We start from the raw sequence: 47,553 nt of genomic DNA, 5'->3' as shown, positions 1-47,553 counted from the left end.
TTCATGTATGGTATTATTTCTTAAACAAAAAAAATATTTAAAAGTTTTACTATTGTGTAATAGTCTACTATTATTTTTAATAATAGATTGTTTAGGTATCAAGAAGTTATAAGTGAAACATTAGATTCCAACTTAATTTATTTGAGAAAAAGAAATATAGGATATCGAGGTTTGATCATAAGTTGTGTCTTATAACCAAGGATTAGTGAAGAATTAGAATCTGTAAAAATGGTCCGCAAATAGTACTTAAATACTCGTACTTTTTGAAGGTATTTTGTAATTATTCAATAGTGGATTGAATAGTGTTTGATTGCTATATTAGTAGGTAATGATTTGGTGCATATCCTACTAATATTTAGGGTTTTAATCTTTATTAGAAAATAATTCTTTATTTATTTAACACCATCCTTCTAATATAGCGTCATTTTCAACATCTCCGGTATCATTGTCACACGTATCAACAAGTTTAATGCAATTAATTTCTTTCGTAATCACGGCTATAGAATTTTCCATTTCTATAGAATATGATATGATAACAGGTTTGTAATATTTTTTTTTCTTAATATATTTCATCTTTTTATTCTTAAAAGAATGTATGATTTTCTTGTAAGGCTACAATATACAGATAAGCTATTTCTTTAATTAATTATTTGTTTGATATGTAGCTTTATATCTACTTTTAGCTAGGAGCATATTAGTTCAGTTATCCTACTGAAATATGTTAGATTTAAACCTATGGGATTTATTCTAAAATCACTTTTTAATAATCAGGATGACTTATTGGCTTATAATAAATATACACAAATAGTGCGTTATAATATTTTTTTCTATTTGACGCACTGTATACAAGTGTGTATATCTAATTCTGAATACGCTATTCTCCTTTTATGCATCATGTAAGATAGGCAGCTATATAATAAGCTCAATGGTGAAAAATATAAGAGCTTGCTTTTGATTAATAGATCCACTATAGAAGCCAGTAGAAGTATTAGGTACTGAATATGATGATCTAGTATAGGAATTTGTTCCAAGAAATCTTATTCCGACTAGCTTAAAGAAAGTTCAAAAGTCTTTTTTAGGAGTCTTGGTAATAATTAAGAAATATTTGTTGGTGTTTTTACTATAGCGTAAATCCTTTGCTGGTAGATAAGGCGTATATTGAATAGTTCAATGAAAGGTATTGAGATGATTGGCCGAAAATAAGTTGATTTCTATACCTAGATTAGGTAAAAAAAATGAAGAACCTAATACAATTGTTTTATTGCCTAAAGGTTATTTAGTAGATATGATGGCTGAAATATTTATCCAACATCAGGGGGGGGAACAGCCGTTTTCTATACTTTTAATTAGTAAAAAAACTGGAGTAGAAGAACTAATTTATAAAAATGGGGAAGGTACAACAATACCTTAGTTTCCTCTAATTTGTCTACTACACATAAGCTATTAAAAATATCCTCTAAAGAGTAGGGGTCAATTTATAGGAGTAAAAAAATGTTTTTATTTATGAGATGAGCAATACTAATAGTTCATATAATATACTTATTACAGCAATAAATGTGACTAAAATAAAAATTGATAAACCAATTTTTTCTAAAGTAGATAAATCTTCAAATAATTTCATAATTCTAATTATTATGTTTTACCATCAAGGAAATCACATGCTCTCTATCTCTTATTTTTTCACGTTCGCCTCCTCCGCCACTTCTCCGCAATAGCTCTTTCATCATAGGATCTAATTTCTCACCAGCTTTAATATATTCAACCAATTCATCAGCACGTTTATTGAAAGCATCTTTAATTGCTGTACAAACACAATCTTGCATACGTTTAGAGTCTCTATTTCTAATAGCCTCAGCCATCATCTCAACATTTGTCATTTTTTAACGTTCTACTACAAATCAAAATAGAATATTTAATCTTACTAAATACGAGTTACCATCGTACATAAAGGATGAAACAAGAATTATATGAAATTAGATCATAATGGATATGTATCCTTCTTTCTTTAATCTTCTAAAAACCTATTTTATCCTACACTGCTTAATGTCTCAAAAAATAAGACCATGCATAAACAACTATTTTCTATCTATATACTTACGTATGTAGATTCTTTAATAAAATTTGTTTTATTGTTAGTAGCCGAGTTACCAAATACGTAGAACGTAAAATGGAATATAGGTTGAAATAACCTATATATTTTATCTAGCTTTTTTATTACAATTACTCTATATAAAAATTATAAAGTCAATTCGAAATTAATGATAGCTTAATAGCTTTAATTTAAAATACACTAATTATAGTATTGGTGTATTAATTAAAAATGAAGCTATTTAAACATATCTGCTTAATAATAGTTAATGCGTCACAAATATAATAACACTTTTGGTAATGATGCAAATTATTTACCTATTAAATTATAATGTTTCAATACTATTTTTAAGAATATTTATGACTTAATTTCATTTAAACCATGAGAAATGTGCTGTTTTAGCCATTGTTACTTGTGCTATAATGAGCAAAATAACATGATGAAATGCGTTTCATTATAGTTAATATCCTGGAATAGAGTTTATTTAATTTTATAGATTTTCTATATCTATGTTTAAAAAAAACATAGATTATTCTTTTTATAAATAAATTTCCCTGATCATTTGTATGAACATAGTTAGTCATTACCAAAAATGTATCGTATCAAATTACACTAGAAATTTAACTTATAGTGTAATTCTACACTAAATAATTAAAATGAGTTTTTTGCAGAAAAGTATGGATAGGGAGTTAAACGAGCGGAAAAAGAATACGCTATAATATATTTTAAACCTTTGCGTATTTTCAGTATTGATATTTCTGTTGATATACTTATAATACTGTCATCGCTGTATAATTGGACAATATATTGGTGAAAATTAGCGTATTCAAAAAGATTTAATTGAATTTCGAAGATAGATATCATGTGTTAGCGAGCAGTGTACGAACTGAAAGCTAGTATTTTATAGCATTTATAATACAAATGTTATGAACCTCTATGAGCTTGATATGAAAATATAATAATTTAGTTAAAGAAAGCTAAATTTCCCTATAAGGTGCCTAAAGAGCACCTTATAGGGAAATATAAAATTATAATGCTGTTATTTCAATGCTGGGTACGGCGTAAATTTATCTTTAGGCTCAAAATGATTCCATATTATATTGGCTATTTTGCGGGTTAGCACTTCTGCTTCATTGGTATCAGTCCAACTTTGGTCTTTGTTATTCTTTGTCAATATGCAAAACACAATATCACCATGTGGTGCATTGATTAATACCACCTCACCGCGGGATTGATTCACGGATCCTGTTTTTGAAATTGTATTTACCGTAGGCGGGATTTGCGACAAGGAACGCTCATTGTAATATTGGTTCTTAAGGAATCTATACATCTTGTCCGAATAGATAGGCTCAATAACTTTACCTTCACGTATTAATGTAAATAGTGTTGCCATTTCCTTTGCTGTTGTTTGTCCCCAACCGTAGGTTTCCCATTCTTTTTCACGTCCTACAGTCCGCGAATTTACTCTAGTATCTTTCAGTCCAAGTTGATCGAGTAGGGGATTTATGACTTTGCCTCCACCAGCCAATTCTTGCAACCATATCGATGTTACATTATCACTATATGTAAGCATTAGCGATATCATCGTCGAAAGATCTGTCTGCGCACTATCTTTATAAAACTGCATTAGGCCGGATCCACCGTAGGTTCTTTTTTTGTCATACTGAAACTTTTGATTTAAAGTCAATTCGCCATCAGCAATTTTTTGAAAAACACCTACCAATATAGGTACTTTGACGATACTAGCCGTAGGAAATATGCTGTCTGCCTGAATGGCAATTTCTTTTCCTGTTTTTAAATTCTTTACATAAATACCAATATCGCCCTGAAAATCGGTGATTTCATTTTTTATTTTATGTTCTAATTTAGTATCTATTTTTTGAGCCTGCGACATTATAGGGAGACATAATAGCATAAGTAACTGTATTTTTTTCATAGTTTATGGTAATATATAGATATTTAAGGTAGGTTTTATTTTTTTGATTATAAAGACATTAGTTGTTCTTTGGTGCTGTAAGCATTTAGATATCGTATCTTATTTTTGACGATTAAATATACTTGATTTGTAGCAATAGATAAAGCTAATAGCGATAAAAAAGAAAAAATAATATCTACTATATACATAGATTTTATATATTTGTAGCGCAATGAAAAACACGATCTCTATTTCTGTTAGATTTTTATGCCACCGAATGCTTTTAGGAGGTAATTGATACTATTATTATCTCCGGCAACCTTCTTCCTATATAAGTAAAAACCATATTTATTTTTATTATTATTTTATATGAATAGAACGAAATTTCAATATCTCGTGACTGCTGCTCTTGCTTTAAGCTCAAGCAGTTTATACGCCCAATCTATCTTAAAAGGTAGAGTTTTGGACAGCTCAAATAAGGCAATTCAAGGTGCTACCATCACCGATCTAGTTACAAAAAAACAAGTGCAAACGAATGAAAATGGGGATTTTGAGTTAAATTCTACCGCTACCAATCCAGCACTAAAAATACAATATGTTGGTTTTGAGCCACAGAATATTAAAGGAAATCCGGCAGACTTTCTAACGATTACCTTATCTCCAGCGACATCAGAATTGAATGAAGTTGTCGTTACCGCATTAGGAATCTCTAGAGACAAGAAAGCATTAGGCTATGCTACGCAAGAGGTCAAAGGTGAAGAATTGCAAACACGCCCTACCAATGCATTGAGCGCATTGTCAGGTAAGGTAGCCGGGTTGCAAGTGATATCTTCAGGTGGTAATATGGGCGGATCTTCTCGTGTATTATTGCGAGGTATTAATTCTATTTCGGGCAATAACCAACCTTTGTATGTTATAGATGGTACGCCGATAGATAATACGGATCTCAACTCTTCCACAACCATCAATGGAAGTGCCGGTAAGGATGTAGGTAATATGATTCAAGATTTGAACCCCGATGATATCGAAAACATATCGGTGCTAAAAGGCCCTTCGGCAGCGGCACTATACGGTTCTCGCGCAGCCAATGGTGTTATATTAGTTACTACAAAACGTGCTGCAAAAGGTGAAAATGTAAGTATTACATTGAATACAGGCTTAGATTTTGAAAATATAACACGCTTACCAAAGCGTCAACATTTATATGGTCAGGGCTATTCAGAGACTTTTCAAACGCAAAATATCAATGGCACAGATTACAAAATTGTAGATTATGCTTCCGATGAAAGTTGGGGCCCAAAGTTAGACGGTACACCGGTGTTGCAGTGGTATAATTTGGACCCTGAGGATACAGCCAATTACTTAAATCCTGCCCCTTGGTTGTACCCAAAGAATGATGTCAACTATTTTTTCCGCACGGGAATTGCAAATACCAACAATTTAGCTATTGCAGGTAACAGTGGAAATACAAACTATAGATTTTCATATACAAATAAGAATGTACGCGGTACTACACCGAATTCTACTTTAGGACGCAATACATTTAATTTTTCGGGTGGTACACAACTCGGTAAATTGAAAATTTCATCAAATATCAATTACATCAAGAATTCTTCTGTCGGTAAACCTTGGACTGGCGCATCCAACAGAAATATTATGTTGGAAGCTTTCCAATGGGGTGGTGTACAAGTAGATTATAAAATATTAGAAAATTATAAACGTGCCGATGGCACGCAAATAGCATGGAATCGTACCGGTTGGCAAAATACACCATCTGCAGAGGCTGCGCGATTCATAGACAATCCCTATTGGTCGGCATATGAATCCTATCTAGAAGAGACGAGAGATCGTTTCTATGGTAATGTAGGCCTACAATATGAAGCCAACGATTGGTTAACTTTAGGAGTGAAAGCACATGGTGATATCTATACTTTTCAGTCACAGGATCGTATAGCCGTATATTCGCGTAGTACTTCACAATATGAAGAACTGACAAACAAATTGAACGAATATAACTATGAGTTCTTAGCAACAGCTAAAAAAAATTGGGATAAAATATCATTAGTAGCCAATATAGGTGGTAACTTACGTGACCAGCAACGTAGACAAGATTATGGAATTACCCAGGGAGGTTTGACAATTCCTAATTATTACAACCTTAAGAATGCATCATCTATTAAAGTAGATAACAACTATTACCACAAACGTGTATCATCATTATATGCGAGTTTCTCGTTGGGGTATAATGATTTACTATTCGTAGATGGTACCGTGAGAAATGATTGGTCTTCCACATTACCTGTAAATGCAAATTCATTTATTTATCCCTCATTCACGGGTAGTTTTGTGTTTAGTCAATTAGAGGCTGTACGCAATTTAGATTGGTTGTCCTTTGGTAAAGTACGCTTAGGATGGGCACAGGTAGGTAATGATACGGACCCATACCAATTATTGAAGGTATACCAAGCAGATCAGTCATTTGAAGGTATTCCTTCGTATAGCCTTACGAATACATTAAATAATGCCAACCTGAAGCCAGAAATCACTAGTTCGCTAGAGGCGGGATTAAATCTACAGTTCTTCCGGAATAGATTAGGTATTGATGTTACGTATTACAACAATAATTCAAGAAATCAAATCCTTCCTGTTCCCGTATCCTCTGCTTTTGGCTATGAAGCCAAAGTATTGAATGCAGGAAAAATTAATAACAAAGGTATTGAGATTGTATTGACAGGAACACCAGTGAAAACAGCGAATTTCACTTGGAATTCAGCATTAAATTATGCTAAGAATAAAAATAAAGTCGTAAAGCTTGATGATTTAGTGAATACTTTGACCCTGAGCAATAGCTTGGTTAATCTAGTAGCACGTGAAGGACAGTCATATGGTCAATTCTTGGGCTATGACTTTGTTTATGCGGCAGATGGACAGCGTGTAGTACAAGCAGATGGTACATATATGAAAACATCACAGCTGGTGCCATTGGGTTCCGTTTTACCAGATTTTACCTTTGGTTTCCAAAATACATTTAATTACAAGAAATTTAGTTTAGGGCTATTAGTAGATGGACGTATAGGAGGTAAATTCTTCTCACAAACGTACAAAGTAGGTATGTATTCTGGTATCTTGGACAAGACAGCCGCAAATAATATCCGCGAGACGGGTGTTGTATTAGACGGTGTCAAAGGAGATGTAACATTCAATGCGGATGGAACATATACTGTTGCCAATACATCAGATAATACGACTAATATTACAGCACAGCAGTGGGCACGTAATGAATACAATGGACCTACTACATTTTCTATTTTTGATGCATCATTCGTTAAATTGAGAGAAATCACTTTTGGGTACAATTTTGCCTTAGCAAATAGCAAAGCCATCAAAAATATAGGTGTTTCAGTTTATGGAAGAAACCTTTGGAACATCTACACAGAGAGCAAGTATATAGATCCAGAGTTCACGTCTAGTGGCGGCAATGTCCAAGGTATCGAAGGTGGTAATATCCCGACTCCAGTGACGTATGGTTTTAATGTTAACTTTAAATTCTAGAATAATGAAATTCAAAACATCTATATATACACAAGCATTAGCATTCTCTTTATTGGCCTTATCAAGTTGTTCTAAAGAGGTATTTACGGAGATAAATACGGATCCCAATCGTCCATCAGCAGTTTCGACCCCTTATATCTTGGTGTCCGCAGAAAAGCAATTGGTAAATGCCTTGCGCAGCGAAGATATCAATTATAGAGGAGCGCAATTGTTCGCGCAGTATTTTAGTCAAAATATATATACAGATCAATCACGCTATCAAGTGCCTACGGGCTATTCGGATAATTATTGGACAGCAACATACAAGGCGCTTAATAATCTAAACGAAATCATCAAATTAAATACTGATGAGAATACGAAAGCATTTGCTACAGCAGGAACTGCAGGCACAAATGTCAATCAGATCGCTATCGTACGCGTTTTGAAAGCATATGCTTTTCATTCCCTTTCAGATGTATTTGGAGATATTCCTTATGAATCATATGGCAATAAAGATGTTGATTTTGAAGCTTTGCAACAGAATCCTGATAATCTGACACCAAAATACGCTGCTCAAGAAAAAATATATAAAGATATATTGAATGAACTGAAGCAAGCGGGAGATACGCTTATCAAGTACAAAAGTGCTACTACATTTGGCTCTTCTGATATCATCTATCAAGGTAGTAATGAAAAATGGGCAAAATTTGCGAATTCATTACGCTTGCGTTTAGCGAATCGTATCCTTTCTAAAGATGCTACCTTAGCAAAATCGCATATCGATGATGCTTTAGCAAAAGGGGTATTTACATCCAATGCGGATAACGCGGCATTCAAATATTCCTCCACATCACCCAATGAGGCTCCACTATATCGCGCTACCGTAATCGCCAATCGTAAGGATTTTGCTGTTTCAAATGTTATTATTGAAGCATTGCAAGGAAAACGGGGTCCTTTTACGGCTGAAGACCCGCGTCTAGCCAAGTATGCTAAGCCAACGACTGTTGATGGCACATATTTTGGTCAACCATATGGATTACCGCTATCAGCAGGAAATATATTCCCTGTAGATAAGATCAGTCTTCCGGGAGATGCTATCAATGCAGCCAACTACGCGGAGACATTGCAAGAATATGCTGAAGTGGCATTCTTGATTGCAGAATACAAAAATTGGGATCAAGCGAGCTACGAAAGTGGGGTGCGTGCATCATTAGAGAAGTGGGGGGTATCTAGTGCGGATGTGACCAGCTATTTAGCACAATTGCCGGCAGCCAACAAAGAAAATGTATTGACACAGAAATACCTTGCACTTTACAATCAAGGGATAGAATCCTGGACAGAAATACGTCGTACAGGATATCCATTATTTTTAATCAAAAAAGGTGATGTTACGTGGTCTGGAGTATTTGATGGTAAGCCTGTTTCCTACACCTTCACACCTGAAGTAGGTGATAAGATACCTAGCCGATTGGTATATCCACTGAAAGAGCAGAGTACAAATAAGACGAATTACCAAGGCGCTGTCGCTGCTCAAGGTGACGACTTAATAACTACCAAAATCTGGTGGAACAAATAAAATCCTAATAAAGCCTGAAATTTTATTTCAGGCTTTATTTTTTAGTAGTGATATAGCTGTACCATTCCCAGTGGGCTTTATAAAAACGTTTTATATCAATATCTTATAGATTCGTTTTTTGTTGTAAAATTATAGAAATGTAGGATGCAAATTCATCTATGCCTTAGATAAGATCATAATTGCGGTTAATAGATATTAGCAAAATACTAACGCATACAAAAGCTATTGAATGGTTTATTTTCGATATTGTCATTTCTTCTCTAAAAAAGATAAGAGCAATACGTTTATTAGTATTACATCCCACAGATTACCATCTATCCTGATCACAAAACAATATATATCATCTTAATAGGTGAGCATATGTGTATAAATTGTGACATATGATCCGTCTTCAGCAATAAATTTATTTGGTATATTTAATCATTGAACCTTTATTGTACTGTACGCATTTATATTACAGCTATAGGGGGATAGCTCATAATCCTAACCAAATTGCTATACGCCATATTTACTTAAAATAAGCTATTTGTTTGTGTAAAGATTATTAGTCGATTCATAAATGACTTAATCACCTATATTAAAAACTTAAACTTAAAAAATGAATACTAAATCACTATCATTATTACTCGTTACTATTGTATTATGTAATCTCAATTTTGCGCAAGAGAAAAAGAACTTCGATGACCGTGCCAAAAATACGATGGCTACTATTTACGCTAAGTACGGGAATGATAAAAATAACCTTTTAGTGGAGAAATACCCTTTTGATGATAAGTTCAAAGCTGATTACCTCCATAATAGTGCACAGGCGGAGCAACCCAAAAAATATGCTTACCTGTGGCCTTATTCGGGTAGTTTATCTGCTATTAATGCCTTAATGGAATTGCCTAAACAAAAACAAATATACCAGCCAATAGTTGATAATACAGTTATAATAGGGCTTCGTGAATATAGAGATGACAAAAGGTCGCCCGTGGGATATGCTTCTTACATCAATGACGCACCCATGTCGGATCGTTTTTATGATGATAATGTCTGGCTGGGTATTGATTTTACTGATCTATATTTACAAACCAAAAATCCGAAGTACCTGAAGGATGCTTTGGAGATATGGACTTTTGTAAAAAGTGGTGAAGATGAAAAATTAGGTGGGGGAATTTATTGGTGTGAGCAAAAGAAAGAATCTAAAAATACATGCTCTAATGCCCCTGCCGCAGTATTTGCATTGAAGCTGTATCAGGCTACAAAAGATAAATATTATCTGGATGAGGGCCAACGTCTATACGAATGGACGAAGAACCATCTAGAAGATCCTACGGACAAATTATACTGGGATAACATCAAACTCAATGGCGATATCGATAAAGCCAAATATTCATACAATTCCGGACAGATGCTACAAGCAGCAGCTATGTTATATAAAATCACTAAGCAAAAAAAGTATTTGACAGAGGCACAACATCTAGCTCAATCATGCTTAAAATACTTCTTTCACCAAGATGCTACTAAAGAATTTCCATTGTTAAAAAACAGTAATTTATGGTTTCATGCTGTTATGCTGAGGGGCTATATTTCCTTGTTTGAGATAGATGGGAATAAACATTATTTGGATGCTTATGCTAAAAACCTAGATTATGCTTGGGATAAAATGAGAGATGAAAATGGCCTATTCGAAGAGGATTGGACATTGAAGAAAAAACAAAGTTCAAAATGGCTATTGGATCAATGTGCTTTTGTAGAAATGTATGCACGATTGGCCAAATTAGGTTATTAACATGATAGCCAATTTTAGGTCTTATAGTAGATCTTTCGGATAGCATCACCCCAAAATATATTATCAGGTGACCCGTACAATTAGTATCTGTACCAGCATGCGAGATCAAGTATTAGCTTGTCTTTTTACGGCAGATTGAGTATGCCCCAATCAGCAAGTAGGAGGTATATGGTATGGGTGAAATTCAATTGCGCATGGTAGCTAGCTATATAAAAGACGATTCTAAATACTAATATTTTTAGTAAAAAAATGATAGTATTATTTGCTGATAAAATAGGAAAAATAAAATTTTAGAGGATGGCAATTACTGATTTAAATAACCTTTGAAAAATTACGAATTTCGTAATTCACCCATATTTTACCTTATAAAAAAAGCGCAAATTTTTAAAAATTTGCGCTTATAAGTATCTGATTTAAAGTGAAAACTATCCTTCAAGATTCATTATTTCTTCAGCTAAAGCTTCCCAGTTCTGTTGCCACTGTTCTAGCTCTGCTTTTGCAGAATTATATGTGCGCGTAGCATCTTTCAACTTGTTAGCATCCGAATAAATTTCCTCCTTTGCAAGGTGGATTTCCAATTCTTTAACTTCGACTTCCTTCGTTGCGATTTGATCTTCTAGTTGCGTTAACTCTTTATTTTTCTTTTGTATGATTTTCTTTACGTCATCTGTAGGTGCTACCTTTTCTTTCTTAGGTGCCTCTTTGACAACTTTCTTCTCGGCCTTATCTACTGTTTTTACGACACGCTTAGCATTCCATTCTTCATACTCTTGATAAGTACCTGGGTATTCTTTTATCTCCTTGTCTTCAATAAACCATATCTTGTTGGCTACATTGTCCAAAAAGTAACGGTCGTGAGATACCACAATAAAAGTTCCTTCGTATTGCTGTAGGGCTTGAATCAAAATATTAACAGATTGCATATCCAAGTGATTCGTAGGCTCATCCAATACTAAAAAGTTAGCATCAGCAGTCAGCGCCTTTGCCAAAGCAACACGTGATTTTTCACCCCCTGAGAGTACTTTAATTTTTTTGAAAGCATCATCCCCCGTAAATAAGAAACAGCCTAATATGGAGCGCAATTCCGTCTCGGTATGCTTAGGCGCAAATGCTTGCATCTCTGCGATAATACTATTTTCTAGATGTAAAGCTTCTAATTGATGCTGCGCAAAAAAGGTCTGCGATACATTGTGCCCTTTGATACTTGTTCCTTCAAATACTTTATCATCCTCTGCTACGATACGTAGAAGGGTAGATTTACCTTTACCGTTGGCTCCGATAAGAGCAATTTTATCCCCTTTCTCAATTAATGCATTTGCATTACGTAGAATTTCTAGATTAGGGTAAGATTTGGATATATTTTCCAATGTAACGACATGTCTTCCAGAAGGCTTCGAGAACTTAAAGCTAAAGTTTACCTCAGGGTTGTCATCATCCACATCTTCAACACGATCCATTCTGTCTAAAGCTTTGATACGTGACTGTGCCATTTTAGCTTTAGAAGCTTTTGCACGGAATCGTTCAATCAATCGCTCTTCTTGTTTTATCTTCGCTTGTTGATTTTTAAATTGACCTGCTTGAATTTCATTACGCAATGATTTTTCCTCCAAATAGAAGGAATAATTACCTGCGTACAATGTCAATTTACCCTTACGCGACTCTACTGTCTTTTTAATAATACGGTCCAAGAAATACCTATCATGTGAAACGATAACTATCGCTCCTTCAAAGGATTGAAGGTAGTTTTCTAACCATTTGATTGAGGGTAAATCCATGTGGTTGGTAGGCTCATCTAATAATAAGATATCAGGCGCTTGCAGTAAGATACGTGCCAACATCACACGCATACGCCAACCTCCAGAGAAAGTAGCTAAAGGGCGGTTTTGTTCTTCTTCAGAAAAACCTAATCCTGCCAATATTTCGTGCGCTCTAAATTCGATGTTGTAGCCATCCAACGCTTCAAATTCCATTTGCTTGTCACTAAGTTTATTCAGTATCTCATCCGAATAATCTGTTTCAAGTTTGCGTAATAATGTTTCTATTTCTCCATGCAATTGATTTTGGCGCTCAAAAGCCTCCATCGCTACATGTACAATACTTTTGTCCGAATGATACGACAATAAATCTTGATTCAAGTAACCAATCTTTAAGTCTTTAGCCATAGAGATCGTGCCCGAAGTAGGTTTGTATTGTCCAACAATTATGCGTAGTAAAGTAGACTTTCCCGCTCCATTAGCGCCGATAAGGCCGACTTTATCGCCTGGTTTGATGTGCCAATTGGCATCATCATATAAGGCTCTTGAGCCTATTTCAAAGGTTAAATTATTTATTGATATCATTTGATTGCAAAAGTACGGAATATTTCTACTTCTTTTCTACCTTTGTAGATATGTACAAACTAGTAAAGCCAATTTTTTTTTCGATGAACCCTGAAAAGGCGCACCATACTGTTACTGGTGGATTAAAAACCTTTTCTAAAATCTGGGGCAGTAAAGCACTTTTAAAATCTATTTATACCGTTTCGGACCCACGCTTGGAGCGTGAAGTATTCGGTCTAAAATTCAAAAATCCTGTCGGCCTAGCTGCAGGCTTTGATAAAAATGCTGAATATATTGAAGACATGGCCAAATTTGGCTTTGGCTTTATAGAGATAGGTACAGTGACCCCAAAGCCACAGCCTGGCAATGACAAACCTCGTATGTTTAGATTGGTGCCTGACGCAGCATTGATCAATCGCATGGGATTCAATAACCAAGGAGCTGATGTTGCCGCAGGACGTCTTAAGCATTTAAAAAATAAAGATGGTGTAATCATAGGTGGTAATATTGGAAAAAATAAGGTTACAGCCAATGAAGATGCTGTAAACGATTATATCTATTGTTTTCATGCCTTATATGATTATGTAGATTATTTTGTAGTGAATGTAAGTTCGCCAAATACACCAGGCTTACGTGACCTGCAAGAGAAAGGTCCTTTAATGCATATATTGAATACACTACAAGAGCTCAATAAAAAGAAGCCCGCTCTTAAGCCCATCTTATTGAAGATAGCGCCAGATTTGACCGACAGTCAATTGGATGATATTGTAGAGATAGTTACCGAAACTAAGATAGCAGGTGTTATAGCTACCAATACCACTATTTCTAGAGAAGGTTTAACTTCAGACCCTAACTTAGTACAAGAAATGGGTGGAGTTAGTGGTAAGCCATTGACAAAACGTAGTACGGAGGTAATTCGCTACTTGGCTACAAAGTCTAACAAATCGTTCCCTATAATAGGAGTCGGTGGTATACATTCGGCAGAGGATGCTATAGAAAAGTTAGACGCAGGAGCATCATTGATCCAGGTATATACCGGATTTATATATGAAGGGCCTGCATTGGTAAGTGCCATCTGTAAAGGTTTATTAAAATAGAATATCAAATTGTTAAATACTAAAAAAGCTGTGCTTCATAACAAGAGGCACAGCTTTTTTAGTATATACGTATTGACGATATAATTAGTCCATTACAGCAGCTTGTTGATGCAAATCATCTACCTCTGCACCTTGAGCAAGCATCGTAGGTTCTATGCTATTCAATACTTTAGAAGAGGCCAAATAGCCCTTATCTTCGGCATATATAAATAGCATCGTGCCATTTTTGATGGTATTTATAATAGGAGCATTAAGATCGCGAGGAAGAGCAGGGCAACCATAGCTTCGGCCTAGACGGCCCAAATTTTGTATTACACGCTGATTGCAGTAGTCTGCACCATGTATCACTACAGCGCGAGCCTTGGCTTGATCATTAATATTTTTTTCTAGACCATTAAGTACTAAAGAATAACCATTGCTTCCTTGGTATGTGTTTTCTGTCATGAAAAAGCCCAATGAACTCTGCAGAGAACCATGTCGGTTAGAAAAATTCGTCGCATACAGCTCGCCACTATTTTTGCCGTGTGAAACAATAGTATGGTACAATAATTTCTTTTGCGTGATATCAATCACATACATCCGCTTAGAAGTAGAAGGCAAAGAAAAGTCTATTACAGTAATAATATCAGAATTTCTAAATTGTGGTTTTAAATAAACATAACCATTGTAAGCCTTTTCAAACACATCAAATTTTAAGATACCTTCCAGATTTAGGTCTTTATAGAGCGATTTAGCAACAGAAACTACTTCTGTAGGTTTGGATTCTTTGACCGGATTCACTGTAGATTTAGGCATAGAATCCAATGGCTTACTGTTTAAAGTAATTAATCCCGCTATGGCTATAAATAAAGTTATAATTATTAAATTTTTCATTATCACGCATTTAACAAGTACAAAGGTCGTTATCCATTGACTATAAAAATGTTAAGGAAATGTTAATTAACTATCATTGTGCTTAATCTATGACAATCACTAAGGACGATAATGGTTTGGTCCAATCATAAATAAACTTTGAATGTGACGAAGCGTTACGTACGCACATATGCGAACGCGGTATCGTTCCTAAGGTTGCGCTGTATTCAATAATAGGTGCTTTGGGGTCAGAGGTAGGCACACCATGTATATAGGCACCATTTGTAAATCTACTTGCCCATGGCGCATATCCCTGTATCGTTGAAGTACCATCCTTTAGGTAGAACATCTTCGGTTTTTGCTCCTGTAGGACAAAAATACCGACGGGTGTTTTCATTCCATATGGCGGATTGTGTCTTCCTGTAGTAGCGGGATTCATACTTCTTATAATCCATTGATCCCCGAGATGCTCTATCGCACAAATATTCTGGTTGGTAACATCTACAACGACGATATGCTTAAAAGATATGGTATCTCCAATACTTTTGACATAGCGTTCGGGGATATCCCATTCGCCTTCAAAATTAGAAAGTCCCTGAACGCGTATCATCCCATCCTTATTATCGGATAGTATATTCACAAGGGAACCATCTCTACCATATATAATAGGAGTTTGATGGTGATCGATGGTGTACAACGGAACAGACTGGTATCGCTCTGTGCCCAATGTATCTGCGACCCGCTTATATTCATTGCGAGAGAAGGAGGCAACGGTTGGGGCCTCACCATTTTTATTTTTATAATTAGAGATTACGCCATAATGATTATTATTTTTTTGAAAATTTTCAATGTAAGCTAATTTTTCTTTGATTTTATCCCATTGAAATTCCCTAGCTTTTTTATTGTACGTATAATTATCTTCTAAGCTATGTTTGTCGTATGTAAGCGCTTTGGAGAGTTTAATGTCCTGGGCTGTAATAGGTTTTTGTCGTTCTTCTTCAGCCTTCAATAGGGCTTCTTGATTTTGTTTTATACTATCTTGAGTTAGTGCCTCTGTATTTGCTTGTACTGTACCTTCCTGACAAGAAAACGCAACAATAGAAGTACAAAGGAGTAGCTGTATCACTTTGGTCATATGTATTTTAGTTAAGCTTTATTGATAAATTTGGTAAAGCTAATTTATACTATATAACTCATATAATTGGAAAAAGTTTTGTTACTACTTCGCGTTTATATAACTGAAGCTTATCAAAGAATGGTTTTGTTTCTGCATTTTCGACCAATAGGTATGGAAGATAGCAGGTGGTGACTTTATTGGAAAGGATAAAATAACCCATCAATACACCATTGTTCTTTTGTACTGTTTTGACTTCTTTGACAGTAATATTGTCCGTAGAAAGATTAATAATTGACCGCGGTCCATCTGTCGTGCTTACGGTCAATGTATTCGCTTTGATATTATAGTTTATTTTTTGATTTTTGATGGCTTTGATATGATTGCTAAATACAAAATATTGACCGATCAAATAGAAAGAAATAGGAATAAATAGTAAGGCTATTTTGAATTTACTTGCGATGACAATAATAATAAAAAGGATCAAAAAGCCTATACCAACGGACATCAACGTCTTTTTGAAAAGACGTTGAAGCATAAATGTTGGAATATTAATATCTATATTTTCCCTGTTGGACAGCGGAATTGAAGAGCTATTAAACTTAAATTTACTTACCTTTTGTGCGATAAAATAATATACCACAATTACAATTAGTGCAATGATTAATAACTTTCCCAATTTATTTAGTATTGTTCGTTTTCATTCGGGTAATCAGAAGCTTTTACATCTGCAATATACTGTGATGCTGCTGTTGTGATCTGCTCATACAGATTGGCATATTGGCGTAAGAATTTAGGTTTAAATCCTTTAGTCATACCCAACATATCGTTAACCACTAACACTTGTCCATCGCAACCATTTCCAGCACCGATACCTATAGTAGGGATTGCTAATGATTTTGACACTTCCTCCGCCAGTTGTGCAGGAATCTTTTCTAATACTATAGCAAAACAACCAGCCTCTTGTAGCGCTAGCGCATCTGTTTTGAGCCTATTCGCTTCCGCTTCTTCTTTAGCACGTACCCCAAAGTCACCAAATTTATTGATGGACTGAGGTGTCAATCCTAGGTGACCACATACAGGAATACCTGCGTTGATAATTTTTTTTATGTTATCGATGATTTCTTCGCCACCCTCGAGTTTTAAAGCATGCGCACCAGACTCTTTCATCATACGTACTGCTGCTTCATAGGCTTTGTCTACAGATCCTTGGTATTCACCAAAAGGTAAGTCTGCTAAAACCATGGCGCGCTTGGAACCACGTACAACAGCTGAAGTATGATAAATCATATTGTCTAGTGTAATAGGTAAGGTAGTTTCATAACCCGCAAATACATTTGCGGCAGAGTCACCTACTAATATAATATCTATTCCGGCCTCATCCAATGCTTTAGCCATAGAATAATCATAACCCGTCAACATCGATATTTTCTCACCACGCAGCTTCATATCTTTAATGATAGAAGTCGTCACTCTCTTTATGATTTTATTTACTGACATTTCCCTTTTTTTTGTAGCAAAAATACTAATTAAAAATAGGTTTTAGTTCCATTACTTATGTAAAAAGCTTTAATTTATATTTAAGTCATATTGTTTTGCTATTTTTGCATTATGATTCAAAACGAGAACCGTCTATTTAAATTTCCAAAATTCAGTGAGCTAATAATCCATGAAGATGATAACCTTATCGTTATCAATAAACCTCCTTTTGTAGCATCTTTGGATGAACGTGAAGGTGGAGAAGTAAATATATTACGCTTAGCAAAAAAATACCACGCAGACGCTCAAGTATGTCATCGTTTAGATAAAGATACTTCAGGCGTTTTATTGATTGCCAAGAATCCGGAAACTTATCGTCTAGTGTCCATAGAATTTGAACGTAGACGCGTAAATAAAACATACCATGCTATCATACAAGGTACGCATGTATTTGAAGATTTGCATGTAAACTTACCTATATTAAATCAAGGTAATAAGAACGTAACAATAGATCGTGCCAACGGTAAACCTGCGGAGACCATCTTTAATAGCCTAAAATTTTTCAAAAATTTTACGTTAGTAGAGTGTAAGCCTATCACAGGACGTATGCACCAGATTCGTATTCACTTAGCTACACAGCACGCTGCTATTGTTGGTGATGCGATGTACAAAGGTAAACCAGTATATCTTTCTCAGATCAAAAGAAGAGGATTTACACTCGCTAAAGATGAAGAAGAATTACCTATCATGAAGCGCTTTGCATTACATTCTAAAGCTGTTGAATTTACTATTGATGGAAAGAAATATGCTTTTGAAGCAGCATATCCTAAAGATTTCGGCACTTTACTTAAACAATTAGAGAAGTTTGATAGTTAATATTGTACGATTATGATGAAAAAGAATTACTGGAGGTACCTTATATATATTGTCCTTGTAGCCCTTATAGCATGGCCTACTAGTCGTATATTTTTTCAACAGCAACTCATGAAAATTGGCTTTTTTCAGCCAAAATTAGAGCAGCCAGCGTATACTACGGAAGAGACGAGTACGCCGGTAGATAGCACCTCTTCTGATAAGGCTTCTTTCATTACAGAATCTGGAAATACAATTAACACAGAAGACCTAAAGGGTAAAGTAGTTTTTATCAACTTTTGGGCTACATGGTGTGGACCATGTATCGCTGAAATGCCATCTATTCAAGTACTATACAACAAATTTAAAGACAACAGTAATGTTGAATTTTTAATTGTTGAGATAGATAATAATATTGCGGGAGCAAATGAGTTTATTGCGAAGCAAAAATTAGACTTGCCTATTGTATACCCAAATAGTAATATCCCTCAATCTTGGTTAGAAAATGCTATTCCGACGACAGTTATATTGGGTAAAGATGGTATGATAGCCGAACGCAAACAAGGTATGTATGACTATTCGGGAAAAGGTGTGCAAGATTTTATACAAAGCCTAATTGATCAATAATAAATAATGACTAGACAAGAATTAATAGAACAGATAAAGCTAAAGCGTTCTTTTTTATGCGTAGGGTTGGATACAGATATTACCAAAATACCTAAGCATCTATTGGCTGAAGAAGATCCGATTTATACTTTTAACAAAGCTATTATTGAAGCGACAGAAGATTTATGTGTTGCTTACAAGCCTAATATTGCTTTCTACGAAAGCTACGGCGCAAGAGGATGGGAGACTTTGCGCAAGACTTGGGAAGTACTACCCAAAAACTGCTTTAGCATAGCTGATGCCAAACGTGGTGACATAGGCAATACATCTAAGATGTATGCGCAGGCATTTTTTGATCAAGCGGTTTCGGGAATGAGTTTTGACTCCATCACGATAGCTCCCTATATGGGAAAAGATTCTGTCACCCCATTTTTGGACTTTGACAATAAATGGGCGATCGTATTAGCCTTAACTTCGAATGAAGGATCTAAAGATTTTCAAAACTTCAGTAATGCTGCTGGCAAAAATCTTTTTGAAGAAGTTATCGATAAAGTAAATACCTGGGGCACCATGGACAACCTTATGTATGTCGTTGGCGCAACAAGAGGAGAAGGCTTTGTAAAAATCCGTGAACATGCACCGGATCACTTTTTGTTGGTGCCTGGCGTAGGGGCACAAGGAGGTTCTCTTCAGGATGTGTGTCAGTATGGAATGAACAAAGACTGTGGCTTATTAGTAAATAGTACTCGAGGTATTATTTATGCTTCTTCGGGGACAGATTTTGCTGAAAAAGCAAGAGAAGAGGCTATCAAATTACAGCAAGAAATGGAAGCTGAATTAATAAAGGCTGGTATTATATCGTAGTAATACTGCTATTATTAATCGACATAAGGTCTATATATATAGTAAAAAGGGTTAACACATTATAAAGTGTTAACCCTTTTTTAGGTAGAACAATACCGAAGTTATTATTTTATACCTAATTCTTTTTTACGGATTGAAACCGCATTTTTATGCGCTTGCAAGCCTTCTAGTTCTGCCAATATCTCTACAGTAGTACCAATATGTGCTAGTCCTTCTTCATTGATTTGTTGGAAAGTGATTTTCTTAACAAATGAATCTACAGAAACACCAGAATACGAACGAGCGTAACCTGAGGTCGGCAAGGTGTGATTGGTGCCCGAAGCATAGTCGCCAGCGCTTTCAGGTGTCAAATGCCCTAAAAATACAGAACCTGCATTACGTATCAATCGTGTGATAGGCTCTACATTGTCTGCTTCGATTATTAGGTGCTCCGGAGCATATTCATTAGAGAACTGCATGCCCTCTTGAATATCCGCCGCAATGATAGCGTATGAATTGCTAATAGCTTTAATAGCAATATCTTTGCGCGGCAATAATTCTACTTGTTCTGCCAATGCTACATTCACACGGTCTACAAAATCTTGACTGAGCGCTACTAATACAGCCTGACTATCTGCACCATGCTCTGCTTGTGCCAATAGATCGGCAGCCACAAAAGCAGGATTAGCAGACTCTTCGGCAAGTACTAATACCTCCGAAGGGCCAGCAGGCATGTCAATACTTACATTTGTAAGGCTTTGAATCATGCTTTTGGCTTTGGTCACGAATTGATTTCCGGGGCCAAATATTTTATCTACTTTAGGGATGGATTCTGTTCCAAATGCCATAGCAGCGACAGCTTGTGCACCACCAACTAAATAGATACGTTCTATTTTTAATAAAACTAAACAGTAGGCTACAAAGCCATTAATCTTACCGTCTTTCTGCGGAGGAGAACAAACAACAATCTCTTTGCTACCCGCAATTCGTGCAGGAACACCAAGCATCAACAGAGTAGAAGGTAGCACAGCAGTGCCTCCAGGGATATACAAACCTACTTTTTCAATAGGACGTACTTCCCTCCAGCATTTTACACCCGGCATAGTTTCGGTGACACGCTCTCTACGCAATTGCGTACTATGGAACTTGTGTATATTTTGGAAAGCGATCTCCAAAGCACGTTGCTGCTCTCTTGAAATAGTAGAAGCTAAAGCTTCGATTTCTTCTTTTTCAAGGTATAATTTATCCAGATTTACCTGGTCGAATTTTGCGGCATAATCCTTCAATGCTTGATCCCCATTCGCAATTACATTATCCAATATACCTGTCACTACTTCTTGGATAGAATGGCTAGGATCTGCATTGCGCGTGATCAGCTTTTGGATATCTGCCTTCGATAAATCTTTATATAGATACGATGTTAGCATTACAAAATAATCTTCTCTATAGGCATCACAACTATTCCTTGTGCGCCTGCTGATTTTAATTTATTTATTTTACCCCAAAAATCATCTTCCGAAATGACAGTGTGTACAGCAACCCAGCCTTCTTCGGCCAATGGTACTACAGTAGGGCTTTTGACACCACTTAGCAATTCCGTAATTTTTGGAAGATTCGCTTTTTCAACATTCAATACTACGTATTTGGTTTCTTTAGCACGCAATACCGACTGAACGCGTTGCAACAATTCGTTTAAGATCTCATTCTCTTCTAGGCCATCACGACCTATTAATATGGCCTCAGACTTACGAACGTCAGCAAAAGGCTTTAAGCCATTGCTTTTTAACGTGCCTCCCGTAGAAACGATGTCACATATGGCATCGCTCAAACCCAATCCTGGAGCAATCTCCACAGAGCCTGAAATCGTCTGTATATCTGCCGTAATCTTATATTCGTCTAGGAATGATTTTAAAATAACAGGGTAGGATGTAGCTATAGATTTACCGTTTAAATCTTTTATATCTTCAATTGCTGAATCTCTAGGAACGGCCAATTTCAACATGCATTTACCAAAACCTAATCGCTGTAAATAATTTACTTTAGATGCTGTTTCATCAATAACATTTTCGCCTACAATACCCAAATCTGCAATACCTTGTTCTACATACCCAGGAATATCATCATCGCGAAGAAATAAAATCTCCAAGTTGAAATTTGCTACAGTAGTGATTAATGAGCTTTTATAATTTTCAAAGTCTAAGCCACAGTTTTTAAGAAGCTGAACTGATTTTTCGTTTAATCTACCCGATTTCTGGATAGCTATTTTAAGATTTTTCAAAATTGAATAGTATTAAAAATAAAGATTATTAAATAAAATGATTACTAGGGGAAAATTGCTTCACGTAGAAACAAACAAAATTACATATCGCCACAATGGCGATGATGCATATGTAAGTTATTGGTGTGAGACAAAATCATTTATTTTTTAATAATTTTTCAAAATTAAGGCTTTATGGCATCTATTGCAAACTTTTTTTGATTTCATTTTAGACAATTGCTTGATTATAAAACTAAAGTAAGCACTATAGAGCTATAAAAAATATAAATACATGTTAACAAGCTAATTAAAGATTCGAAAAAGTAGCAGGTACATTTTCCATACGATATACATTTGGTTATAAAGTACTTAAAAGTATAGCTTCATACAATAATACCTACTTAATCTAATGAATTGGTTAGATATAAATTTGAAGATATCTGATAAATCAAACAATGTTTTCATGTCACATCATACACTAAGCTTATTTAATATCTCTTGCAGAAGAATATAAGAAAGACCCAGTAATAGATAGCTATACTTCTAACTTGAAAGATTTGATTTTAAGTATTTACCAAAGTTCTAGATTCATGGATATTTATATATTCCAAGTCTTTATCCAATTGGAAAAACTGAAATTATCTGTAATCCTCATGGGTATATTGATGAACTATATAATTTAGTTGATAAAGAGTTGATTACAGAAAAATAATCTATTGACTATTGATTTAATGATGACTTATTTTAATCCTTCATTATTATTTATTAGTTTAGTCAAAACCTAATCGCTGACCAGTTGTAAATATCTTTCTATGTATAACGAGAATAAAATCCTTTTGAAAAGGCTTAATGATGGTGATCTGGATGCTTTTAATTGTCTATATAGAACATACGCACCCAAGATTTATATTCGTTTGATAAAATTGGTTAAAGACCCTAATATTGCAGAAGAACTATTGCAGGATGTATTTCTTAAGATATGGCGTAATCGTTCGAAAATTGATATATCACGGGGTTTTATTTCATTTATTAACCATATAGCGGACAATCTTGCTATTGATCTATTTAGAAAACTACAACGTGATAAAATACTACAGATCGAAATATGGGCCTCGGCTGTGGAGCTGTATTATCATACTGAAGAAGATATGATTTCGAAGGAAACAAAACAGATTTTAGAAAACGCTATTAACTCACTAAGTCCACGTAAGAAAGAAATTTTAATATTGAATAAAATCCAAAATAAAAGTTATAAGGAGATAGCGGAGGATTTAAATATTTCTGTATCAACAGTAAGTAATCAACTCGTGAGTGCTATAAAGGATGTTAAATTTTTTATTCAGAAGAATTATCGTAATGAATATATAATGACATTGCTAATTATTTATTTTAATAAAAATTAAAATAAATAAAAATTATATAGTGTGTTTTTTCTTCTCGAGCGTATAGATAGATAATCAATTATACATTTTGCTTTGGAAGAACTAGAACTTAAAAGACACTTACGTGCTTATTTGGAAAATAAACTTGAATTTGAAGAGTTTGATAATTTTTTTGGTGCTTTAGCGCAGCAAGATTCAGCTATTCTTCAGCAATGGATTAACGAGGTTTTAGCATCTGATATAAAAGGATATAATGATCAACGAATCACTGCTTTGGTTAATTTTGAGGCACTACAACAAAAAATCAATTACCAAATAATAATAGAAGACTCACCTAGCAACACCTTCAGCTTTAAAACATATATATATCGATGGTTAGGCTACGCGGCTGCTATACTTTGTATTGTCGGTATGGTAACTTATTTATTTAAACATAAAAATTCTGATACCTCAGTCACATTCTTTGAAAACAACAATGCCTATAATATTTCAACTATTCTACCCGATAGTTCTTTGGTTATTTTATTCCCCAACACAAAAATAAGTTATGCATTAAATAACAGTACCCAAACAAGAGAAATATCTCATCTGAAGGGTAAAGCGTTGTACAATGTAAAAAAGTCTGCTAATCCTTTTAAAGTTAATTATGAGAATTACACGACAACAGCTTTGGGTACAAAGTTTATTGTGAATGCATTAGTAAATCAATATCCTCAAATAAAATTGTTGGAAGGGAAAATTAGTGTAACTCATAATGGATCAATAGATAACAAGCCGTTTGTTTTGGAAAATAAAGGTGAAGTAACCATTGATATAACTAATAATACAACCCTGCAAAATATATCTGCTAATACAAATAACGTTAGCCCTGCGAGAGTAAATGAAAGGAAGATCCATATATCACCCGAACTGCACGGAAAGGTACAATGGTCATCCAATCTGCTTGAGGTAAAGCAAATCAAGAGTCTGGAAATATTCAAGTTACTAGAACAAATTTATGATGTGACAATATTGACCCAAAATGGCGATTTACTAAATAATAAATTCACAGGAAGTATTAATAGAGGTGGAAGTATTGAAGATTTTCTAATCAATTATTGTGAGCTCAATGGATGCAGGTTTACATATAAAGACCAGATAATAGAAATTAATATCAATTAAGACAAGGAAGTGATTAGATAAGATTTTTATTAAATACCTATTACGAATAACCAATTACCAAATTATAAATTAAATATTATCTCTAACTATTATGAAAAAACTTATTATGAGGTATCTTTTGATGTGGATATTTCTCCAGCTCGGATTAAATACCTTTTCTCAACAAGGTATAGATGTAAATGGAAAAGTTGTGGATGACAATTCTAATGCCATATCTGGTGTTACTATTGATTTGATTCACAAAAAAAACAACAAAAAGTCTACTGTAATCGCTGATGCAAATGGATTATTTAAATTGAATTCCCTGATAGAGGGAGATGCATACTCCATTTATGCCCATCATTTAGGCTATTCAAGTGATTCTATAACGAATTTCGTAGCTTCTAGTACAACGAAAAACACCATTTTATTTAGGTTAAAGTCTAATTCTGACGTAATTGATGAGGTTGTAGTAGTGGGGTATGGAACACAAAAAGCCTCAACCGTTACCGGTTCTATTGTGGATGTTAAAGGAGATGTGCTAGAGCGTGCACCTGTAATGAACTTTACCAACACCCTAGCAGGTAGATTACCAGGATTAGTAGCTACTACGGGTTCTGGAGAACCGGGTAGTGATAATTCCACACTTCGTATTCGGGGTGCAAATACACTAGGTGACAATTCTCCTTTGATTGTGGTTGATGGTATAGCTAATCGGTCTATAGAAAGGATAAATCCACAAGATATTGAAAGTGTAACAGTTCTTAAGGATGCTTCGGCTGCTATTTACGGCTCACAAGCAGCAAATGGTGTTATATTAGTTACGACAAAAAAAGGCCGTTTAGGAAGGCCGCAAGTTACACTGACACATAATCAAGGATGGTCTCAACCTACCATATTACCAAAGGCGGCAGAATCATCTGAATATGCTCAAATGTTAAATGAAATTAGTATTTACGCAGGTCAACAACCTAAATATACTGAGGATGAATTAGAGTTATTTCGTAATGGTTCTGAAATTTGGAAATATCCTAATACTGATTGGTACTCTGAAACATTTAATTCTTTTGCTCCACAACAAAAAACAGCGATTAACATAAATGGAGGGTCAGAATATATTAATTATTACATCTCAGGTGGCTATGATAAACAAGATGCTATCTATAAAAATTCAGGTACCAAATTTAATCAATACAATTTTAGATCAAATTTGAATGGAAAATTAAATGATCATATTAAGTATGGAATAAATACAGCTATGCGCGAATATAACAGGAATTACCCTACTCGTTCTGCATCTGATATTTTTACAATGATACTTCGTGGGAAGCCCAATTTGCATGCATATTGGCCATCAGGTGAAAATGGTCCTGATATTGAATATGGTAATAATCCTGTTGTAATCACTACAAATCAAACAGGGTATGATCGAAATAAAACAATGATGCTTGAATCAAGAGCAAATATCGAAATAAACATACCTTATGTTGATGGCTTAAGTATTTCTGGTAATATTGGTTACGATAGAACAATGAATAATGAGAAACTTTGGCAGACTCCCTGGACATTGTATAATTGGGATGGATATTCCGTTGATAATAATGGGTCGCCTGCTTTAGAAGCTGGTTTAAAGGGCTTTACTGCTCCTCAGCTAAGGCAGGACTTTGATACAAGAAACTTACTTACATTAAATGCTTTAGTCAGATATGAGTATGATTTCGATTTAAAAAATCATTTAAATGTTTTGGTAGGTGTTGAAAAAATTAAAGGGGATAATATGAATTTTTATGCCTCAAGAAGATATTATGTGTCTTCAGCCATAGAAGAATTATTTGCAGGAGGAGATGCGGAAAAGGATAATTCAGGAGCTTCTGCCAGTTTAGCGAGATTAAACTATTTTGGAAGAGTAAATTATGATTATGACGGTAAATATTTATTAGAATTCCTTTGGAGATATGATGGATCATATAAATTTCCAGAAAGTAAAAGATTTGGATTTTTCCCTGGAGTGTCTGCTGGCTGGAGAATTTCCAATGAAAAATTTTGGGGATCATTTAAAACTTATGTAAATGATTTAAAAATACGTGGTTCATGGGGTAAAACAGGAAATGATAGAATTGATGATTATCAATTTATGTCTAGTTATGGATTTTTAACAGGTCTTACGAACACTTATGTATTTAATGGTGCTCAAGAGAATAAGATTTTGAATGAGTTACGTATACCAAATCCAAATGTAACTTGGGAAGTTGCAAATCAATCAAATATTGGTATTGATGCCAAGTTTTTAAATAGTAAGATTAGTTTTACTGCAGAGTATTTTTATAATAAGCGATCTAATATTTTATGGAATAGAAATGCTTCTGTTCCTTCTTCGAGTGGCTTAAGTTTGCCAAGAGAAAATATAGGGGAGGTTTCAAACCAAGGTTTTGAAATACAATTAGGTTATGCTGACAAAATAAATGAGTTTAATTATTCTATCAATGGTAATATAGCTACTAATCGTAATAAAATTATTTTTTGGGATGAAACGCCTGGTGTACCTGAATATCAAAAATCTACGGGAAAGCCTATGAATGCTAATTTGTATTATAATGCTATAGGAATATTTAAAGATGCAAATGCATTAGCAGAATATCCACATTGGGCAGGATCTCGCCCTGGTGATATCATTTTTGAAGACGTTAATAATGATGGAAAAATTGATGGACTAGATAGAGTAAGAGCAAATAAAACAGAATTACCAACATTGACAGCTGGGTTGAATTTAGATTTGTCATATAAGCAGTTCTATACGAGCATTTTCTTTCAGGGAGCTTTTGGAGCGATGCGCAATAGTTATTATGAAATGCAAGGTGAAGTAGGGAATTATTTAAAGCAAAATATAGATGGAAGATGGACACCAGAAAATGTTGATGCTGTAAAACCTAGAATTTGGAATCGATACAATGAATATTGGAGATCAAATCAAAACACCTATTGGCTTGAAAAATCAAACTACGTAAGGTTGAAAAATTTTGAATTTGGTTATACTTTCAATGAGAATTTTAGCAAAAAACTTAAAATTAGCAAGCTTCAAATATTTTTTAGTGGACAAAATTTAATAACATGGACAAAAGTTAATGATTTTGATCCTGAAACAACTTCTGCTACTGCATACCCATTAAATAGAGTTTATAATCTAGGTATTTCTCTAACATTTTAATCATCATGAAAAAAATATTTTTATCCATATTTATAGTAAACTGTCTAGTTTATACTTCCTGTAAGCAAGATTTTTTAAATACCGACCCATCAACTGAATTTTCAGAACTTGCAGTTTGGTCAGATCCTTCTTTAGTAGAAACTTTTATTAATCAAGTCTATTTCAGACTAGATGAGCCGCTTACGGATGGACGTTTTAAGGCTAATATTGTTGACGAAGCACATTACAGAGGTAATGCGAATTCTTTGAATTTTAACAGAAGTATACAATCACCAGATGGATTACTAGGCTGGACAGTATCAAGATATAGATCGTGGGCTGACCTCTACAAGAGTATACGTTTTTGTAATCTATATTTTTCCAAAGTAGACGAGATTCCTTTTAAGGATAATTTGATAGATGGCAAATCGTTGAAAGATAGAATGACGGGAGAAATGCACTTTCTACGTGCCTACAATTATTTTATGTTGGTATCCACGTATGGTGGTGTACCAATCATCGAAGATCCTTATATATTGACTGATGAATTTCTAAAAGAAAGAAGTTCCTTTGAAGACTGTATAAATTTCATAGTCAATGAATTAGACAAGGCAGCTGAATTATTACCGCTAGTTCAGAGCGGTGTGAACGATGGACGCTCCACTAAAGGAGCTGCTCTTGCACTCAAATCAAGGACATTACTCTATGCTGCTAGTGATCTTTACAATACGAATATATTTGCAAGCTATGAAAAACCTGAGTTGATACGTTATACTGATAATAGTAGAACTGAAAGATGGAAACGTGCTAAAGATGCAGCAAAAGCAGTAATCGATCTTGGACAGTATCAGCTTTACAAAGATAACCCAGGAGTTACTGAAAATATACCTCAAAATCTTACAGAGATTTTTCTTAATAAAAAGACTGTGGAGGATATATTTATAAAGTATTTTACAATTCCTATGGGGCAACGTGCAGGTTTATATTCTTCGCCTAATGGTTATCATGGATGGGGTACAAATGCTCCTTTGGGAGATTTAGTAGATGATTTTGAGATGATTAATGGGGATAAGTTTGATTGGTCAAATCCGACTATGTCAGCTAAGCCTTATGAAAATAGAGATCCAAGGTTTTATTCAACTATTTTATTTAATGGAGCATCATGGGGTGTTCGACCGGATGATGCTAAAGGATTAGATTCTGAAAATAAAATCCAAACGGGGAGTTGGGAGCGTTGGAATTCTACAGCGAATAGGATGGAGGTTTTTTATGGAGTCGATACTCGTAAGAGTTCTATTGAGGACTGGAATGGTAGCTATACTGGTTATTATCTTAGAAAATATATTGATCCAAATAACAACGCACAATATGTAAATCAAACGGTGACATGGAGATTCATACGTTATGCAGAAATTCTATTAAATTACGCAGAAGCTTGTATTGAATTAGGGGAGGAAGCAGAGGCAAAGGTTTATCTCAATAAATTAAGAAAAAGAGCGGGAATGCCAGATATTACAGATTTAGGGAATTCATTGAAACAACGTTATCGTAATGAAAGAAGAGTAGAGCTGGCATTTGAGGAACATCGTTTCTTCGATGTGAGAAGATGGGCTATAGGTGAACAGGCATATAATAAGACGACGAAAATTGCAGAGGTAATCTACAAATTGAATCTTGATCAAACTACGGCTACTGTTCCAACTATTCGACATATTAATTTCGAGAATTATGCTTGGCATAATAAATCGTATTTCCTTCCGATACTGAGAGATGAACTTAATAAAAATAGTTTACTTATACAAAACCCTGAATATTAATGAAAAAGATAATTTGTTTATATGTATTGTTGGCCAATTATATATTGATTTCTTATGGTCAAGCGAATTTTAAGATTACTCATCAGCCCTACATTCAAGGACTTACTACTGAATCTGTACATATCCTATGGACTACAGACCAACCAGCTACAGGCTGGGTAGAATTAGCACCCGATGATGGTAGTCATTTTTATGAAAGGGAGCGACCTAAGTTTTTTGCAGCAGCTTATGGTTTCAAAAAGGTAGGTAAACTCCATCAGGTAACATTAAAGAATTTAATTCCTGGTACTCGTTACCGCTACAGGGTGTATAACCAAGAGGTTTTAAAGCACGAGGGGACAGATGTGCTTTATGGAAAAATTATAGCTACAGCAGTATACAAAAAAGAGCCTTTGACATTCAAGACATTGGGCAAACAAAAGAATAGCGAATTTATAGTTATAAATGATATTCATGGTCGCAATGAGGTGCTCAATAAGCTTTTGGATGTTGGAGATGTTAAAAATGTTGATTTTGTGGTATTTAATGGTGATATGGCGAATAGTCTATTGAGTGAGACACAGATGTTTGGAGATTTTATGGATACCGCTATTGCTAGATTTGCAAGTGAGACACCAATGTTTTATGCTAGAGGTAACCATGAAACTAGAGGACCCTTTGCTATTGAATATCCTAGCTATTTTCCTACACCAACTAATAAGTTATATTACCAATTCAACCATGGTAATACGGGGGTAATTGTATTAGACTGTGGCGAGGACAAACCTGATACCGATATTGAATATGCTGGAATTGTGGAAATGGATAACTACCGTACGGAACAGGCAGAATGGTTAAGCCAAGCAGTAGAAAATCTTGAATTTAAAAATGCCAAGTTTAAAATAGTAATTTGTCATATGCCTCCATTTGGTGGTTGGCATGGAGAACTGGATATATTGGATAAGTTTGTGCCAATACTTAATAAGGCAGGAGTACAGATTATGCTTTCTGGACATTTACATAGACATATATTGCAGCAAAAGTTGGATAAGGTCGATTTTCAAATCCTTGTTAATTCCAATAATAATGTGGTTAAAGCAAGTATGACAGACAGCGAAGGTCTGATAAAAGTCCTAGATCAAAAAGGTGTTGTAGTAGAAACTATAAAATTAAAACCTTTAAATTAAGTCCTAGAAAACTATTGTTTTATAACTTCTTTGAGCCGATTATTTTTAGTAATCGGCTCATTTCTTTAATAATTATAATGCTAATAAAATCTAGTAATTGTGAAATTCGTTTAAAATTTATTTCTAGAGTGTTTAATAGAATAGTTAGGATAAGAACCAAAAAAAGCAAATTGCCCAATCTATTTAACATAATATAAATTATAAGACAAATAGATGTTTGTTGTTTTTTGAAGTGCTTGCCATTGTAAATCAGCGATTTATGTATTTATAACTAAACAATTATTGTTTCCGAACAAATATTAGGTTTATTATCAAATGATTATATAAATCACATGTGTCGTAACCTTTTTATAAACAAAAACTACTCTAGATATTCGGTCTTTAAATTTATTGGGCTTAGGCTTATGATTATCAGCTTGCATTTTTTTAAGTCTAGACGCATCAATATATCTTCACTATTATTTACGCAATATAACTTACCAATTAACTCAATTGGCATATTCATGAAGCTACAGTATTAGAATCCCATACACTGACCTTCTAAATAGAATATTCACCATTAACACATCGCTAAGCGTATCTATTTTCAATAAACTACTATTATTACTATATTCGCGATTATATAAACTAAGATTTTAGTTTATATATTGTCAAATCCCCTAAAGCTTTAATAAAGTTTACATCTATTTATTTAATCAAACTGGAATATAAGCGCTTATACGGTAATAATCATAATTCTTGTAAGTAGTAACTGGTTGTTAGGTTTACTCAAAGAAAGATACGCTATTTATAAAGTAGATACTGATGCGCCCCACCCTACTCAACTATTTATCTCGCTAGTTATGAACTATTAAACCTTAAGAGAAATATACTTGCCGGTATAGAAATTATTTTTCACTATTTTAATATAAGAAGATTTATAAGGCTTTATATACAAATACATTCCTTTATCTAAATTAAAAAGTAATAAAACAGGATACTGGAAGATGATCAGAAGGATACCTATTATCTGCATATTGGTCAGAAATTACTTGGTAATTCTTAACCTTAATGTTTTTTGATACCATAATATAATCAATTCTGTTTATAGGCGAGTCTTTAAAATTGCCGCCACCCAAATTGGTATTTAAGGTACCTTTAACACTATTTAAAGATACCTCGAATGAATCATTAAGTATTTTTTTTAAATCAGAAATTTGATCGGTTTCACTTGTAGAATTAAAATCACCAACACAAATTACGGGTTCATTTCCTGCAATATTTTTTATCATTTTAGCAATTAATGCACCCGATTGTTTCTTTGCTTCATGATTTCGCCAATAAAAATGTGCATTAAAGAAAAAGAATACTTTTCCAGTAAGTTTATGTTTGAATTTTACCCAATTACAAATCCTTCTATCAGTGGCATCCCAACCAATACTTGGAATATCTGGTGTCTCACTCAGCCAAAACACACCTGCATCCAAAGGCTCAAATAAATTTCTCTTATAAACTATTGCATTTTGATGATGATCATTCTTACCACCATATGGATAACTCACATAATCATATGTAGACAAATAGTTCTTCACATCAATCATTTGCTTAAACATCCCCTCCTGCGTACCAAAAATATCAAAATCATGCCTTTTAATTAAATCAAACAAAGACTCCTTTCGTTGATTCCATGAATTCCCTGTTTCCAAATCAGAAACTGCATCGTATCTAATATTATAAGTGGCAACTTGAAACTTAGCTTCATTCGACTGAGCATAAGAATGCACAATATTTAATAACAAAAAATTTAAAAGTATTAGGAATGTTTTGTATGCAAATTTTGTTTTCATAAGATAATTCAAAAAAAAAGCCTTATTAAAATTGGTTTATTATAGGTTATAATGGTTTGTTGAAGTTTAAAATAAAAGGTATACTTTTTCGTATTTAGATCAAAATACATTTATCCCAAGAAATAAACAAAATATTTATGATTTTTTTGTACCCTTACCATTTTAAAAGAACTAATAAAAATACCCATAGTTTATTAATTAAAAGTCGTAGATATGATATATATATCCCTTACTTCTTTTAATAGATAGCATTCTACTGTTCGATTCTAAAAATTTTTACTCTTTTACATAAAAAATATAACATTCAGTAATTTTACACGTCTTGAACTTCATACGTACACAGGCACAAAAACACTAAAAATAGTTACAATCACATGCTGCCATCAGCTATATATTATTGGGTAATAACATAGAAAGCTATATCGTCATAATCCCCAAAAATAGCGAAAAATAACGTTTATAGGGAGCTGACTAACCGAAGAAGCAGCCATCCACATCATAATCAATCTCATTGATAAGTGATTGCAAATACGCACTCTCGGATTGCGGCTCATATGATTGCCATTTACCTGATCCACGCATCCAATATAATTTCCACATTTTAGAAGACTTCACAAAACGAAGCTTGGCAAATGGTAACTCTAATAAATGTGAAGGATCATTCCATTGTGGTCTAATCTCAAAAAATATAGCCGTTTGACCATCCCAAGAATAACCAAAATCCAATTGCGCCCGTACACTTTCTTCCTTTGGTCGTCGCGCTTCCACAAAGCTTCTTAATTGTATTTCTACCATCGAAATGGTTTCTATCGTATTTGTCATCATGCTATATAAAAAATCTAAATCCCTTTATTAAAATATAATATTTTGCGGGTAGATACTTTTTTGTAACAGTACTGAATAACGCTATAAAATGTGCTATCCAACTTGAATACTATTGAATATATCATTTTCCTTCATAAAAGAAAATAAAAATATCTTGACTCAATTTGTACTATTCATATAACTACCAATCAATTGTAAAAATATAATTAAGCTAATCATCTCCTCCGTTTACATGTATCCAGCCTACGAACTACAGGTTAGCTAATTTCGAACTACAGGTTAGCTAATTTTTTGAAGTTCTAAGGATAAAGATCCTTTAAGTTTTGTGGTTTATGGAGATTATATTTTCAATGGTATATTTTATCCATTGAAATGGATTAACCTCATGCTTTTGGCATGATAGCAAAGATAGCTATAAGCATCAACAATACTACTATTTTCGCCGGTAGATAGGATTTATAACTTTTGCTCTAAAGTCCATTTTTTGTACTTCATAATATCAAATGTATTAATTTGAAATATAAAATTTCACTCCGAACTTATTGGGGGCTAAATTAAGGTTTGGTTGAACTTCTACAGTATTCAAAAATTAAAGTTAAAATGTATAAATAAAATAATATATTGGTTTAAATCATTTAATTTAAAATGTTTTAAATACAAATAATATATATATGCCAAATACAGGAGATTCATTTATTACTATATTAAAGCAAGCTCATTTGCAATGGGGTTCACACAGACATACTAATTCGAGAGGAATTCTATTTGGTGAAGGATATTTACAAATTCCAGCATCTATTGCACGAAGACAAAATATAACAAACAGTAATTCAACTAATACTAATGTATATTTATGTTCAAGTACTGATGGATTTTTAAATAACGTAAATTTAAAAGCTACTGGATGTAGCCACGCAGGTTCTATACACGCAAAACAATTCCACGGCTCAGGTAATTTACAACTTTTAGGACATTGGTTTAATCATATAAATGCCCAAATTGGAGATCAAATTCGAATAGATTTTATTACTCCAACTGAAATTTTACTTACAAAAATTTAAAAGTGTTCTAAACACTTTTTTCGTATCTTGCCTCATATAAAAAATAAAGGGAAAAAGCATGTTGGTAGAAGAGAAAATAAGCATTGAAGAATTTGACAATAAAAGTTATCAGGTTAAGCTTGTTGAACCTTTAGAAGAAGAAAAAGCCGTTTTAACTCATTATCTCCATAATATAGATAATGGAATTTCAAAATATTATAAAGATGAAGCTTTAAATATTCTGAAAAATTACGTAGAATACAAAAACGAAAATGAAATCGCTGTTGTAGAAGAAGAAGCTTTACAACAACTTTTATACGAGGTTGAAAATGTTCCATTTCCAACTCCGGAAAATTACACATTCAAATTTATAGACCTATTTGCTGGAATTGGTGGTTTTAGAATCGCTATGCAAAATATCGGTGGCAAATGTGCTTATACAAGCGAATGGAATAAAGATGCTCAAAAAACATATCGAGCAAATTTTGGAGAAGTACCATTTGGTGATATTACCAAGGAAAGTGTGAAAAATTATATTCCAAAAGAATTTGACATTTTATGTGCTGGTTTTCCTTGTCAAGCATTTTCGATTGCAGGACATAGAAAAGGATTTTCAGACACAAGGGGTACTCTATTTTTTGATTTAGAACAAATAATAGAAAAACACAAACCAAAAGTTGTTTTTTTAGAAAATGTAAAAAATTTAGTTTCTCATGATAACGGAAAAACATTCAAAGTAATTCTTGAAATTTTAGAAGATAAACTGGGCTATAAAGTGTTTCACAAAGTTTTGAATACAATGACTCACGCAAATGTTCCGCAAAATAGAGAAAGAATTTTTGTAGTTGCATTTGACCCAAATAAAGTTCCTAATTATGTCAATTTCCAATTTCCAGAGGAAATAGAATTGACAAAAACAATTCACGATATACTAGATAAAGAGAAACAAGAAGATAAATATTATTATCCTGAAACTCATCAATATTACCCTGAACTTGTTAAAACTATGACAAGTAAAAACACTGTTTACCAATGGCGTAGAGTTTATGTGAGAGAAAATAAAAGTAATGTTTGTCCAACATTAACAGCAAATATGGGAGCAGGTGGACACAATGTACCTTTAATTAAAGACGATTTTGGAATTAGAAAATTAACTCCAAAAGAGTGCTTTGCTTTTCAAGGTTATCCAATGGATAAATATATCTTACCTCCTATTGCAAATAGTAAACTTTATATGCAAGCAGGTAATTCTGTAACAACACCATTAATTGAAAGAATTAGTAACGAAATTATAAAAGTATTGTGAAATCATTTGCTGAAATAGATTTAGAAAATAAAGGTAATTATTTGAAACTGCTTTCAGCAGTTTCAAAACTTTCAGGACTTTTCAGCGAAAGCGCAATCCCTTTTATTAATTATCGTGTAGCAGAAAATATTTTCTGTAAAAGTTTTGACGCTGGTAATCTTTCTCGATCAGATACTGCATTCGATGCTAACTATAATTCTATCGGTGTAGGTTTAAAAACATTCGTTTGCACCTCAAATAATAGTACCGAAAAAGTTGCTGAATTTAATTCGCTTTCTAGAGTTTTAGCTGATTATCAGGGAAATGATTTGGCTAATAAATTAGCTGAATTTAGAAATGAAAGAATTGATTTAGCAAATCGTCTTTATAATATTAAAAGTTCTCTATATCATATTGTAGCAAGAAAAGACAGCGAACTTGTTTTATTTGAAACAGACTACGACAAAATTGACATTGCTAATATTCACGCTGTAAAGCAAAATAGTGCAAGTTTACAATTTGAAGATGGGAAAAACTATTATAGTTTTAACTATTCAAAAAGTACGCTTTTTAGAAAGTTTTTTATTCCTGATACCGCTTTTAAACTTCCAATTGAAATTTTAGAAGACCCTTATACTCTACTATTAGAGTTATTTGAGGATAAAGCATTAAAACCTGCGAAGGACAAGTTAGTTCGTGGCGCAAATTATGTCATTTTACCACTTTACGGATTTAAGAAAAAAGAAAAATTTGTCTTTAAAAAAAGTGGTTTAAATCAATGGAATGCAGGAGGAAGAAAAAGAGATTTTGGAGAAGTTTACATTCCTATTCCTGCTGAAATTCACAAGCTATTTCCTAATTTCTTTCCAGAAAGAGACGAGTTATTTGAATTGAAAATCCCAACAGGAGAAATTTTTTCTGCTAAAGTTTGTCAAGACAATTCAAAAGCGTTAATGACAAATCCAAATAAGGCTCTTTCTGATTGGCTGTTACGCAAAGTTTTTCAAGTCCAAGAAGGAGAACTTTTGACAATCGAAAAAATGAATGAGCTTGGATTTGACAGCATTATAATCTGCAAAGATGAGAACGGAAATTACCAAATTGACAAAGCAAAACTTGATAGTTACGAGCAATTTATCTTGAAATAACCCACCAAAATCCGCGTTGATGCGAAATTCATTTTCAGCTACCAAGTTTTTATCAATCCCTTCAATGAAGGTTAGTAATAAAATAGGTATATGCCAAGATTTCCTATAGTTTGTATTTGCGCGCTTTAATAAGGGAGAGACCAAATATTTGACTGAACAGCCCGCATCGCTTGACCACCGTGGTTGGTTGAACTCGGTTGGTGTACTTCATGTACTCTTGATGATTGAATTATAAGTTGAAGATAAAAATAATTTCTAAGAATACTATGGATAACTATTATCTCTTAACAAAACACTTTCCGTCAGCAGGCTACTGCCAGTTGCAAATGGCTTTCACTACTCCTATCGGCTGCGCAAATACCATGCTGGATCCCATATGATTACAGCCTGTCTAAAGTGCCATAGATCCGTGAAATCATTGACTATTTATAGTGTTTAATTTCCTATTATACAAGCATTTTTACGTAGCGTTGTATAACAATGCCAACCACTATATATTGCTACGGCATAACAGATAGCCTGGTTAATACAAGTCAATTTTTTTTCATGCTGCTATTGCGGAACCTTTTGACGATAACTTAGTATTCAGGCTTATTAAAGCCCAGCCTAATTCGATATCGTTCTATACATCCTACCTAGGAAAGGAAGATTTATCCAAAGAGTTAACATTCCAATCTCTTAGGCCCAATACCGTCAATATATATCTTATTTTTCCATCTATGCTATCCAATCGCGCTGTTGCAAAGTACCCTCAATTAGAGACGTTTTTATCATGGTAAACCCGATATGGCACACCGTTAGATAATACAAGATGCTATAGCTTCACACTTATAAGCAACTACATCGCGATCCAATTTCACCAGATAATGTCGATCATCAGAAGAATAATTTACAAGCCCTATTATTCTTATCAATTTAAAAAAAAATAATTTTTCTGCTAAGGTTATTTTAAAATAATCGTTTATACAAAATAACCATTATAAACGACATGTCGACATCTTCCGAATTAGCAGTATTGCTAAAAAAATATATTGAGGGATCAATCCTTCCTGCTGAACAACAAGAGTTAGAAAACTGCATGGCACACGATACCAAACTTCGTGAGTATGTCGAACAATTGTTGCAGGATGATACTCTTATACATGAATATGAGGATTGGTTAGTTACACGAAAAGTGATGGATGATGAGATGCTACAAAGTATCAAAAATCAAACCTTCAGACGTATACATCAAAACATTGAAGAGCCTCCTAAAGAAGAAAAACTTCCATCAAAACATGTTACTTTTCGTTGGCTACGAATTGCCGTAATCTCCACAGCAGCTATTTGTCTATTGGCAGGGATAAGGTTCGTGTATGAGCAATCTGATACCGAAAATAACCTTATTAGCAGTACATTGGATCTAGCTCCTGCTACAAACAAGACAACATTAACCTTATCGAATGGTGAAAAGGTAGAGCTTCGCAACGATCAACAAGGTATAATGCTTGGCAAAGGCATAAAATACACCGATGGTACAGCAGTTACTGACCTTGATGCAAAAGAGCTCAGCGGGTACAACGCTACAATTCATGTGCCCAAAGGCAGCACCTACAGTGTTGTATTGGCAGACGGAAGCCGAGTGATGCTTAATGCCATGTCAACACTAACCTATCCACTAACATTTGATCAAAATTCTCGAGAAGTTACACTTTCTGGGGAAGGATATTTTGAAATAGTAAAAAAGATGAAAGCGGGGAAAAGAGTTCCTTTTATTGTCCATACTGCCGAACAGCAAGTAAGTGTGACGGGCACGCAATTTAATATTCGAGCTTATGCAGATGAAAAATCAACCATAAGTACCCTAGTAGAAGGGGGAATTACCGTTAGCCATGGGCAACAGCAAGTTCATTTACAACCGAATGAACAGGCGAGTACATCTTCGGGTAATATTCACAAACAAGTGGTCGATGCGAATGCCTACATCGCCTGGACCAAAGATAAATTTCTGTTTCACGAAACAGAACTCGTTGAAGTATTAGCTAACATCAGCCGCTGGTATGATGTAGAAATTCATGACCTAAGTAATCGGGAGGACATGCATTTTTATGGTGAAATAGCACGCAACAAAAAACTAAGTGAGGTCTTGCGCTTGTTGGAAAAAAGTGGGGTAAAATTCCAAATTAAAAAGCAACATAAACAACACCACCTATATGTAATTAAATAAACAAATTATGATACATGAAATGGAAACAAACTATGGTCGGCAAATTCTTTGAAACAGAACCGATAACTACAAATGGCAGAGTAAGCGCTGCAAAATCACTAAACAAGATAAACCACAAATTGAGAACCCAACATGATGACACCTATTACTCAGAAATTTAAGTATAAAGGTTTTTACGAATCTTTATCGACTTGGATGCTGCCTGTTAAGATGACCATAATGTTCACCTTACTGTGCTACTTTCAGGTATCAGCTTTCCATGGATATGCACAAAATATCACTATAAGAGCCAAAAATACCCCGCTCATCAAAGTGATGCAATCCATCCAGGCACAACAGGGTATTCCATTTTTGCTCAATGGGAAAGATATTTCTCAAACCATCCTAAGTGCAGAAATTGTAAATACACCACTAGATAAAGCGCTAGATAAACTGCTAACACCAAAATCCATCGACTGGGAAATGGTTGATGGCACTTTAATCCTAAAAAAAGCATCAACAAAAAATCTAGATAATAACACCAAAAACACTAATATAGCACAGCAAACTCGGACCCTACAGGGACGTGTTATAGACCAACAAGGCAATCCCATTGCAGGCGCTAGCATCGTAATAGACGGCACAACGGCAAGTGCTATCTCTGATAATCAGGGTAACTTTAGTATTGGAGTTTCGAAAACGCCAGCACGACTACAAGTACGCTATATTGGTTATAAAAGTGCAGAATTGACCATCACCAATCAAACTACTGTACAAATCACATTAGCCCAAGCAAACGATAGTATGGAAGAAGTTGTCGTAGTGGGTTACGGTACATTAAAGAAGAAATTGACCACCGGCTCTAGTATTCAAGTAAAAGGCGATAATCTGACCAAACTCAGTACACCCAATATTCTCGAAAGTTTGCAAAGTCAGGCTCCAGGAGTACAAATCACACAAAATTCGGGTATGCCAGGAGAAAGCTTTAAAGTAACTATCCGTGGCTTGGGTACTATTGGCAACTCCTCACCTCTTTATGTCATTGACGGTATACCAGGAGGAAGTATAGATATGCTAAATCCATCGGATATTGAAAGTATTGATATACTCAAAGATGCAGCTTCAGCGGCAATCTATGGATCACGCGCCGCAAACGGGGTAGTACTCGTTACCACCAAACAAGGTAAATCTGGTCGCACACAAGTACATATAGATAATTATGTAGGTTTTCAAAATGCTTACAAACTACCTTCGCTCTTAACGGCCAAAGAATACATGATTATTCAAGATGAGCGTCGATTCAATGAAGGTACTGCAGCTTACGATTGGGCGACTCTTATTCCAAAACAATACCAACAAATTCAAGATGGAACATGGAATGGTACAAACTGGTTAAAAGAAATTAGCAATGAAAATGCCGTTTTACAAAATTTATCGCTTAATTTAATGGGAGGCAACGAGCAATCAAAATTTTCGATGGGCTACTCATTAACCAATCGTAATGGAATAATGGGCGCTCCAGTAGACCCTGATTTTCAACGCCATACCGCTCGTATCAATTCAGAGCATGTATTGTATAAAAATGACAATTTTGATATAATCAAATTTGGTGAAAATGTAAACTATGCATACAGTAACCGCTCGGGTATAGGTATTGGAAATATTTATTGGAATGACGTTCACAATATGTTGGTGGGCAATCCTCTGCTTCCTATTTACGACAGTGAAGGGAATTTTTATGATCAATTGGACAAAGTTGCTGACGCATGGACATTAGATGGGGCAACGGCGAATCCTGCAGCCGAAATGTATTACAGACGTGGACAGAATCTTTCAAAAAGTCACAACCTTTCGGCCAATGCCTATTTGGAGATACAGCCTATTGAAGGTTTAAAATGGCGCACAAATTTTGGCTACCGCATGAGCGCATCTTCTTACCGTCAATATACACCTACCTATCAACTTTCCACAACACTTACCAATCCTATCGACGATATTTCGCAAAGTCAAAGCTTAGGATACAACTGGGTATTGGAAAACACATTGAGCTATGGCTTTCAACCCATAAACGAACAGCAGCTTGATTTAGTCATCGGACAATCTATAGAAAAAGGAGGTTTAGGTGAAGGCTTGAATGTAACTACAGCCAATTCTTCATTTCCAGGACAATGGGACAAAGCTTTTATTGGGAATGGCCAAGGTTATGAAAACTTTATTCCAGCAGTAGGTGGCATACAGTGGCCCTCGGGCAGATTATCATCTTTCTTTGGTCGCGCAAATTATAATGTAAAAGAAACGTATATGGCTTCCTTTACCTTACGTGCGGACGGTTCTTCGAACTTTGCACGGGGCAACCGTTGGGGCTATTTCCCTTCTGCATCTGCGGGATGGATTCTTACGAATGAGTCGTTCTTAAGAGATAATAACGCAATTGATTTCTTCAAGTTAAGAGCTTCATGGGGACAGAATGGTAATGCCAGCATCAACCCATTCCAATACTTAGCAACAATTGCCATCGACCCAAAAAATGGTTATTACTTTGGTGACAACAAATCTTCTTTAAATCGTGGCGCTTACCCTGATATTCTACCTAACCCAGATATTACTTGGGAGACATCAGAGCAAATTAACATAGGTTTTGATGCACGATTTGTAAAGAATAAACTAAATGTAGTATTTGATTGGTACAAGAAAACCACCAAAGATTGGTTAGTTCAAGCTCCTGTACTAGCGATATATGGTACAAGTGCTCCTTATATCAATGGTGGAGATGTCGAAAATAAGGGGATTGAATTTGGTTTGAATTGGAATGATAATGCTGGCGAATTTAGCTACGGTTTAGGGATAAATGGTGCTTTTAATAAAAACAAAGTGCTCCGAATCGCAAATACTGAAGGAATTATTCATGGTGCACCAGATGTCTTGAGTCAGTCTACTAAAGAAATGTATCGTGCTCAAGTAAATTACCCAATAGGCTATTTTTATGGCTTTCAGACTTCAGGGATCTTCCAAAACCAGCAACAAATCGATGAGCTTCGTGCACAAGGACATGGTGTATTGTCTACATCACAACCTGGAGATGTGATTTTTGTAGATTATAATGGGGACGGACAGATTACAGATTTAGACAAAACTCTAATCGGTAATCCACATCCTGATTTTAGTGGTGGGATGAATTTCAATTTCGGTTACAAAGGTTTTGATTTAAATATTACCGCTATAGGTTCTTTTGGTCATCAAATTGCAAAGTCATACAGATCGTTTGCAGATAGTCCATTACAAAATTATACAACCGAAATTTTCCAACGTTGGCATGGCGAAGGGACAAGTAATCGTTACCCAAGATTAACCAATGGTGCACATCCCAATACCTTAAATATTTCCGACATCTATATAGAAGATGGTGATTTTGTGAAGATTCAAAATATTACGCTTGGTTATGACTTCAAGCGTTTATGGAACAAAGCTCCATTTGCACAAGCAAGATTCTATGCAACAGTTCAGAACTTAGTTACATTCACTAATTACAGTGGTATGGATCCTGAAATTGGATATGGAAATGACAACTCTTGGGTGTCTGGAATTGATCTTGGTTTCTATCCGCAACCACGTACGCTGATGTTTGGTCTTAACCTTAAATTTTAAAGAGTAATGAAAAAAGCATTTATACTTATGTTATTAGCAGGAAGCCTTAGCGCTTGCGATAACTTTTTAGATACAGAAAGTTTTGATAAAAAGAACACAGGAAATTTCCCTGTAACAGTAGCCGATGCACAAGTTATGCTCACGGGGGTATACAATAGCTTGAATGCAGCGGTAACGAATGTGCAGCACTCCCATTTTTACATGGCAGAACTCGCTTCGGATGATAGATTTGGTGGCGGTGGCGAGAATGATCGCGATATGCAAGGTCTTGACCACTTAATGAACACACAGCCAGATCGTTTTCTTACATTTTGGACAGCACGCTATCAAGGGATTTTTCGGGCAAATACAGCATTAGAAACCTTAAATCAAGTAACAGGTTGGAATACGGAAGCCGAATTTAATCAAACTTTAGGCGAAGTACATTTCTTACGTGCACTATACTATTTCGAGTTATCCCAAATGTTTGGGGAAGTCCCCTTAGTGACGAGTTCTACCGTTTCAAATGTGCCAAAAGCACCTACTGAGGAAACCTATGCTGTCATAGCACAAGATCTTAAAACAGCAATAGAGATAATGCCGAACTCAGCCTACAACACAGTGGTTTCTGGTCATGCAACACGCTGGGCTGCACAAGCCTTGATGGCACGTGTATTTTTATTTTACACGGGCTACTACAATAAAACAGAATTGCCATTAACTGATGGAGGAAGCGTGAGCAAAGCTCAAGTCATACAATGGTTAGAAGATTGTATTGCCAATAGTGGACATGGACTTATTGATGATTTTCGTAATCTTTGGCCATATTCAAACAAATTTACCAAGACTGACTATCCTTATGCGACGAATAATAATTTACAGTATGCAGGTGAAGGACATAAAGAAACAGTGTTTGCTGTGAAATTTGGAACTTTAGCAGATTGGGGTGATACCTACATCTTAGGCTATACAAATCAACTAAACTTACATTTTGGCCTAAGGTCAAACAATGGTCAAGCCAATACTTTCCCCTTTGGACAAGGCTGGGGAGCTGGACCCGTTAATTCAAAACTATGGAATGATTGGCGTGCTGCAGAGCCTAATGACGTACGTCGTGAAGGATCAATTATCAATGCAGACAATGATTTAGCAGGATACATCTATGGTGCGGATAGTCAAATGGAAGAAACTGGATTTTGGCAGAAAAAATATATTGCCATCACAGCCTATGATAATGGCGCTCTTATCCCCTCTTACGCTATTTTAGCAGATGGAGCACAAGCTGATTACCAACTCGCACATACCCAAGATATGGTGTTAATACGTTTTGCGGACGTCTTATTAATGCACGCCGAGTTAAGTGAAACTGCCAGCAATCTTAATCGTGTTCGCGCACGTGTTAATTTGCCCGCAATCAATTATTCTTTAGCTGCGCTGAAACTCGAACGTCGTTGGGAATTAGCATTTGAAGGATTACGCTATTTTGACTTAATGCGTTGGCAGGATGCAGCCGATGCTTTAGCAAGTCAAGAAGGTATTGAAATAAAAAACAAAAATGTGGACACTCAGATGAAAGGTTTTGGTGGTGGATATAGAGCAAGATTTGAAGCTACTGGCGGGTTCTGGCCAATTCCGACTTCACAAATTGCACTTTCAAATGGTGTTTTAACACAAAATAAAGGATGGGGCGAAAACACTCATGAATACACTGGATGGTAATTTAAAATTTGAAAACATGAAAAATCGTACAATATATTATCTCTATAGTTTACTCGCACTATTTGTGCTGGCATGTGATCCAATTGAAGACCGTATGGACATAGGATCGGCAATTACAGCTGAGGAACTAAAAATCAGTGCTACGCCTCTTATTGTGAATGGTAAAAAGAGTAATAAAGTTGTTTTGATAAACAATAGCCCTGTCCTATCATCTTGGAATTTCGGTATAGGTGTGACACAAAAAATGACTGATACCGTACTAATGGTTGCTACTGGACAGAATGAAATAGTATTTACAGGACTTAATGCAAATGGCACAACTATTACAAAAACTTTATCGGTAGACATCGATGAACTAACCTATGAAGTACCTTTGGAATGGGGTTTTCTGACAGGTGGATCCGAAAAAACTTGGGTTTGGGACACTGACAAGCCTGCTGTCTGGGGAAATGGTGGATATAAAGGAAATGTAGCTCCATCATGGTGGACATTACAAGAATCTGATATGAATGGCCAAGCAGCTAACGAAGGTGTAGGGGCTAAAATGATTTTCCATCTAAAAAATGCGGAGTTGCATAAAGTCAAATCTAACGGTACTATTGAAAAGGGATCGTACAAATTCGAAATGGATAAACAGATACTTCTTGATGATGGAACAGTGTGGGCCAAAGGTAAACTTACGACTAAGGGTGTTACGGTACTTTCTGGAAAATCTCCTGACGAAGGCGGAATTGCAGTATATGAATATGATATTCTAGTACTTAATGGTACTGAGCTAATGCTTTCCTATGCTCCTCCTGGAACTGGAGCTTGGGGTACAGCCTATTTTTGGGCGTTTAAATCACAATAGTGAAGTATTCAATTTATATATTTTGGGCGTATTAACTCTTGTTGATACGCCCATTTATATAAAAAAATAATCCCGTCTGTGGTCACAAAACAACAAAAATTCCAAAATAATTAGCATAAATAATTTGCGTAAATATATGATTAACAGTATATTTACTATAGCCCATTTAAAACCTACTTATGATAAAAATAGAAAAACATTTGGCTAATCTCAGGTTAGGTAACGAATCTGCGCTATCTTATTTTATGGATTTATATAGTCATAATCTTCATTTTTTCGCCTATAAACTTGTTCGTGATAAAGATGCTATCCCCGAAATAATTTCTGAATCATTTGTTAAGCTTTGGAAAAATCGCACACAGTTTTACAGCATAGAAGAATTGAAAAGTTTTCTATACATTGTTGTTCGTAACAGTTGTTTAGATCAGGCAAAGAAAGTTCGTGAGCGATATCCTCATGGACAAATAGAAGAAGCCTTTTTCTTAACAAACCCAGAGAATGATATTTTAACAAAAATAATCCATACTGAACTCATTACGCTTATTGGTGAAGCATTGGAAAAACTACCTAAACAACAAGCTGAAATCTTTCGCCTTACCATTCTAGAAGGTAAGACAACTGCTGAAGTGTGTGAAGAATTGCAAACAACAGCATAGCACCAACAGAAGCTCCACTTCTTAAAATTTGCTTAGAAAGAATACGATCATTTTTATGTTCTGTTAAATATTGAAATCATTTTTATTCTTAATATTGTTTTCCTTCATAACAAACCAGTAAAAACTATTTTTCTTCGTAGTAATAAGAATAGTCGATTCCTTTCCTAAACATCTCTCGGCTATGGATATGCTCAGTCAACGCAGTTTTTATTGCTTCCTTAAGCACTTGACTATTAAGCACACTATTGATCATCGCTTGGTGATAATCATTTTTGGCTATTTTACTCCAATCCACACTTTTCTTTAATGAGCGCTTGAGCATCAGATGCAACCAAATACGTGTACATCGGCCATTTCCTTCCATAAAGGGATGTGCAATGTTCATTACGACATATTTGTCTATAATCTCATCAAAAGTAAAATCTGGCATAGCCTCAATATCTTTCAACGTATTGGGTAAAAATTGCGCCATAGCAAATTGAAATCCTCCTTTTGCAATATTCTTACGGCGTATCTGTCCAGCAAAATCATACAAGCCACCAAACAAATACGCATGGATCTGTTGCAAGCCTTTAACAGTACCGACTTCTATGCTATCGATAAATGAACTTTGGAACAGCGCATACGCTTTCGTCTTACTTTTGCCGTCAATGGTTTTATCACTATAGGTAAACTACTCTATAAAACGATTGGCTTTATGTAATTTCACTAATATGTAGTTTTAACCAGATTTAAATACTTACTTCCCGATACAAAAAGTATTAATAGCTAATTTTCAACATCTTACTTAAAAATAAATACAAATAAAATTCAAATTTCAGACGATTTATTATCCAATAAGTCGTCCTATTCGATAAGTTCTATATTATACTCTTCTGAGTATTCGTAAGACATTATTTATTTGGTTTTTAATTTATTAATATACTTTTCAAGTAGAACAATCATTTCATTTTTATGTTCTTGAGCTAATTTCCAATTCCAATCTCCATTTTTAAAGATTAAATCAGATTTCAAGGAATCTATTTCTGTTTTAGAATCATATTTTCCCTTCTTTTGCTTATATGGCATATTACTATATTCCGAATTCATACCAGGTGATATCAGTACCAGATTTCCAAAATCATCAATGGGATGTTGTTCATTTAAATTACAATCAGTTAATTCTTCTTCTGACAAGTAATGAATATGTTTATTTTCTTCCTTTTGATGCTGAGGAAATATATGTTCAACAGAATTTTTAGCAATTAATCGAAACTTATTCCATTTTTCAAGATTTAAGCCCTTTTCTTCACAAATCCCCACTCTATCTTTCCATAAAATATATTCCAATTTATAAAAAATATAGTTCGGATATCCAGTGCCTAAACATTTATTCAAATACGATTTAGAATCCACTAAACATT

At 34.6% G+C, this 47,553-nt stretch carries 34 protein-coding genes and 1 riboswitch; of the genes, 21 read left to right on the top strand and 13 right to left on the bottom strand.

Annotated features, from left to right (window positions below; translation table 11 throughout):
• Positions 1-1,189 precede the first annotated feature (1,189 nt).
• Positions 1,190-1,411, top strand: coding sequence for a hypothetical protein (locus tag IP023_RS13435; protein ID WP_241790911.1), 222 nt, complete (start codon positions 1,190-1,192; stop codon positions 1,409-1,411).
• Between the two features lie 214 nt (positions 1,412-1,625).
• Here the strand turns inward: IP023_RS13435 and IP023_RS13430 are convergent, their stop codons facing one another.
• Positions 1,626-1,877 (bottom strand): hypothetical protein, encoded by a 252-nt coding sequence (locus IP023_RS13430; RefSeq protein WP_241790910.1) that lies wholly within the window; start codon positions 1,875-1,877, stop codon positions 1,626-1,628.
• A 1,251-nt stretch (positions 1,878-3,128) separates the two neighbouring features.
• Positions 3,129-4,025 (bottom strand): serine hydrolase, encoded by an 897-nt coding sequence (locus IP023_RS13425; protein WP_241790909.1) that lies wholly within the window; start codon positions 4,023-4,025, stop codon positions 3,129-3,131.
• 348 nt (positions 4,026-4,373) lie between these two features.
• Here IP023_RS13425 and IP023_RS13420 point away from each other — a divergent pair, with 348 nt between their 5' ends.
• The 3 genes from IP023_RS13420 (at position 4,374) to IP023_RS13410 (ending at position 10,885) form a co-directional block, all read left to right on the top strand.
• Complete coding sequence (locus tag IP023_RS13420; RefSeq protein WP_241790908.1) at positions 4,374-7,556, top strand: SusC/RagA family TonB-linked outer membrane protein; 3,183 nt, start codon at positions 4,374-4,376, stop codon at positions 7,554-7,556.
• Between the two features lie 4 nt (positions 7,557-7,560).
• The gene (locus tag IP023_RS13415) at positions 7,561-9,111 is read left to right on the top strand and encodes a SusD/RagB family nutrient-binding outer membrane lipoprotein (RefSeq protein ID WP_241790907.1); all 1,551 of its coding nucleotides are present in this window, start codon (positions 7,561-7,563) and stop codon (positions 9,109-9,111) included.
• 598 nt (positions 9,112-9,709) lie between these two features.
• A complete protein-coding gene (locus tag IP023_RS13410) occupies positions 9,710-10,885 on the top strand; it encodes a glycoside hydrolase family 76 protein (protein WP_241790906.1) in 1,176 nt (391 codons plus the stop codon).
• Positions 10,886-11,310: 425 nt separating this feature from the next.
• Here IP023_RS13410 and IP023_RS13405 read toward each other — a convergent pair whose 3' ends face one another.
• Positions 11,311-13,224, bottom strand: a complete 1,914-nt coding sequence (locus tag IP023_RS13405) for an ABC-F family ATP-binding cassette domain-containing protein (protein ID WP_241790905.1) — start codon at positions 13,222-13,224, stop codon at positions 11,311-11,313.
• A gap of 50 nt (positions 13,225-13,274) precedes the next feature.
• Here IP023_RS13405 and IP023_RS13400 point away from each other — a divergent pair, with 50 nt between their 5' ends.
• On the top strand, positions 13,275-14,300 hold the full coding sequence (locus IP023_RS13400; protein WP_241790904.1) for a quinone-dependent dihydroorotate dehydrogenase: 1,026 nt from the start codon (positions 13,275-13,277) through the stop codon (positions 14,298-14,300).
• Between the two features lie 84 nt (positions 14,301-14,384).
• On the opposite strand, the gene IP023_RS13395 is transcribed toward IP023_RS13400, so the two are convergent.
• The 4 genes from IP023_RS13395 to panB form a co-directional block, all read right to left on the bottom strand.
• A complete protein-coding gene (locus IP023_RS13395) occupies positions 14,385-15,173 on the bottom strand; it encodes a murein L,D-transpeptidase catalytic domain family protein (RefSeq protein ID WP_241790903.1) in 789 nt (262 codons plus the stop codon).
• Between the two features lie 82 nt (positions 15,174-15,255).
• Entirely contained in the window at positions 15,256-16,287 is a 1,032-nt protein-coding gene (locus tag IP023_RS13390) for a L,D-transpeptidase (RefSeq protein ID WP_241790902.1), read from the bottom strand.
• 58 nt (positions 16,288-16,345) lie between these two features.
• Entirely contained in the window at positions 16,346-16,945 is a 600-nt protein-coding gene (locus IP023_RS13385) for a hypothetical protein (RefSeq protein WP_241790901.1), read from the bottom strand.
• A gap of 5 nt (positions 16,946-16,950) precedes the next feature.
• Positions 16,951-17,766 (bottom strand): 3-methyl-2-oxobutanoate hydroxymethyltransferase, encoded by an 816-nt coding sequence (gene panB / locus IP023_RS13380; RefSeq protein WP_241790900.1) that lies wholly within the window; start codon positions 17,764-17,766, stop codon positions 16,951-16,953.
• 111 nt (positions 17,767-17,877) lie between these two features.
• Here panB and IP023_RS13375 point away from each other — a divergent pair, with 111 nt between their 5' ends.
• The 3 genes from IP023_RS13375 to pyrF are packed head-to-tail and all read left to right on the top strand — an operon-like array spanning position 17,878 to position 20,067.
• Positions 17,878-18,621: an RluA family pseudouridine synthase gene (locus tag IP023_RS13375; protein WP_241790899.1), complete on the top strand. Its 744-nt coding sequence runs from the start codon at positions 17,878-17,880 to the stop codon at positions 18,619-18,621.
• A 12-nt stretch (positions 18,622-18,633) separates the two neighbouring features.
• Complete coding sequence (locus IP023_RS13370) at positions 18,634-19,224, top strand: TlpA family protein disulfide reductase (protein WP_241790898.1); 591 nt, start codon at positions 18,634-18,636, stop codon at positions 19,222-19,224.
• Between the two features lie 6 nt (positions 19,225-19,230).
• Positions 19,231-20,067: an orotidine-5'-phosphate decarboxylase gene (gene pyrF / locus IP023_RS13365; protein ID WP_241790897.1), complete on the top strand. Its 837-nt coding sequence runs from the start codon at positions 19,231-19,233 to the stop codon at positions 20,065-20,067.
• Between the two features lie 104 nt (positions 20,068-20,171).
• Here pyrF and hisD read toward each other — a convergent pair whose 3' ends face one another.
• Together hisD and hisG are read right to left on the bottom strand one after the other, a co-directional pair.
• Positions 20,172-21,473, bottom strand: coding sequence for a histidinol dehydrogenase (gene hisD, locus IP023_RS13360; protein WP_241790896.1), 1,302 nt, complete (start codon positions 21,471-21,473; stop codon positions 20,172-20,174).
• Positions 21,473-22,324, bottom strand: a complete 852-nt coding sequence (hisG, locus tag IP023_RS13355; RefSeq protein WP_241790895.1) for an ATP phosphoribosyltransferase — start codon at positions 22,322-22,324, stop codon at positions 21,473-21,475. Before hisG ends, hisD begins: the two co-directional genes overlap by 1 nt.
• Positions 22,325-23,115: 791 nt before the next feature.
• Between hisG and IP023_RS13350 the strand changes: the two genes are divergently transcribed.
• The 5 genes from IP023_RS13350 (at position 23,116) to IP023_RS13330 (ending at position 30,992) form a co-directional block, all read left to right on the top strand.
• Entirely contained in the window at positions 23,116-23,706 is a 591-nt protein-coding gene (locus tag IP023_RS13350; protein ID WP_241790894.1) for an RNA polymerase sigma factor, read from the top strand.
• 72 nt (positions 23,707-23,778) lie between these two features.
• Positions 23,779-24,846, top strand: coding sequence for a FecR family protein (locus IP023_RS13345; RefSeq protein WP_241790893.1), 1,068 nt, complete (start codon positions 23,779-23,781; stop codon positions 24,844-24,846).
• Between the two features lie 91 nt (positions 24,847-24,937).
• Positions 24,938-28,030, top strand: coding sequence for a SusC/RagA family TonB-linked outer membrane protein (locus tag IP023_RS13340; RefSeq protein ID WP_241790892.1), 3,093 nt, complete (start codon positions 24,938-24,940; stop codon positions 28,028-28,030).
• A 5-nt stretch (positions 28,031-28,035) separates the two neighbouring features.
• A complete protein-coding gene (locus IP023_RS13335) occupies positions 28,036-29,826 on the top strand; it encodes a RagB/SusD family nutrient uptake outer membrane protein (RefSeq protein WP_241790891.1) in 1,791 nt (596 codons plus the stop codon).
• Entirely contained in the window at positions 29,826-30,992 is a 1,167-nt protein-coding gene (locus tag IP023_RS13330; RefSeq protein WP_241790890.1) for an FN3 domain-containing metallophosphoesterase family protein, read from the top strand. Before IP023_RS13335 ends, IP023_RS13330 begins: the two co-directional genes overlap by 1 nt.
• A gap of 956 nt (positions 30,993-31,948) precedes the next feature.
• On the opposite strand, the gene IP023_RS13325 is transcribed toward IP023_RS13330, so the two are convergent.
• The gene (locus IP023_RS13325) at positions 31,949-32,818 is read right to left on the bottom strand and encodes an endonuclease/exonuclease/phosphatase family protein (RefSeq protein WP_241790889.1); all 870 of its coding nucleotides are present in this window, start codon (positions 32,816-32,818) and stop codon (positions 31,949-31,951) included.
• A 471-nt stretch (positions 32,819-33,289) separates the two neighbouring features.
• A complete protein-coding gene (locus tag IP023_RS13320; RefSeq protein ID WP_241790888.1) occupies positions 33,290-33,643 on the bottom strand; it encodes a DUF3024 domain-containing protein in 354 nt (117 codons plus the stop codon).
• Between the two features lie 671 nt (positions 33,644-34,314).
• Here IP023_RS13320 and IP023_RS13315 point away from each other — a divergent pair.
• The 8 genes from IP023_RS13315 to IP023_RS13280 all read left to right on the top strand — a co-directional run bounded on the left by IP023_RS13315 (position 34,315) and on the right by IP023_RS13280 (position 46,150).
• Positions 34,315-34,704, top strand: coding sequence for a hypothetical protein (locus IP023_RS13315; RefSeq protein ID WP_241790887.1), 390 nt, complete (start codon positions 34,315-34,317; stop codon positions 34,702-34,704).
• 58 nt (positions 34,705-34,762) lie between these two features.
• On the top strand, positions 34,763-35,989 hold the full coding sequence (dcm, locus tag IP023_RS13310; RefSeq protein ID WP_241790886.1) for a DNA cytosine methyltransferase: 1,227 nt from the start codon (positions 34,763-34,765) through the stop codon (positions 35,987-35,989).
• Positions 35,986-37,116 (top strand): phospholipase D-like domain-containing protein, encoded by a 1,131-nt coding sequence (locus IP023_RS13305; protein ID WP_241790885.1) that lies wholly within the window; start codon positions 35,986-35,988, stop codon positions 37,114-37,116. The genes dcm and IP023_RS13305 overlap by 4 nt, the downstream gene beginning before the upstream one ends.
• A gap of 134 nt (positions 37,117-37,250) precedes the next feature.
• A riboswitch (SAM-I-IV-variant riboswitch) is annotated at positions 37,251-37,345 on the bottom strand.
• Between the two features lie 759 nt (positions 37,346-38,104).
• Positions 38,105-39,322, top strand: coding sequence for a FecR family protein (locus IP023_RS13300; protein ID WP_241790884.1), 1,218 nt, complete (start codon positions 38,105-38,107; stop codon positions 39,320-39,322).
• Between the two features lie 132 nt (positions 39,323-39,454).
• The gene (locus tag IP023_RS13295) at positions 39,455-42,946 is read left to right on the top strand and encodes a SusC/RagA family TonB-linked outer membrane protein (RefSeq protein ID WP_241790883.1); all 3,492 of its coding nucleotides are present in this window, start codon (positions 39,455-39,457) and stop codon (positions 42,944-42,946) included.
• Between the two features lie 6 nt (positions 42,947-42,952).
• Positions 42,953-44,644 carry a RagB/SusD family nutrient uptake outer membrane protein gene (locus IP023_RS13290; RefSeq protein WP_241790882.1) on the top strand — a complete coding sequence of 564 codons (1,692 nt, stop codon included), beginning with the start codon at positions 42,953-42,955 and terminating at the stop codon, positions 44,642-44,644.
• Positions 44,625-45,494, top strand: coding sequence for a hypothetical protein (locus tag IP023_RS13285; RefSeq protein WP_241790881.1), 870 nt, complete (start codon positions 44,625-44,627; stop codon positions 45,492-45,494). Before IP023_RS13290 ends, IP023_RS13285 begins: the two co-directional genes overlap by 20 nt.
• A gap of 179 nt (positions 45,495-45,673) precedes the next feature.
• Positions 45,674-46,150, top strand: a complete 477-nt coding sequence (locus tag IP023_RS13280; protein ID WP_241790880.1) for an RNA polymerase sigma factor — start codon at positions 45,674-45,676, stop codon at positions 46,148-46,150.
• A gap of 124 nt (positions 46,151-46,274) precedes the next feature.
• Here IP023_RS13280 and fic read toward each other — a convergent pair whose 3' ends face one another.
• On the bottom strand, positions 46,275-46,802 hold the full coding sequence (gene fic, locus IP023_RS13275) for a protein adenylyltransferase Fic (protein WP_394801857.1): 528 nt from the start codon (positions 46,800-46,802) through the stop codon (positions 46,275-46,277).
• A gap of 245 nt (positions 46,803-47,047) precedes the next feature.
• Positions 47,048-47,553, bottom strand: a 506-nt coding sequence (locus tag IP023_RS13270; protein WP_241790878.1) for an HNH endonuclease family protein, incomplete at its 5' end; no start/stop codon positions are given.

Source organism: Sphingobacterium rhinopitheci (assembly GCF_022627575.1).
In the GTDB taxonomy this organism is placed as follows: domain Bacteria; phylum Bacteroidota; class Bacteroidia; order Sphingobacteriales; family Sphingobacteriaceae; genus Sphingobacterium; species Sphingobacterium rhinopitheci.
Note: the sequence above shows the minus strand (reverse complement) of the source record. Positions and strands in the feature narration are given on the sequence as shown.

What these genes read in the sequence shown, in the direction of transcription:
- IP023_RS13375 (WP_241790899.1), top strand. Translation starts at nt 17,878, where the DNA reads ATGATTCAAAACGAGAACCGTCTATTTAAATTTCCAAAATTCAGTGAG.
- IP023_RS13340 (WP_241790892.1), top strand. Translation starts at nt 24,938, where the DNA reads ATGAAAAAACTTATTATGAGGTATCTTTTGATGTGGATATTTCTCCAG.
- IP023_RS13425 (WP_241790909.1), bottom strand. Translation starts at nt 4,025, where the DNA reads ATGAAAAAAATACAGTTACTTATGCTATTATGTCTCCCTATAATGTCG.
- IP023_RS13295 (WP_241790883.1), top strand. Translation starts at nt 39,455, where the DNA reads ATGATGACACCTATTACTCAGAAATTTAAGTATAAAGGTTTTTACGAA.
- IP023_RS13430 (WP_241790910.1), bottom strand. Translation starts at nt 1,877, where the DNA reads ATGACAAATGTTGAGATGATGGCTGAGGCTATTAGAAATAGAGACTCT.
- IP023_RS13420 (WP_241790908.1), top strand. Translation starts at nt 4,374, where the DNA reads ATGAATAGAACGAAATTTCAATATCTCGTGACTGCTGCTCTTGCTTTA.
- IP023_RS13415 (WP_241790907.1), top strand. Translation starts at nt 7,561, where the DNA reads ATGAAATTCAAAACATCTATATATACACAAGCATTAGCATTCTCTTTA.
- IP023_RS13390 (WP_241790902.1), bottom strand. Translation starts at nt 16,287, where the DNA reads ATGACCAAAGTGATACAGCTACTCCTTTGTACTTCTATTGTTGCGTTT.
- IP023_RS13285 (WP_241790881.1), top strand. Translation starts at nt 44,625, where the DNA reads ATGAATACACTGGATGGTAATTTAAAATTTGAAAACATGAAAAATCGT.
- IP023_RS13320 (WP_241790888.1), bottom strand. Translation starts at nt 33,643, where the DNA reads ATGATGACAAATACGATAGAAACCATTTCGATGGTAGAAATACAATTA.
- IP023_RS13400 (WP_241790904.1), top strand. Translation starts at nt 13,275, where the DNA reads ATGTACAAACTAGTAAAGCCAATTTTTTTTTCGATGAACCCTGAAAAG.
- pyrF (WP_241790897.1), top strand. Translation starts at nt 19,231, where the DNA reads ATGACTAGACAAGAATTAATAGAACAGATAAAGCTAAAGCGTTCTTTT.
- IP023_RS13395 (WP_241790903.1), bottom strand. Translation starts at nt 15,173, where the DNA reads ATGAAAAATTTAATAATTATAACTTTATTTATAGCCATAGCGGGATTA.
- dcm (WP_241790886.1), top strand. Translation starts at nt 34,763, where the DNA reads ATGTTGGTAGAAGAGAAAATAAGCATTGAAGAATTTGACAATAAAAGT.
- IP023_RS13300 (WP_241790884.1), top strand. Translation starts at nt 38,105, where the DNA reads ATGTCGACATCTTCCGAATTAGCAGTATTGCTAAAAAAATATATTGAG.
- IP023_RS13290 (WP_241790882.1), top strand. Translation starts at nt 42,953, where the DNA reads ATGAAAAAAGCATTTATACTTATGTTATTAGCAGGAAGCCTTAGCGCT.
- IP023_RS13280 (WP_241790880.1), top strand. Translation starts at nt 45,674, where the DNA reads ATGATAAAAATAGAAAAACATTTGGCTAATCTCAGGTTAGGTAACGAA.
- IP023_RS13330 (WP_241790890.1), top strand. Translation starts at nt 29,826, where the DNA reads ATGAAAAAGATAATTTGTTTATATGTATTGTTGGCCAATTATATATTG.
- IP023_RS13315 (WP_241790887.1), top strand. Translation starts at nt 34,315, where the DNA reads ATGCCAAATACAGGAGATTCATTTATTACTATATTAAAGCAAGCTCAT.
- IP023_RS13335 (WP_241790891.1), top strand. Translation starts at nt 28,036, where the DNA reads ATGAAAAAAATATTTTTATCCATATTTATAGTAAACTGTCTAGTTTAT.
- IP023_RS13350 (WP_241790894.1), top strand. Translation starts at nt 23,116, where the DNA reads ATGTATAACGAGAATAAAATCCTTTTGAAAAGGCTTAATGATGGTGAT.
- panB (WP_241790900.1), bottom strand. Translation starts at nt 17,766, where the DNA reads ATGTCAGTAAATAAAATCATAAAGAGAGTGACGACTTCTATCATTAAA.
- IP023_RS13370 (WP_241790898.1), top strand. Translation starts at nt 18,634, where the DNA reads ATGATGAAAAAGAATTACTGGAGGTACCTTATATATATTGTCCTTGTA.
- IP023_RS13325 (WP_241790889.1), bottom strand. Translation starts at nt 32,818, where the DNA reads ATGAAAACAAAATTTGCATACAAAACATTCCTAATACTTTTAAATTTT.
- hisD (WP_241790896.1), bottom strand. Translation starts at nt 21,473, where the DNA reads ATGCTAACATCGTATCTATATAAAGATTTATCGAAGGCAGATATCCAA.
- IP023_RS13410 (WP_241790906.1), top strand. Translation starts at nt 9,710, where the DNA reads ATGAATACTAAATCACTATCATTATTACTCGTTACTATTGTATTATGT.
- IP023_RS13405 (WP_241790905.1), bottom strand. Translation starts at nt 13,224, where the DNA reads ATGATATCAATAAATAATTTAACCTTTGAAATAGGCTCAAGAGCCTTA.